This window comes from Allobosea sp., assembly GCF_035944895.1.
Classification (GTDB): domain Bacteria; phylum Pseudomonadota; class Alphaproteobacteria; order Rhizobiales; family Beijerinckiaceae; genus Allobosea.
In genome coordinates, this window is sequence record NZ_DASZAT010000008.1 from 113,028 (window position 1) to 168,820 (window position 55,793).

The window sequence follows — 55,793 nt, forward strand, 5'->3', positions numbered from 1 at the left end:
CCATCCGGCGGCAGGGCATCTACTTCTCGATGATCACGCTGGCGCTGGCCCAGATGGTCTTCTTCTTCTGTCTTCAGGCCGTCGGCTTCACCGGTGGCGAGGATGGTATCCAAGCCGTGCCGCGCGGGAGCCTCTTCGGACTGGTTCCTCTGACCAGCGACAACGCTCTCTATGTCTTTGTCGCGGCGGTCTTCATCGCTGCGCTGGTGATGATGTACCGCATCATCCACTCGCCCTTTGGCCAGGTTCTGCGCGCGATCCGCGACAACGAGCCCCGCGCGATTTCGCTCGGCTACCACGCGTCGCGCTACAAGCTTGGAGTCTTTGTGCTCTCCGCCACCTTTGCGGGTCTCGGCGGTTCGGTGAAGGCGCTCGTCTTCCAACTCGCATCGCTGACCGACGTCCACTGGTCGATGTCAGGCGAGGCGGTGCTGATGGCGCTGGTCGGCGGCATGGGAACGGTGTTCGGGCCGCTGCTGGGCGCGACGGTCATCGTCACGATGCAGAACTACCTCGCCTCCTTCGGTGCCTGGGTCACCGTCATCCAGGGCGTCGTCTTCGTCCTGTGCGTGCTGCTCTTCCGCGAGGGGATCCTCGGGCTCGTCGCCCGCAAGACCCGCAGCCAGCTCTAATCGGAGACGATCGTGAAGAACTATACGCTTACGGCTTATGGTGCGCCGGTCGAGATCGTCTGCCAGGAGGAACCGGCGCTGACCGGAGCCGAGGTCCTCGTCGAGGTCACCCGCTGCGGTATCTGCCACACCGATGTCAGCATCCAGAAGGGCTATTACGATCACGCTGGCCGACATCACCGTCGGTGTCGGCTGGCGGCTCCTTCGCTTTGCTACGCCGACCGTCGCACAGGCTGGTCTGTTTCCAGGCTTGGCTCGCCACGCGGCCCTTTGTGAGGCGACCAGCGAATTCCAAGCCTGCCAAACCGAGACGTACAACGATCTTCCGGGCCAGATCTGACGCCATGGTGATAAAAACGATGAAGATTCTCGTGCCCGTGAAGCGGGTTGTCGATTTCAATGTGAAGATCCGCGTCAAGGCGGACGGGTCTGGCGTCGAGCTCGCCAATGTGAAGATGTCGATGAACCCGTTCGACGAGATCGCGGCGGAGGAGGCGCTGCGGCTGAAGGAGGCCGGCAAGGCGAGCGAGGTGGTGGTGGTCTCGATCGGCCCGGCGCAGGCGGCCGAGACGATCCGCACCGGGCTCGCCATGGGCGCCGACCGCGGCATCCTGATCAAGGTCGAGGGCGCCGTCGAGCCGCTCGCCGTGGCCAAGCTCTTGAAGAAGCTGGTCGAGCAGGAGGCGCCCGGGCTCGTCATCCTCGGCAAGCAGGCGATCGACGACGATTCCAACCAGACCGGCCAGATGCTGGCGGCCCTGCTCGACTGGCCGCAGGCGACCTTCGCCTCGAAGCTCGTGCTCGGCGACGGCTCGGCCGAGGTCACCCGCGAGGTCGATGGCGGCCTGCAGACGCTCTCGGTTACGCTGCCGGCGATCGTCACCACCGACCTGCGCCTGAACGAGCCGCGCTACGCCTCGCTGCCCAACATCATGAAGGCCAAGAAGAAGCCGCTCGACGAGACCACCGCCGAGGCCCTCGGCGTCGATGTCGCGCCCCGTCTCAAGGTGCTGAAGACCACCGAGCCGCCGGCCCGCTCGGCCGGCATCAAGGTCGGCTCCGTCGCCGAACTCGTCTCGAAGCTGAAGAACGAAGCAGGGGTTCTCTGATCATGACGACGCTGCTTCTCGCCAAACACGACAACAAGAGCCTCAACGAGGCGACCCGCAAGGCACTGACCGCCGCAAGGCAGCTCGGCGCCCCGGTCCATGTCCTCGTCGCCGGCCACAACGCCAAGGCCGTCGCCGAGGCCGCCGCGAAGCTCGACGGCGTCGAGAAGGTGCTCCATGCCGAGGACGCCGCTTACGAGCATCGCCTCGCCGAGCCGCTCTCGGCCCTGATCGTCTCCCTCGCGCCCGCCTATGACGCGCTGGTCGCGCCGGGCACCACGACCGGCAAGAACGTGATGCCGCGCGTCGCCGCCCTGCTCGACGTGATGCAGGTCTCGGAAGTCACCAAGGTCGTCTCGCCCGACACGTTCGAGCGGCCGATCTACGCCGGCAACGCCATCCAGACGGTGCAGGCGACCGACGCCAAGAAGGTCATCACCGTGCGCGGCGCCTCCTTCCAGGCGACCGGAGACGGCGCCGCCAGCGCGCCGATCGAGACCGTCGCCGCGGCCGGCAATCCTGGCAAGTCGAGCTTCAAGGGCGAGGAGGTCGCCAGGTCCGACCGGCCGGAGCTCGCCTCGGCCAAGATCATCATCTCGGGCGGGCGCGCGCTCGCCTCGGCCGAGAACTTCGGCAAGGTGATCGAGCCGGTCGCCGACAAGCTCGGCGCCGCCATGGGCGCCTCCCGCGCCGCCGTCGATGCCGGCTACGCCCCCAACGACTGGCAGGTCGGCCAGACCGGCAAGGTCGTGGCGCCGGAGCTCTACATCGCCGTCGGCATTTCCGGCGCGATCCAGCACCTCGCCGGCATGAAGGATTCGAAGGTCATCGTCGCCATTAACAAGGACGAGGAGGCGCCGATCTTCCAGGTCGCCGATTACGGCCTCGTCGGCGATCTCTTCACGATCCTGCCCGAGCTCGACGCCGAACTCGCCAAGGCTAGGAAGTGAGCACAGCACCGTCCTACTTGCTTGCCGACCGCTTCGCTTCAGTCAGAATGCCTCCTCGTAAATTCCCAATACGTCATCATAGGTCAGCTCGCGGGGGTTGTTCACGAGCAGGCGCGTCTGCTTCATCGCATCCCGAGCCATCATGGGCAGCGCGTCACGCGGAATCTGAACCGCATGAAGTCCCGCAGGGACGTTCAGTTCCCGGTTGAGCTCGACCAGTTTGTCCACGAAGGCCTCACCACGCGCGTCAAAGGCGATAGCGGTGAGTTCCGGGAACGCGTCAGCAGCGATCTCTGCGTAGATGTGCCGGGCTTTCGGAAGATTGAACCGCAGCACCGGTGCAAGCACCAGCGCGTTGGAAAGTCCGTGGGGAACGTGAAAATGCCCGCCGATCGGATAGGCCAGCGCGTGAACGGCCGCCACGGGTGAGTTGCCGAAAGCCTGCCCGGCGAAGAGCGAGCCGAGCAGCATCGCGGCGCGGGCATCGCGATTGGCGCCGTTGAAGGTAGCCTCCCGGATATTGGCACCCAGCAGCCGCAGGGACTGGCGCGCAAGGCCTTGCGAAATCGGGTTGTTGTTCGGCGAGGTCGAGGCATAGGACTCGATGGCGTGGACCATGGCATCGATGCCAGTCGCGGCCGTTACGGCCGGTGGGAGGCCGATGGTGAGCTCGGCGTCCAGCACGGCGATGTCGGGCAGCAGCAGCGGTGAGACCACGCCGGCCTTCATCGCTTCGCCCGTGGTGATGATCGCGACCGGCGTCACCTCGGAGCCCGTGCCGGCGGTGGTCGGCACCAGGGCCAGCGGGAGGCGGGGACCGCGGGCCTTGTTGACGCCGTAGATCTCGGCGAGCTGTTCGCCGCCGCCGGTGATCAATGCGGCGACCTTGGCCACGTCCATGGGCGATCCGCCACCGATGGCGAGGACCCCGGTCGCCTTGTGCTCACGGAGGGCGCCGACAAGCGCGAGCACGTTGGCCTCCGGGGGATCGGCCACGACCTCGTCGAAAATCTCGACCGAGGCGCCCGCTTTCCCGAGCGATGCGAGAGCGGGCTCGAGCAGGCCCGCACGTCGCAGGCCGGCATCCGTAACGAGGACGATGCGTGATCCGAGAACCGGCATCACGATCTCGGCGATCTGTGCCGCGGCGCCCAGCTGCGAGACGATGGTCTTCGTCGTGTTGAAGATGAAGTCGTTCATGTCGATTTCCGCGAATGCCGCTGGATCAGGATGTGTGCCTTGGCGCCGTCTCGACAGCCAATCCGCGCTTGCCAAAAAGCGCAATGACTTCGCCGACGATGCCCCGGCGGAAGAGCAAGACGCACAGCATGAAGACGATGCCGATCACGATCGGGGCCTTGGTCGAGAAGTCGATGCTGACGAAGCCGAGGCGGATCACCCCCAAACTGGCGAGTTGGTTCTCCAGCAGTACGACGACGATCGCACCGACGATCGGACCGAGCGCGGTTCCCATGCCGCCGAGCAGGCACATCAGGATCACGTTGCCGGACTGCGTCCAGTGGACGTCCGGAAGCGTCGCCACGCCGAGGGCGAAGGCTTTGAGGGATCCGGCCAGCCCGGCGATCGCCGCAGAAATCGTGAAGGCGACAAGCTTGTAGGAGCGCACGTCGTAGCCGAGCGATATGGCGCGTGGCTCGTTGTCGCGGATGGCCTGAAGGGTCTCCCCGAACGGCTTGGCGATGATGGTCTGGATGAAGAGGTAGGCCAGGACGGTCAGAGCCAGCACGAAGTAATAGAAGACGAGATCGTCGCCGAGCGGCAGGCCGAAAGCCGTGCCGCGCGGGATGTTCTGGAGTCCGTCCTCGGCGCCGGTGAACGGCGCCTGGCTGCAGAAGAAATAGACCATCTGCGCGAGGGCCAGCGTGATCATCGCGAAATAGATGCCGCGGCGGCGGATCGCGATGGCGCCGAAGGCGGCGCCCAGAGCCGTGGCGACGGCGATACCGGCCAGAAGTGCGACGGGGGTGGGCATGCCCCAAGCCTTTGCCGCGTAGCCGGCGATGTAGGCCCCCATCCCGAAGAAGGAGGCATGACCTATGGAGAGCAGGCCGACATAGCCGGTGAACAGGTTGAAGGCCATGGCGAAGAGCGCGAAGGTCAGGCACTTCGTCAGGAACAGCGGATAGACGCCGACGAGCGGAAGGATGGCGGCAAGAGCCAGCAGCGCGAGCGGAGCGAGGCGGTTCATCGTCAAGCTTCCTTCCCAAAGAGGCCGGCGGGGCGCAGCAGCAGGACGATGACCATGATCATGAAGACGACCGTGGAGGAGGCCTGCGGGTAGAACACCTTGGCGAGCCCTTCGATCACGCCGAGTGCCAGGCCGGTGAGGATCGTGCCCATGGTCGAGCCGAGACCGCCGATGACGACCACGGCGAAGATGATGATCAGCATGCTGGATCCCATCTGCGGCTGGACCTGATAGATCGGGGCCGCCAGCACGCCGGCGAGCCCCGCGAGAGCGACGCCGAAGCCATAAGTCAGCGTGACGAGCAGCGGCACGTTGATGCCGAGAGCCTGCACCAGCCGCGCATTTTCGGTTCCGGCGCGCAGGTAGGAGCCGATCCGCGTCTTCTCGATCAAAGCCCAGGTGCCGAAGCAGACGACGAGCGCCACCACCACGACCCAGATGCGGTAGGCCGGCAGGCGCATGAAGCCGAGGTCGACTGGTCCTCGCAGCGCGGCGGGCACCGGATAGGCGAGGCCCGATGTCCCGTAGATGTCGCGCACCGTACCTTCGATCGCCAGCGCGAGTCCGAAGGTAAACAGCAGGCTGTACAGGTGATCCAGGCCCTGCAATCGGCGCAGCAGCAGGCGCTCGACGATGATCCCGAAGAGGCCAGTGGCGAGCGGGGCGAGGACAAGTGCCCACCAGTAGTTCACCCCTCCGACGGTCAGGGCGAGCCACGCCGCCAGGGCGCCGAGCATGAAGAAGGCGCCATGGGCGAAATTGATGACGTTGAGCAGGCCGAAGATGATCGCCAGGCCAAGGCTGAGGAGCGCGTAGAAGCTCCCGTTGATGAGCCCGATGGTGAGCTGTCCAAACAGAATCTGGATCGGCAGGCCGAGAATGGTCATGTCGTTCTCCCTCAGACGCCGAGCAGGCGGTCGATGGCCGCCGTGCTGGCCTCGAGATCCCTGGCCTCGACTTCGAGGGCGACCTTGCCGCGCTCGATGACGATGAAGCGGTCGGCCAGCGGCGCGGTGAAGTGGAGGTTCTGCTCGACGAGGAGGATGGTGAAGCCCAGCTCGCGCAATTTCAGGATCATGTCGAAGAGTGCGTCGACAATGACCGGCGCCAGCCCCTCCGATATCTCGTCGAGCAGAAGGGTTCGGGCACCGGTCCTCAGGATGCGAGCGATTGCAAGCATCTGCTGTTCACCGCCGGAGAGCTTCGTACCGGGGGCATCGCGCCGCCGACGAAGATTGGGGAACAGGGCGTAGATCTCGTCGTCCTGCATGGCCTCCTCGCGGATCCGCGGGGGCAGCAGCAGGTTCTCCTCACAGCTTAGACTAGCGAAAACGCCGCGCTCCTCCGGGCAATATCCGATGCCGAGACGCGAGATGTGATGAGGTTGCAATTTTGCCGTTTCTCGGCCCGCGACCAGGATCGACCCCTCCCGCCGCCCGACGAGGTTCATGATCGCGCGCAAAGTCGTCGTCCGGCCGCTGCCATTGCGGCCGAGCAGGGCCACAACTTCTCCCGGCGCCACGTCGAAGGAAATGCCGTGCAGGATGTGGGAATGCCCGTACCAGGCGTGGAGATCGCGAATGCTCAGGGCCGGCGTCGTCGTCGAGGTCAGCTGCAGAGGTTGAGCCGTCATGTCAGTGCCTCGCCCTGCGTCGGCCGGAGCCGAGATAAGCCTCGACGACCTGGGGATCGCGTGAGACCGTGGCGTAGTCGCCATCGGCGATGATCGCTCCCGAACGCAGGACGGTGATACGATCGGCGATGCGCGAGACGAGGCTCATGTTGTGCTCGACCATCAACACGGTCCGGCTCGTCCCGATCGCCTTGATCAGATCGGCGACGCGTTCGACATCCTCGAAGCCGAGGCCCTGCGTCGGCTCGTCGAGCAGCATGACTTGGGGATCGGTTGCCATAGTCGCCGCCAGTTCGAGTGCACGCTTGCGACCATAGGGCAGATCGCCGGCACGCCAGCTCGCATAGGTCGTCAGGTCGAAGCTCCCCAGTAGCTCGTCGATTCGAGCATCGGTTCTGCCGCGATCGGCTCCGTTTCCAAGAAAGCGCCAGGCATCGACATGGGGTCGCTGCAGGGCGATCCGGATGTTCTGCGAGACCGTCAGCTTCTCGAAGGTGGCCGAGATCTGGAAGGAACGAACCAGCCCGCGGCGGGCGACGAACTCCGGTGCGAGCCTGGTGATGTCCTCGCCCATCAACATGATCTGACCAGCGGTCGGCTGAATGAAGCGCGTCAGGAGATTGAAGACCGTCGTCTTGCCCGCGCCATTAGGGCCGATCAGGGCATGGACGCCGCCGCGGTCGACATCGAGGTTGAGGTCCTGCACCGCGACAAAGCCGCCAAACGACTTGGTGACGCCACGCGCCTGAAGGACCGGCGCATTGTCGTCTGGAAAGCTGACTCGCCGATCGTCCCGAGAGACGGAACTCGGCGTTGCTCCCCGATTTTCGACATGCGTCATCAAGCTCGCGACAGCAGGCATTTGATCCTCTCCCAAAGCGGCGGGCGTTGTCTCGCTCGCATCTGCGACGGCCCGTTTTCGATCCGTCTTGACTGATCTGGGAATAGTTAGTCTAGTTATGAAAGTCAATCGGGATCACCAAGCCCGCAAGACTGAAATCGCCCGAACGGGCACTGGCGGACGCAACGACGCGTTGCCGGCGAGGAACTTCGAGGGAGGGTAGAAGCATGTTGAAAAAGCATATGGCCGCACTGGCGGTAACAGCTGCGGTTTCGGGTTTGGCGGTGTCAGCTGCGTGGTCGCAATCGTCAGGGATTTCCGATGAGGCCGTCCGTATCGGCGTTCTCACGGACATGTCCGGCCAGTTCTCCGATCAGGCCGGCCCCGGCGCGGTGGCTGCGGTCCGCATGGCGGTCGAGGACTTCGGCGGCAAGGTTCTCGGCAAGCCTGTCGAGGTGGTCGTGGCCGACCACCAGAACCGTAACGAGGTCGCCGTCGCCAAGGCGCGCGAGTGGTTCGACGTCCAGAAGGTCGACATGGTCGCCAACCTGATCAACTCGTCGATCGCGCTGTCCGTGGTCTCCATCGCGAAGGAGAAGGACAGGATCGCCATTGTAAACGGCTCTGGTACGTCCCGGCTGACGATGGACGCCTGTACGCCCAACAGCATCCACTATGCCTATGACACCTACGCGCTGGCCAAGGGCACCGGGCAGACATTGATCGAGAAGGGCGGCACGAGCTGGTTCTTCCTGACCGCCGACTACGCTTTTGGCCATGCGCTGGAAGCCGATACCTCTGCGGCGGTGAAGGCTGCCAAGGGCAACATCGTTGGTTCCGTGCGCTATCCGATCGACACGATGGACCATTCTTCCTTCCTGCTGCAGGCGCAGGCTTCCAAGGCGAAGGTCGTCGCCATCGCGGGCTCCGGAACCGTTTTCGTGAACGCGGTGAAATCCGCCAAGGACTACGGCATCTCGGACGGGGGCCAGACCATCGCTGGCCTCCTCGTCTGGCTGCCGGATACCCATGCCCTGGGACTGGAAACGGCGCAGGGCATGATCCTCACCGACGCCTTCTACTGGGATCGGGACGAGGCGACGCGCGCCTGGTCGAAGCGCTTTTATGACAAGATGGGACGGATGCCGCACATGGGCGACGCCGGAGACTACTCGTCAACGATGCACTATCTGAAAGCCATAGAGGCCGCCGGGACCGACAATGCGAAGGCGGTCATGGCCAAGATGAAGTCGACGCCGGTCAACGACTTCTTCGCCAAGGACGGCATTATCCGCGAGGACGGCCGCTTCATCCACGACATGTATGTCTACCAGGTGAAGACCCCCAAGGAGTCGAAGGCGCCCTGGGACTACTACAAGCTGGTCAAGACCATTCCGCGAGACGAGGCTTTCCGGCCGCTTTCCGAAAGCACGTGCCCGCTCGTCAAGAAGTGAGAGGGCATCCGGATCAGGGATCGTATTCCCTGATCCGGATTTCTCCGTCGTCGGTCACGTCGTAGTTGCGCTCGTAGGCCATTTCCCAAGCGTGGATGGGTTGCCTGCATTTGTCGCAGATGACCTGTGGGGTGAAATCCTGACCGCAGGTCTTGTGAGTCAGAATCATCGGCGGCGCGCCGTGTGAAAGCCAACGATCGCCCCAGGCGAGGATAGCCACGAACGGCCCATAGAGCTCTAGCCCCATAGGTGTGAGGCGATACTCGAACCTGTCGGGAAGGCGTTGATACAAATGCCGCTCGAAGATGCCCTTCTCGACCAGACGGTTGAGCCGGTCGGTCAGGATGTTCGGCGCGATGTTCAGCCGCTCCTCGAACTCGTCGAAGCGACGCGCTCCCAGGAACGCTTCCCGCGAGACCTTGAAGGTCCAGCGGTCGCCGATGATCTGCAAGGTACGGGAAACCGAGGAGGGACGGCCACGGTTATAGTGCTCGCTGTCGGAGGAGCGGCGGGACCGCCGGAACTCGATCGGCGCGCTTCGCCCGGCGCCTGGACCATCGCGATAGCTGACCTCCCGCGCCTTGAGTTCCTCGCCGCAGGCCGAGCAGGCCACGATCGGCTCGCTGTGGCAGCCGCAGTTCTTGTGAATCAAGCGCAGCGGGATTCGCGGCACCCCGTCGAGCCACTTGTCGCCGAAGCGCAGCATCGCGATCATGCTGGGGTAAAGGTCGATCCCCATTTCAGTGAGGCGATACTCATAGCGAAGGGGGCGTTCGAGGTAAGCCGAACGTTTGAGGATACCCTGATCGGTCAGGCGCTTCAGGCGCTCCGTCAACGTTTGGCGAGGCACCTTAAGGCGACCCTGAAAGTCGTCGAAGCGCCGAGCTCCGAACAGGCATTCGCGGATAACTAGAAATGCCCACGCGTCCGAAAGGATGGCGATCGCTCGGCCAACCGAGCAATGGCGTTCCACACCTACGGATGCCGCTACCGGGCTCGTCTCAGTGTGGTTCTGCTGCGTTTCCAATTGGGCGCGGATTTGTTGCACTGATCTGGTCATTGGCTCCTTAGCACACGTTGGCGCCACCACGCATAGTCTCAACAGCGCCGGTTGCCTATGGCGATGCGCGTCGGGACCTGTGTCTCGATTGTTGCCGCCCCCGGGGAGTTTGACACGCGCCGCGCGCGTTGACAGGTTTTCAAGTCAGTCTAATAATGAAAGTAACAGCAAGAGGCGACGCGGTCTAGGCTGCCGGTCCGCCGTAATGCGTGGGATGAAACCCAACTTCAGAGAGGGCTGATCATGAGGAAAGCGAACAAGGTCATCATTACATGCGCGGTGACTGGGTCGATCCATACTCCGACCATGTCCCCCTACCTTCCGGTCACTCCGGATGACATAACGCGGGATGCGATCGGTGCTGCGGAGGCCGGCGCGGCAATGATCCATTTGCACGCGCGAGATCCTGAAACGGGCAAGCCGTCGCCGTCGCCGGACGTGTTCAAGCAGTTTCTGCCGCGGATAAAGCAGCAGACGGCGGCGATCCTCAACATCAGCACGGGCGGTGGCCTTGGAATGACGCTTGACGAGCGTCTTGCGGCAGCGAAGTGGGCGCAGCCGGAGGTCGCTTCCATGAATATGGGGTCAATGAACTTCAACATATCGGGGGCGGCCGCAAAGATCAGGGAGTTCAAGTTCGACTGGGAGCGTCCCTATCTGGAGTCGACGACGGATTTCATTCTCTCGAACACCTTCAAGCAGATCGAGCGGGGCATGTCGGAGCTCGGAGACCTGGGCACACGCTTCGAGTTCGAATGTTACGACGCGAGCCACCTCTATACGCTCAGCCATTTCGCCGAGAGAGGCATCGTCAAACCGCCGTTCTTCATCCAATGCATTTTCGGCATTCTCGGCGGCGTCGGGGCCGATCCCGAGAACCTCATGCATATGAAATCTACGGCCGACCGGCTGTTCGGGACCGATTACTACCTGTCGGTCCTCGCGGCCGGTCGCCATCAACTGCCATTCGTCACTCTTAGCGCGATCCTCGGCGGCAACGTCCGGGTAGGCCTCGAGGACAGCCTCTATGCAGGCAAGGGTAAGCTCGCGACGTCGAGCGCCGAGCAGGTCACCAAGATCCGGCGGATTCTGGACGAGCTGAGCATCGACATCGCCTCGCCGGAGGAGGCGCGGTCGATGCTGCAGACCAAGGGCGGGAACAACGTCGGTTTCTAACGAAGAAGCGAACGGGGAGGAACGATCATGAAGGGCTTCGGAGCCATAGTCTTGTGTGGATCATTGTTGCTGCCTGCGATGGCGCAGGCAGAGATTTCCGACGGGAAGGTAAGGATCGGTGTTCTGAACGACATGTCTGGCCCCTATGCCGAGTCGACGGGCAAAGGGTCCGTCGAGGCGGTTCGGATCGCGATTGACGAAGTCGGTGGTCGCGTTGCAGGCAAGCCGATCGAATTGATCTCGGCCGATCACCAGAACAAGCCGGACATCGCGGCCTCGATCGCCAACAAGTGGATTGATGTCGAGCAGGTCGACGTCATTGTCGACGTTCCGAATTCTGCCGCCGCGCTCGCCGTGCAGGACATTACCCGTCGCAAGAACCGCGTCCTTCTCGTTTCCGGAGGAGGGACCGCGCAGCTGACCGGAACCGCCTGTTCACCCACGACGGCACAGTGGACCTACGACACCTACGCGCTCTCGCAGGTCATGGGAGTTTCCGGCGTCAAAAGGCTTGGCGCCAGCTGGTATTTCCTGACGGTCGACTACGCTTTCGGGCATGCGCTTGAAGCGGATCTCTCTGCGGTCTTAAAGGCAAACGGCGGCAAAGTCGCGGGAGCGGTGCGCCATCCGCTCAACACGCCGGACTTCTCCTCCTACCTGCTGCAGGCGCAATCCTCGCGAGCGAATGTGGTCGCGCTCGCTAATGCCGGGGCGGATACCGCGACGGCCATCAAGCAGGCGCAAGAGTTCGGCTTGCCGCAAAGCGGGCAGACCATGGCGAGCCTGCTCATGTTTCCCACGGACATCCAAGCGTTGGGACTGAACGCTGCTCAGGGACTCGTCTATCCCGACGGTTGGTTTGCTGATCGCGATGCCGAGAGCCAAGCTTTCGCCAAGGCGTATCTCGCCCGCACTGGGAAAATGCCGAGCATGATTCAAGTCGGGGCCTATTCGGCTGTCCGCCACTACCTGCGGGCAATCGAGACGACCGGCAGCGATGAGGCTATTGGCGCTATCGCAGCGATGCGGAAGGAACCCGTCAACGACGCTTTCGCCAAAGGCGGTCAACTCCGTGTCGATGGCCGCATGGTCCACGACATGTACCTGATGCAGGTCAAATCTCAGGCCGAATCGAAAGGGCCGTGGGATCAATCAAAAGTCCTCGCGACCATTCCGGCTGAGCAGGCGTTCCGGCCGCTCGATGCAGGTGGCTGTCCCCTGGCCAAATAGGATCTGTGGGCCGCACTTAGCTCAATCATCACGAAACCACGACGAAGGCCTCGCAGCGCGAGGCCTTCCTTTTTGGAGCGCTTATGGAAACCACGCCTTCGTTCTAGGCTCGGTCTGGCCATTCATTCCAGCATGACTGCATAGTGCTTTCACGTTCGAGGATCTGCCGAAGCTTGAAGCGCTGGACCTTGCCGGACCCGGTGCGCGGGATTTCGGAAACGACGTGGATGGCGTTGGGCACTTTGTAGGACGTCAAGCGCGATCGGCAGTGCCCGATGATCTAGGTGTTTGATCCCCGATTTTGATGGTGCAGTCTTTTCGCAGAGTTGGAGGGATGCGCTATGGGCCAGGTTCACCACGGGAGCGCCACCACGACGGCGGCGGTCCGTCGAGCGATACAGCATAGTCAAGAGAGCCTGAGGCACCTCGCCAGGCACTACGGGATCAACCCGAAGACCGTCGCGAAGTGGAAGAAGCGGACTTCGGTCGCCGATCTGCCGACCGGCCCAAAGGAGCCGAAGTCGTCGGTTCTGTCGGCTGAAGAGGAGGCCATCATCGTTGCCTTCCGGCGGCACACGCTGTTGCCACTAACGGGTCACTTCTCGGCGGAAATCAACACTACACCGCCATTTGCAGGCCCACGACGACCGTCTACATCGGCCTGGGCGAGTTCGAAAAGAAGGCGGGATTAGCTTAACCGACCGTCCACAACACCGGCGGCCGGCGCCGGTCAGGCAGCAGGCCTCCAGTTCCATCAGGGCTGCGCCGCAAAGCCGATCATCTCGCGCAGAAAATCGGCGACGAGGCTCTTCTCCAGCAGCCCGCATAGGCTCATCATCTCGTCAATCATCGGGGGTCTCTCGGATCTGATGTGGATCTCGCAATCCAAACCTAACTGGCAATCGCCGATGACCACCTACGAGCTAAACCAGAGGCGCCCCCAGGTAGATCGCCGCAGACCTCGTTCATGACTACGCCCGCGCGGTGGGCTCCTATCCCCGGCGCTTCAAGAATCCCGTGATCGTGATCCGCTCCCAGATACCCGCACCGTGATAAGGATCGGCTGCGTTGAAACGCTCGACGGCCGTACGGTTGGGAGCCTCGACGACGAACAGACTTCCGATCATCTGTTCGCCATGATCGGTGATCAACGGCCCCGACATGACGATCTGAACGCTGAAGGCAGACGTATCCGCCAGAAACTTCTGATGATCTTCAAAATGAGACAACCGATCCTGCAGGGCGTTTGGCCGATCCAGGGCATGAACACAGAACAACATTATCCATCAACTCCCTTTAGGCCGCGAAACCTGCGCATGTCTCGATCGACCGCGCTATCACGATCAAGGCTGCGGTCATCATTCGCTGCATCGAAGAAAGATCTTCAATCGGCCGTGTATCCGCCATCGATATGCAGGGTCTGACCGGTGACGTAATCGGAGGCGGACGAGAGCATGAAGAGAACCGCGCCGATCATGTCGCGCGCCTCCGCCATGAACCCGATGGGAACGCGAGACAGAATGCTCTCTCTCGTCGTCTTTGCCCGATCGTCCTGCCCCCACATCCATTCCGTAATGGGGGACCGGAAGAGACCGGGGCCGATGGCGTTCACGTTAATGTTCTTGCTGGCCCATTCACAGGCGAGTGCTCGAACCATCCCATCGATCCCTGCCTTGGAAGAACAATAAGCCGCATATCCCGACGGAAGGCCGAGCTTGGAACGGGTCGAGGACGTCACGACGACCTTGTATCTGTTGTCAGACTTGCCTTGCTTGGCGAACTGCCGCCCGGCTGCTTGGCAGGCGAGCCAATGGCCATCCAGGTTTGCGGACAGGACCTTGCGAAAATCATCGATCGACTGTTCCTCGATGAAATTCACGTTATTCGTGCCAGTCGCCACAAACATCCCGTCGAGCCGGCCGAAGGTGGAAACGGCCGCCTTCACGATGGCGGCGGCGTTCGCCTCCGTGTCGGGCCACTCGTAGATCTTGCCGACCATTGCCCCGCTGGACGCGATCGTCGCGGCCGTGGCGTCCAATCCCGCATGGTCACGATCGGCCAAAGTCACCTGGCAGCCCGCCCCGGCGAGAGCGATCGCTCCGGTGGCTCCCAGCGCCCCTCCGCTGCCGATGACGATGACCGAACGCCCCGAGAGATCGAAATCCTTGTAGGTATCGAGTATCGACCTATCGCTCGCCATGATGCTGATATCCTCCCGTCAAGAAATGTGTTTCGACGTGTTCCGGGGTTCGTGGTCGCCGGTTTGCGCCGGGCGGCGAGACCTGATCGCCTATCCGCCCAGATAGGCCTTCGCTAGATCGTCCGTGGTTGCCCGGTTATGCCAGCGGTCCGGCTCGAGCTGATCCACGACCCGGCCCAATGCCAGGACGTATGCGCGATCCGAGCATTCAGCAGCGACCCCGACATGCTGTTCGATGATCAGCAGGCTCATGCCGCGGCGGCGCAGTCCCTGAATGACCTGGACGATTTCCCGAACGACCTTTGGTGCAAGCCCAGTCGAGGGTTCGTCCAGAATGAGGAGGTCCGGTTTCAGCAGGAGCGCGCGCCCAATAGCTACCATCTGCTGCTCGCCGCCGCTGAAGACGCCGACCGGGGCATCGAGCCGGGCTCGCATGAATGGAAAAAGATCGAGCACGTCATCGAAGCTGAAATCGAAACGCACGTCCTTGCGCTTGCGGCCTTGAGCTTCCGCGATCCGCAAATTCGACTCGAGACTGAGCTCGCCGAACAGATGCCGCCCCTCCAGGACGACCGCGATGCCGAGGCCCGCGCGCCCATGAGCCGCGAGCGTCTCGATCGAGCGGCCTTCCTTCTCGATGCAGCCTGCCATCGTAGGTAGCAGCCCACAGATGGTTCGCACGAGGGTGCTCTTGCCGGCGCCGTTCGCGCCGATGATCGCGACACTCTCGCTCGCGCGAATCTCGATCTCGACGTCGAAAAGCACCGGGACGGCGCCATAACCGGCGGTGAGCTGATAGGTCGAAAGCATGGGTCGTCCTCTCATGTTCCGAGATAGGCCTCGCGGACGCGAGGGCTGGCTCGCATCACCTCGAGGCTGCCGCTCGCGATGATCTCGCCGAAGCAGAGCGCATGGATCGTGTCCGTCACCTCCATCAGTTCCATGTCGTGCGAGACGAGCAGGATCGTCATGCCCTCGCGGTTCAGGCGACGCAGCGTCGCCATCAGCACGCGCACTTCGTCGGCGCTGAGCCCGGAAGACGGTTCGTCGAGGCAAAGCAGCTTCGGCTCGACGACGACCGCGCGGGCCAACTCCACCAACCGCTGGCGCCCGGCCGGAAGCTCTCCAGCCGGGACATCCCGCCATGCCTCCAGTTCGAACCGTGCGATTGCGAGATCGGCGAGCTGCTGCGCCTGCTTCATTTCCCGCCGGACGGCAGGCAGCCCGAAGAACGCTTCCAGCACACCGGTGCGCCCGCGCATATGGCACCCGGCGACAAGGTTCTCGCGAACAGTGAGATCACGGAACACCTGCGGGGTCTGGAAAGTCCGCTGCAGGCCAGCGCGGGATCGCGTCCCAATGTCGTGCCCAGTCGCGACGTCGCCGAGAAAAACGATGTCTCCCCGCGTCGGCGCCAGGAAGCCCGAGATGATGTTGAACAGCGTACTTTTTCCAGCGCCATTTGGACCGATCAGCCCGGTGACGGAGCCGGACTCGACCGAGAAACTGACGCCTTTCAGAACGTGTAGGCCACCGAAGCTCTTGGACACGGCACGGACATCGAGCACGGTTTTCATCACGACCTCGATTTGGAAGAGGCTCGTCCGCGTGTCGCGAGCCGAGACCAGAAGGATGCAATCAGGCCGCCGAAGCCTCCCGGCAAGAAGATCACGGCAACGACAAGAGCAACGGCGAACAGGATCGGATGGATGTCGCCGAGACGGCTCAGGTAGTTGGGCGCTGCCGTGACGAAGAAGGCGCCGGCGATCGTCCCGGGGATCGATCGCACTCCTCCGAGCACCGCAATCAGCAGGAAGCCGATGGCACGGTCAATCGCGAAACTATCGACGCTGATGAAGGAGACGTAGTGTGCAAACAGGCTGCCCGCGAATGCGCCGACCGCCGCACTGAGTACGAAGATCCGGACCTTGAGGGACGCGACCTGGATTCCAGCGACAGCGGCGGCGGATGGGGCATCCCGCATGGCGCGCAGGGCAATTCCGGTCCGGGAGTTCAGCAGGAGCGTGTAGAACAGGATCAGCGCGAAGGCGCACGGCCATACGAGATAATAGAAGCGGTACGGAGTCGAGAAGCTGAAACCGAACAGGGTTATGCGCGGGATACCACCGATGCCGAGCGTTCCGCCTGTCAGCCATTCGAACTCGAGGAACAGCACGTGTGCGATGATGGCGAGCGCCAGCGTAGCCAGTGCCAGAAAATGGCCGGAGAGGCGCAGGACCGGCGTCCCGACCGCGGCTGCGATCAGCGCGCTGAACAGGATCCCGGCGAGGATGCAGACGGGGATGGGCAGGCCGAGCGTGGTCGTACCATAGGCCGCCGCATAGGCGCCGATGCCGTAGAAGCCGCTTTGCGCCAGCGAAACGATCCCGCATTGGCCGAGAAGGAAGGACACACCGAGCCCCGCGATGGTGTAGAGACCGGTGAATACGAGGATGTCGATCGCACCGCGTCCGAGGAAGTTCGGCAGGACGGCCCAGGCGACAAGCGCTAGCGCCGTGGCCGACCAGAGCCAAATGCGTTCAGCTGGTATGGTTCGCATGGATCTCATCCTCCCAGCCGACCACGGCTGCCGAAGAGGCCCTGCGGCCTGACAATCATGATTGCGATCAACAGCGTCATCGACACCACGTCCTTGTAGCCTGACGAGATCGTGACGACGGCGAGAGCTTCCACGAGCCCGAGCAGGACCCCACCGAAGATCGCGCCGAATGGGCTAGTCAGGCCACCGAGAATGGCTGCCGCGAAGCCTTTGAGGGTCAGGAGGAGGCCCATCTCGTATTGAATGTTGATTAGCGGAGCGACCAGGACACCGGCCAGTCCCCCTACCAGCCCGCCAAGGCCGAAGGTCAGGGCACGCATCCAGCTGACATTGATCCCGAGTGTCGTCGCACCCTCCGGATCGATCGAGGCCGCGAGCATGGCTTGGCCGACCGTGGTCTTCGTATAGAACCAGCGCAGGCCAAAGACGACGAACGTGCTGATCGCGATCAGCCAGATCGCGTGAACGCGCATCGCAGCATCGAAGACGTCCACCATTGTGTTGCCGCCGACGCCGGGCAGAATGTAGGAATCCCGGCCGAAATACAGAAGAACGGTGGCCGAGACCGCAAAGGCGCCGCCCAGTGTCACGAGCAGGAAGGAATCCTCGGTCCCGCGACGCTTCGCCGTCGGACGGATCATGAAACGGTCGACGAGGAAACCGGTCAGTCCCCCAGCGACGATACCGAGCAGGAAGCCGGCGAACATCGGCAAGCCAAGGGAAACGCCGATGATGTAGGCGACGACGGCGCCGATCAGTGCGACATCGCCTTGCATCGCATTGATGATCCGCGAACCGCGGAACACGACGGCGATGCCGAGACCGATCAGTCCATAGACGAAACCGTTCGTCAGCCCGGCAATGATGGACTGCACAAGCAGAGTGAGCGTCATGACGCCCTCTAATTATGAAGAGGCTGGGGCGGCGGCCCTTCGGCCGCCGGGTGATGCTACTTGACGGTGAAAAGCAGCCGCTCGAAGCGGCCCTTCACGAGCTTCGAGAAGACGTAGCTCGACAGCTGAACGCCGGTCATGTCGTCCTTGCTGAAGTCGTACGCGGCCATCACGCCCGCATACGGTTCACGTATGGCGGCGGAGAGCTCCTTCGGCCCGGCCTTGGGTCCCGCCTTCGCGGCCGCCTTCGCCACGATATGCACGCCGTCCCACGCCGCCGCTTCCTGATTCTTCGGGAAGGAGCCGTACTCCTTATGGAAGAGTTCGACGAATCCCTTCTGGTTGTCCTTCGGCTGCTCGCCGACCAGGAACTCCGGAAAGATGATGTTGTCGCCGTACTCCCCGAAGCCGCGCACGTAGTCGTAGGTCGCCGAACCGATCGCCGAGACGATTGGCTGGTCAATCTTCACCTGGCGGGCATTGCGGAAGGGCACCGCCGACGTGGCGATGACGAAGACGGCATCCGGACCTGCCGCGCGGATCTTGGCGGCCTGCGCGCTGACGTCGGAGGCGCCGACTTCGAATTTCTCGACGGCGACGAACTCGACGCCGTACCTTTCGCGCCACTCGTTGAGCTGGTTCGTGACGACCTGGCCATAGCCGGTGTCGTGCAGGATGCCGACCTTCTTGGCCTTCAGCTCCTTGGTCGCGTATTCCAGCATCGCTCGTGCGTTGAGTTCCTGCGGCGGCAGAAGGTGGAAAAGCGACTTGTAAGACAGTTCGATTTTCGGCCCGAGCCCCGTGAAGGAGAGCGTGGGTAATCCCTCGCCGTTGGTGATGGCGGCTGCGGCACCGGTGCTGGCGGTCAGCGACGGACCGATGATGGCGATGACCTTCTCATCGTACATCAGCCGCTCCGCCTTCGTCTTGGCGATATCGGGCTTGGAGCCGTCGTCCTCGATGACGATGCGGATCGGACGTCCGTTCACGCCGCCCGCAGCGTTGATCGTCTTCTCCGCCAGCGACATCGCCTGGCGCTGAGGATGACCGAGACCGGCGCCCGGCCCGGTTAGCGATATGATGGCACCGATCTTCAACGGGTCACCTGCCGGCGCCTGCGCCAAGGAGGGCTGCGGCAGAACCATCGCGGCGGCAAAGGCTGCCCCCGCACCAAGAGTGCTTCTCAGCATGTGCTTCTCTCCCTTTATTGATTATCGTTTTACGTTTCATCACTCTGCGAGATAAATGCGAGGATACCTTTAGTCTATTTATCTCCCGACACGATTCCACCCACGGCGACTATCGCCGAGTCCTTCCCATCCGTCGGCCGTCACGACGACAGTGTCTTCGATTTTTACGTAACCACGCACCGGATGCTTCATCGTTGTTTCAATGGAGAGCACCATGCCCGCTTCGAGCGGCCTGTCTTCATCATATCCTTCGTAAGGGACGACGCCTTTACCGGTCAGGCGCGGCCCCTCATGGCTCACGAGGCCCATCCCGTGAGCGACGAACTCCGTGTAGGCCTTGTGGCCGGATGCCTCGATTAACGGTTCCGCCAGCGCGAAGATCTCGCCGCCTAGCGTCCCGGGTCTGATCGGCCTCCGCGCCGCCATCTGAACGTCTTCGATGAAATCAAGAAGGTCGCTCAGTTCGGCATCCGGCTCTCCGACGATGCCCATACGGCAGAGATCGCCGATATAGCCTCGGTAGTTACCGCCCGAGTCGAGCGACAGGATATCGCCGGGCTCGATCCGACGATCCGACGGAGCCCGATTGAGTTCGGTACCGCTGGTGATGAGGCAATATTCGAAGTTGAGGCCGCGGCTCACCTCTTCATTGCGAAGGTGTGCAACGAGATCGTTCTTGGTCATCCCCGGCTGACTGGCGTCGAAAACCGCACCGATGGAGGCGATGACCGCGTCCGAGGCCTGGCGCAGCAACTTCATCTCTTCGGGCGTCTTGATGAGCCGCAGGCGCTCAAGGGCGAACGTCGCATCGAGCACTCGCCGGTTGCCCATCGCGTCATGCAGAACACGCCCCGCATCGTATGGCAGAAACGCCATCTCGATCCCGATCGTGTCTCTTGGGGAGATGATGCGCCCGACATGCTCGCACGCCAGCTTCAGCGCGTCTTCGCTGCCCCAGCTTGCGGTTTGCACGGTAGGCGGCCAGAACCGGCCTAGCGCCTTCTCGAAGCCCTCCATCGCCGAGCCGATATAGGCCGCATCCTCGGGGCGCCCCTTGGGATAGACGAGAACCGGCAGGTATCTGCTCGTCCCGATCGCGTCCATGTAATCGAAGAAGAACGACCGGTGCCCGCCCAGCAGGTACTGGACGTTGTGCTTCGAGGTGACGAGCAAGACGTCGATCCCGGTTTCGTCCATGATCCGGTCGAGCCTGCCGGCATCGAAGGGCAACGTCGAGCCGTTCTTGGTGCTCATTCCATCCATCCCATCCTCCCTTTCGTTCGCACTAGCGTGTCACGCCAGAGAGGCGGTGGCCGGATCGTGCTGCTGCACAGGTCGGCCACTGACGCGAATGATGTCCTCGACCCCCAATTTCAGGTTGGGATCGGCCCACGGCCCCTCGAGCCCCTGCTCGATGAAGGCTCCGAGCCGCCGACCGGCCACGACCGAAGCACGGCCCTCCACCAGGCGCGCCGCGTCGTAATTGGCGAGCGCTTCCGCGACCGGAATGTCCGGCTCGAGGCAGCGCGCCAGCGCGTAGGCGTCCTGCCCAGCCTTCAAGACACCGACCCCGACATGGGGGCGCGCCACGAACGCGGCATCACCGATCAGCGCCACGTTCTCGAAGGCGATCCGCTCGGATTCCACATCGTAGATCGGCTGCATGAGGAAACGCTCCGCCTGGAGGAACGGCTCTAGGAACTTCTTGGGCAGAAGCTCTTGTGCATCGGCCCTCAGGCGTTCGATGTGCTCGGGTCTGATCAATTGGGGCGAGATCGAGTACTCGTGCACGATGCCGTCGGCGTCCGTGAGGATATCCGTCAGAGCCATTCCGGGCGAAATTGGATAGTACCAGAGGAAATTATAACGTCGGCGCCCAAGCCCGGCCGATCCGTCGTCCCCAGGAACCGGATAGCCGATGAATTCTCCCGCCTTCGGAAAGCAGAAGCTGAACAGATCCATCGTTTCCGCGCGAAAGACATCCGACAGCTCGTTCTCGTCGACGGCGCCTCGCCATGCGACGTAGCCGGCATAACGGGGCTGGATGCCCGGCGCGATCGCTGCGCGCACCGCCGACCGGAACCCATCGGCGCCTACAATCAGATCGGCCTCAACGGCCTGCCCATCGCTGAACCGCGCGATCGCGGTCGTCCCGTTCTGCTCGATGCCCGCGAGTTCCCAGCCGCGATGGTAACGCTCCGCCGGAAAGGCGGCCAAAAGGCTGCGGTACACGCCGTTCCATCCCGCAAGCTGTTGCGGGTAATCGTAGCTCGCGATCGTCTCGCCCAGCTTGTCCACGGCGCTTCGGCCGATCACATTGACGCCGAGAGGATCCGGCACGGTCGCGCCCGCGGCGAGTATCAGTTCCTGGAGCTCGCCATGCGAAGCGATGCCGAGACCTCTCGAGGCCAGGCTGTCGTGAGTACGCTCGTAGATGTCGACCTGCCACCCATGACGCAGCAGGAAATTCCCGGCGAAGAGGCCAGCCATCGAGCCGCCAATGATGACGGCTTTACGCGATTTCGTGGGGGTGCGGACGGTCAATGTCTGTCCCTTTTGGTTTCCTCTGCCATCGATGCGTCTCATGCGCGTCTTCAGGCGACCGCATAGCCTCTATTGCTCCCGACTTATCTATTCAAATGATGAGTTCTGATATCTGATATAGTTCCAAACTATACCCCCGAATGGTTCCTTGGCTTTCCGAGCGTTGGGGCGATCTCCGACAGCGCGTCATGCAGCAGGTCGACGAAACACTGGGCAGGCAGTGACAGAGGCGCGTTCGTGAGATGCATCTCGAAGATATCCGAGGCGAGGATCGGCGCTTCGATCGGATTGATGACCAGATCCTCCGAATCCGATTCATTCAGAAGCGCGACCGTCGGAAGCAGAACCGACCAGTCGGATCCGCGAACAACGTTCAGACTGGCCAGGACTCCATCGACTTCGAGAAATTGGTCAGCCTGAATAGTGCCGCTGGCAATATGTTCGTTGATCAATCGCCGCTGCGCCTGTCGCAAGGAGGGAACGATCAGTTTGAGGTTCGGCACCTCGTTGAGCCGATACGGCTTCCATCGAGGCAGTTCCTTCTGACTGCCGGAAATGAGAATGAGCCGATCATTCAAAACTTCGCGATAGGTCAGTTGCGTCAGTGGGACCGGTCGATTGCCGACGGCGAAGTCCAGTTCACCGGCCACGACGGCATCGGCAAGAACGCCGCTGAGGCCTTCCTGGAAACGGAGTTCAACGTCGGGGTATCGAGCGGTGTACCGGTTGACGATCGCGAAAAGCGGTCCATGACAGATCGAGGGCATGACGCCGATACGAATGAGGCCGGTGACCCGACCGCTAAGATCGCGCATCTCTTGCGCTGCGATCTCCAGGTCGTTGAGGATCTGGATGCAGCGCTTGTAATATCGCTCTCCCGCATGGGTGGGCTTGACACCCTGCGCAGAGCGCTCGAGGAGTTTGACCGATAGCTCTTCCTCGAGATGAGTGATTTGAACGGATAGGGTCGGTTGAACCACATTCTCGCGCTTGGCGGCCCTGGTGAAGCTGCCTTCCTCAAAGACCGCGACGAAGTAGCGGAGCTTCCGAACATCGATCGTCACTGACAATCTCCCAATATCCCTCATCTTCCATGTTCATACCCGCTATCCGATCCGCCTGACGATCTGGTGATGATGGCCCGCGCGCTTGACGATCTATTTGATCGGCACGCCCTCGTGCCAGAGGGCAAGGACCGATCCGCTTGCATCCTCGCGCCGCAGATATCCGTTATATTGCAGCGCCTCCAGTCAGGAGCGCGGGGGCGACGACGGTGACGCCGCGGATCTGACGCATCGACTTTGATCTGAGCCCTTAAAACTGGATCGCTTTGAGGTAGAGTTTTCCGCGTCGTTTCCCTTGAGCCGGGAGGAGCGGAAGACGATGAAGGATTCGAAGTTCTCGGACGCGCGGAAGGCGTTTATCCTGAAGCAGGGCGCGGATGGGATTCCGGTGGCGGAGATCTGCCGGCGGGCCGGAATCAGCCAGGCGACCTATTTCAATTGGAAGAAGAAGTACGAGGGGCTGCTGCCGGCCGAGATGCGCCGGTTGAAGCAGCTCGAGGACGAGAACGCGAAGCTGCGCAAGCTCGTTACCGACCTCGCTCTGGACCGCGAGATGTTGCAGGACGTCATCCGGCGAAAGCTCTGAGGCCTGGTCGCAAGCGCGAGCTCGTCGGCTTGATGTGTGGCGAGTGGCAGGTGTCGATCCGGCGGGCCTGTGCGGTCCTGGAGTTCGACACGTCGAGCTATCACCGCATACGGGCCGGTACGGAACCGAGCTGCCGCGGTTGCCCCCTCTCCATGGCCAAGCCGCCTCAGTTCTCCGACAACAGCTGTTTCAGCTTGAAGCGCTGCACCTTGCCGGACCCGGTTCTCGGGATCGCGGCCACGACGTGGACGGCCTGGGGGTTCTTGTAGCCTGACAGTCTCGTCCGGCAGTGAGCCAGGATGGCCTCCTCGTCGAGGCGATGCCCCTCCCGCGGGATCACGAAGGCGACCGGGACTTCGCCGAGAAACTCATGGGGGATGCCCACGACTGCGCAGTCGAGGACGCTCTCATGGGCGAAAATTGCCTCCTCCACCTCGACCGGAGCGATGTTCTGTCCACCGCGGATGATGATCTCCTTGAGCCTTCCGGTGATCGAGAGGAAGCCGAAGCGGTCCGCGCGCGCGAGATCGCCCGTACGGTACCAGCCGTCGCGCAGGGCCGCGGCCGTGGCCTCGGGGTTGTCGTGGTAGCCGAGCATGACGTTCGGACCGCGTACGATCAGTTCGCCTTCGCCACCGGGCGCGACGTCGCGGTCGTCGTGGTCCACGATGCGCGTCGCCAATCCGGGCAGGGGCAGGCCGCAGGAACCCATGAAGCGGCCACCGCCGGGCGTGTTGATCGTCACCATCGTCGATGTCTCGGTGATGCCGTAGCCATCGAGGAGCTTGACGCCGAACCAGCTCTCGAACTCCTGGTTGAGCGGGCCGGGAAGGACGGCTCCGGCCGAGAGGCAGATGCGCACATGCGACAAGGTCCGGCGACCGTCCTCTTTCGCGCGCTCGAGCATGTAGTGGAACACGGTCGGGACACCTGGCAGCAGCGTGATCGGCTCCTGAGCGAGCACCTCGGCCAGGCGCGAGGTGGAGAAGTTCTCCATCAGGTATTCGCTGGCGCCGGTGGCGACGATGCTGACCACGGCGAGGTTCAGCGCGTAGCTGTGATAGAGGGGCAGCGCATTCAGCACGTAGTCGTCGGCATTCAATCCGGCGACCGGCGCCCAGCAGGCGGCCGTGACCCACAGCATGCTCTGCAGAGAGAGCACCACTCCCTTGGCCCGCCCGGTCGTGCCGGAGGTGTAGACGATGAAGGCCGGTCGCTCGATGTCGAGCGGGTCGAGCGGCGCCGGGCCGGCTCCGTCTTCCGCCACGGCCGCCCCCTTTCCGTTCTCGAAGGTCATGACCGCGATGCTGCCCGAAGCCTGACGCAGGACATCGCGCCTCTGCTCGCGGGCAAAGGCCGCAACGCATTGCGCGTCGTCGATGCGATAGGCGATCTCGTCGACAGTGGCGTCGAAGCTGATCGGAACGGCTACGGCACCCGCCCGGACGATGCCGAGACAGGCCTCCACCCAGTCGACCGAATTGGGCAGGTGGATCGCGACGCGATCGCCGGGGCCGACACCATTGGCCTGGAGATGGCTTGCGATCCGGGCTGTGCGCTCCGCCAGCTCGCCATAGCTCACGGAACGATCCTTGTCCCGGAATGCCAGGGCCTGCGGGCGTTTCGACGCCTGCCGGCCCAACAGCTCGCTGATCGGGGCGATGAGGTCGGTGATGATCATGGGCGTCCTCCCCAGGACAGGTCTTTTGGTTTTGCGACGCGTCAGAGCATCGCGAAGCCGCCATTGACGCTGATGGTCTGCCCGGTGATCCAGGCGGCATCGGCTGAGGCGAGGAACGCCACCATGGGCGCGACATCCGCAGGCTGGCCGATGCGCTTCAGCGGGTAGTTCTTCACCATCTTGGGCAGGTTCTCGGCCAGCCAGGCCGGGTCCGAATGGGCGGACTGGATCATGCCCAGCGTGATCGCGTTGCAGGTGATGTCGTAGCGCCCGAACTCGCGTGCGAGGGACTTGATCAGAGCGATCGTGCCGGCGCGCGAAGCTGCGGCCATCGAGAGGTTGGCCTCGCCGACGCGGGAGGAATCGCCGCCGAGCGAGATGATGCGGCCGCCCTTGCCGGCCTGGACCATGTGGGGCAGGGCGGCCTGCGAGGTGTTGACCGTGCCGAGCAGGCCGACATCGATATGTCGCTTCCACTGCTCCGGCGTGGTTTCCAGGAAGCGGGCGCGCTGGGCGATGCCAGCGTTGTTGACGACGATGTCGATGCTGCCCAGCTCAGACACGATTCGGTCGACCATGGCCTTGGTCTCAGCGAAATCCGCGATGTCAGCCTTGCAGGCGATAGCCTTGCCGCCGGCCGCGCCGATCTCGCCGACGACCTTCTCGGCCGCCTCCGCGCTCGACTGGTAGTTGATGGCGACGGCGGCGCCCTGCGCCGCGAGTTCGAGCGCGATAGCCTTGCCGACATCGCGGCCTGCACCGGTTACGAGCGCGGCCTTGCCTGCGAGAGAGAGGTTCATGTCCTGGTCCTTTCCTTGGAGGTCTTCGCCCGTGCGGCCTCGACCAGCCGGAAGATCCGGTCGGGCGTGACGGGCAGCGTGTCGATTTCGATGCCGAATGGTGAAAGAGCGTCCGAGACGGCGTTGGCGATGGCGGCCGGCGCACCGATGGTTCCGCCTTCGCCCATTCCACGGAAACCGCCGATCGTGCCGGGCAACTCGGCCTCGACATGGACGATGCCGATCGGCGGAATGATCGATGCGACCGGCACGAGGTAATCAGCCAGGCTGGCGGTCACGCACTGCCCGTCGTCGTCATGGACGACCTCTTCGAGCAGCGCCGCGCCGATGCCCTGCGCGACGGCGCCTTGCACCTGCCCGTCGACGATCATCGGGTTGATGATCCGGCCGCAATCCTCGGCGACGACGAAGCGCTTGACCGTGACGCCGTAGGTCTCCGGGTCGACCTCGACCATGGCGAGGTGGGTCGAGGAGCAGGCGGTGCCGAAATAGGGGTCGTAGCTTTCTGTCGCGACGAGATCTTCCCGCTGGTCGTGCGGAATACGCCCCATCTGGGCATAAACCGCATGGGCAATCTCCTTGAAAGTCAGCGAGCGATTGGACGAGCGGGACCTCACGATGCCTTGGGAAGCCTCGAGGTCTTCGAGGGGCACCTCCATGAGGTGCGCGGCGGCCTTCAACACCTTCGCCTTGACGACATGAGAGGATTTCGTCGCCGCACCGCCCGCGAGGACGGCGGAGCGGCTGGCATAGGTCCCCGTGCCCATCGGAACGAGGGCGGAATCGCCGTGGCGGACCTCGATATCCTCCATGCGGCAGCCGAGCTCGTCGGCAATGACCTGCGCCAGCGTCGTTTCGAGCCCCTGGCCGTGCGAGGAGATGCCGAAATCGGCGGTGATTGCGCCTGTGGCGTCGATCGTGATCTTCGCCGTCTCGACACCGGTGTTGATCGGCATGCCGGGGGCGACGGCGATACGCGAGCCGATGCCGGTCAATTCCGCGTAGCTCGCGAGGCCGATGCCGACCCACCGTCCCTGATCGCGGGCCGCGTCGCGCTCGCGCACCAATGCCGGGTAATCGACGTGGTCGCAGGCCGCCTGCAGGCATTCCTGAAAGGCCGAGCGATCCCAGATGATCCCGGAACCCGTGCGGTAGGGAAACTCCTCGGCGTTGACGAGATTGCGCCGCCGCATCTCCGCGGGATCGAGACCCAGCTTGCGTGCGGCCATGTCGACCAGACGTTCCATGGCGAAGGTCGAGGCCGGGCGGCCGACGCCGCGATAGGGTCCGGTCGGCGGCTTCGGCGTGAGGACGCCCCGAATCCGGCCGCGATAGGCCGCCATGCGATAGGGGCCGGGCAGGAAGCTGACGACCTGGACGGGCTCGAGCGCGCCGGTCCATGGATAGATCGAGTAGGCGCCGATATCGCCGATCACATCGGCGCGCAGTCCCAGGAGGCGGCCGTCCTCGTCGACGGCGAGTTCGGCATCCATCAGTTCGTCGAAGGCCTGGCTGGTCGCCGTCAGGTCTTCCAGCCGGTCGCTGACGAACTTAACCGGCCGGTCGAGCTTGCGGGCGAGCGCGCAGACGAGGAGTTCCTCGTGATAGAGCGAGCCCTTGCCGCCGAAGCTGCCGCCGACATCGGGGGCGATGACGCGCATGCGGTTGCCCGGCAGGTCGAGGCAACTCGACAGGACGTCCCGGATGATGCCCGGAATATTGGTCGAAGAGTGCAGGGTCAGGGCCTGCTTGCGACGGTCCCATTCAGCGAGATAGGAGCGCGTCTCCATCGCCATCGCGGTCTTTCGTGTCATCCGGAAGCGTGCGCGGACCGTGACGGGCGCCTGCGCGAAGACCTCGTCGACCTCGCCTCGTTGGAATTCGCGGGAGATGATGACGTTGGTCCCGGCCTCCTCGTGAAGGAGAGGCGCGTCCGGTGCGACGGCATCGACCTGCCGGATGGCGAAAGGCATGGGATCGTAGTCGATCGTGATGCGTTCGAGCGCGTCTTCCGCCACGTAGCGACTGTCGGCCACGACGGCGACGACGGGTTCACCGACATAGCGCACCTTTCCCCGGGCCAGCGGCCAGATCGGGGTCGCGTAGTAGTTCTTCATCTTCGAGGTTGGGATCGCTGGCGCAAGGTCGGCTTCCAGATCGCTGGCGTCGAAGACCGCGACCACGCCGGGGATGTCGAACACGTCGCCCAGATCGATCGACCGGATCGTGGCGTGCGGCTGGTCGCTCCGGCGCAGCGCGACATGAAGCGTGCCCTTGGGCGTGATGTCGTCGACATAGCGCCCGTTGCCGGACAGAAGGCGGGGATCCTCCGTCCGCTTGACGCGCGCGCCGACGAGCTTGGGCCTCAGCTCGACCGAGGCATCGACCTGGCTCATGCGTAGAAGTCCGAGCCTTTGCGCAATGCAGCCCATTGCGCGTCGTCATGGCCGAAGATCACGGTTGCGCCTTCGGCCTGCAGGCGCCTGATTTCGGCGATGGAGGTGGCCGCAAAATCCTGGTTCCAGTTGTTCTTCGGCAAGATGCCTTCGAGAGACGAGCGCATCGGCGCCGCATCCGCGGCGAGGAGGAAACGCCCGTCCCGGTCCAACTGCACGAGGGCGCCGGTCATGCCCCGGGTGTGGCCGGGCAGGGGGATGAGGACGATCCGGCCGTCGCCGAAAAGGTCGTGCCGCTGGTCGAAGGTGGCGAAACCGTCCGGCTGATCCCATTCCTGCGGGAGATAGCCCTGCTTCTCCGCGCCGTCGGCCTTGGCCGTCTCGAGCTCGGCGGCATGGCACATGATCTTCGCGTGGCGGAAGGCTTCGTTGCAGCCGCAATGGTCCGGGTGGAGATGCGAGCAGACCACGATGTCGATGTCGCCCGGCTGGAGACCGAGGGCGGCGAGCTGGGGCACGACCGTGTCCTTCTCGTCGAAGATCGGCGTCATGACCCGGGCCAGACCGCCCCAGCGTCCGTCCGGGTCTGTCGCGGCTTGCGGATTGCAGCCGGTGTCGAAGAGTACGTTGCCGTGTGGATGGCGGATCAGCGCGCAGGACACCGGCAGTTCGATCGTCTCGTCCTTGGCGGCGTCCGGCTGATAGATCGACCGGCGCATGCGCAGGCGCCCGCCCGAGAGAAAGTGCAGCTTCATGGCCGGGCCTCCTTTTCGCGGACGAGCTCGCGCACGGCGTCGACGATGTGCTCGTAGCCGGTGCAGCGGCAGATATTCCCGGACAGCGCCTCGCGGATCTCGTCGTCGCCGGACAACTCGTGGTTCCGCAGGATGTCGGTGATGGTCATGATGAAGCCCGGCGTGCAGAAGCCGCATTGCAGGCCGTGATGATCGCGGAACGCCTGCTGGACCCGTCCGAGGGCTTCAGGCGTTCCTTGGCCCTCCACCGTCTCGATCTCGGCTCCGTCGGCCTGGACGGCGAGCGTCAGGCAGGAGCGGGCGCTGCGTCCGTTCAGCAGGATGGTGCAGGCGCCGCAGACTCCCTGCTCACAGCCGACATGGGTTCCCGTCAGGCCGAGTTCGTGGCGAAGCATGTCGCTGAGCAGCATGCGCGGCTCGACCGATACGCTGTGTCGAAGCCCGTTGACGGTGACGGAAATCTCGCGCTTGACGGTCGTCATGCCGGCACCGCCTCCCTGGCGCGCGACCAGGCGTCACGGATCGCGCGGCCGGCGAGCGCTCCCGCGAGATGGCGCCGGTAGTCGGCCGAAGCGTTCAGATCGCTGTTGGGCGATATCGCAGTGCGCAAGCTCTCGGTGGCCCGGAGGATTGCCGCGTCGCACAGCTCGTTGCCTTCAATGACCTCCTCGGCCGCCGGGACGCGGCTCGGCATTTCGCCGACGCCCATCACCGCGATGCGGACATCGCGGGCCTTCCCGGCCTCGCGTCTCATCAAGACTGCAACGGCCGCCAGCGCATAATCGCCATGGCGCCGGGCAAATTCGTGGAAGCCGTACCCCATCTCCCGACCCGTGGTCGCGAGGTCGACGGTGGTGACGAGCTCGTCCGGCTCCAGCGAGGTGACGAGCGAGCCGGCGAAGAACTCGCCGATCGGGATGATCCGCATTCCCCTGGTCGAGACGGCATGGATCCGCCCGTCGAGCAGCACAGTCATCATCGGCATTTCGGCGGCCGGATCGGCATGGCAGACGCTGCCGCAGAATGTGCCGCGATTGCGCACGGTCAGATGGGCGACATGCTTCATCGCTTCGGTGACGATCGGCGCGTGCTGCGCGATGATTGGATCGCACGCCGTCATGAAGTGACGCACCAACGCTCCGATGCGAAGGCGGGAGCCATTCAGCTCCACATGGTCGAGTCCTGCGATCGCGTTGATGTCTACCAGCACCGATGGCTTCACGAGGCGGAAGTTCATCATCGGCATCAGGCTCTGCCCGCCTGCGATGACCTTGCCGTCGCTGCCCGCGCCAGCGAGGATTTGGGCGGCATGCGCGACACTTTCGGCCCTGACGTAGTCGAAGGCTGCGGGTTTCATGTCAGCGTCCCTGAAAACGCGGCGGGCGCTTTTGCGTGAAGGCGGTGCGGCCTTCTGCATAGTCGGCACTGTTCAGAGCCCGCAGGATGTGCGCGTCGGCTGCTTCGGCGTCGAACGGCAGATCCGTCATCGCGAGGCCGTTGAGAATCGCTTTGGCGCCTGCGATCGAGAGGGGCGCCAGATTCGAGAAGTCATCGAGGAGCGCCTTTGCGCCCACGAGCGGATCCTCTGCGATCCCCTGCGCGAATCCGGTCCTCAGGGCGTGAACGGCGTTGAAGCCTTGCGCCGAGAAGAAGATGCGCTTCGCCTCGGCGAGGCCGACCAATGCGAGCAGTCGAGCCGTGCCCTTCACGCCATAGACGATGGAAAGCTTGGCCGCCGGGATCGCCACCCGCGCGTCGGCGGAAATGATGCGGAAATCGCATGCCATGGCGAGGTTGCAGGCCCCTCCGTAGCAATGGCCCTGAATGGCTGCGACGACCGGGCGCCCCAACGCGGCGATGGCGTCGCAAGCGGCATCGACTGCCACTTCATAAGCGATCCCCTGCTCGGTCGAGGCTCGGGTTTGCTCGAAGTCGCCGATGTCTGCGCCAGCCGAGAAGGTCGCGCCTGCGCCGGTGAGGATGACTCCCCGCAAGGCATCGTCTCGTCCGAATTCTGCGAAGATAGCGGCGAGCGCCTGCCACATGGCGAAGGTGACCGCGTTCTTCCGCGCGGGGCGATTGAGAGTGACGGTTGCAATCGCCCCATCGCGTGACACGTCAATGCCGTCGATCGTCGTCATGTGCGTTCGGTCCGCAGGGTTTCGAGGAAGCCGCGCAGGACTTCCGGCAGAGCGATAGGGCGCCGGGTCCGGCTGTCGACATAGACATGGACGAAGTGACCTTCGGCCGCCGCGAAGTCCTCGCCCGGTCCGAACAGGCCGATCTCGTAGCGGACGCTGGAGCGGCCGAGATGGGCGACGCGCAGCATCGCCGTCACCTCTTCGGGGAAGGAGAGGGAGGCGTGATAGCGGCAGCCGGTCTCGGCCACGAGGCCGATCACCTCGCTCGAAGCGGGGTCGAGCAGGCCGCGCTCGATCAGCGCCGCGTTCACCGCCGTATCGAAGAAGGAGTAGTAAACGACGTTGTTCACGTGGCCATAGACGTCGTTGTCCATCCATCGCGTCGCGATGGGACGCGCCAACGCGTAGTCCCGGCGACGACCGCGAGCGGGGCGATCGGATGCGGGCTTGGGGGCAGTGGTTTCTAGGTCCACCATCGTCTCCTCCTAGTGACTTGCATTATTAGACTGTGTTAGGACATGTCAAGGCATCCGGTGCTGCGCGGGCTGGCAAGCCAGGCCCGGTCCGGTGCGACAGGAGGACGTGCAATGAAGGCGACGCCAAGCAAAGGCTTGCGGGAATCACTCGATGATCCCGGTCTATTCCTCGAAGCCAACCTCGTTGGCGGCGAATGGATCGGAACCGCAGGCCGAGACGTGATTGCGGTGACCAACCCCGCGACAGGCCAGATCGTTGGCCATGTGCCGTCGCTGCAGCGGGACGAGGTCGCGAAAGCCATCGTTGCCGCGCACAAGGCCCAGCCGGGCTGGCGCGCCAAGACCGGCAAGGAACGGGCCGCGATCCTGCGCCGGCTGTTCGAGCTCATGATGGAAAATCAGAATGACCTGGCTCGCATCATGACGGCCGAACAGGGCAAGCCGTTCGCAGAGGCGAAGGGCGAGATCGCCTATGCGGCAGCATTCATCGAATGGTTCGGCGAAGAGGCGAAGCGCGTCTACGGCGATACGATTCCCGCGCCGGTCGCCGGTCGTCGCATCATCGTCCAGAAGGAGCCGATCGGCGTCTTCGCGGCGATTACCCCCTGGAACTTCCCGACGGCGATGATCACCCGCAAAGCCGGCCCCGGATGGGCGGCGGGCTGCGCCGGCGTCATCCGCCCGGCGAGCGAGACTCCTTTCTCGGCACTGGCTCTTGGCGTTTTGGCGGAGCGCGCCGGCCTGCCTCCCGGTGTCTGCAATATCGTGACCGGCCCGTCTTCCGAGTGTGGCAAGGAGCTCTGCCAGAACCCGCTCGTCCGCAAGCTTTCCTTTACCGGATCGACGCGGGTGGGCTCGATCCTGCTCTCGCAATGCGCGCCGACGGTGAAGAAGACGAGCATGGAGCTCGGCGGCAATGCCCCGTTCATCGTCTTCGATGACGCCGATCTCGACGAGGCGGTGAAGGGTGCGATGGCCTCGAAATATCGCAATACCGGCCAGACCTGCGTCTGCGCGAACCGTTTCCTGGTCCAGGCCGGTGTCTATGATCGCTTCGCGGAGAAGCTCGCAAAGGCCGTCGGACAGCTCAAGGTCGGCGACGGCATGAACGAGGGGGTGACCCAGGGTCCGCTCATCAACGCCGCAGCTGTCGACAAGGTCGAGGAGCATGTTCGTGATGCGCTTGAACGGGGCGCGCGGGTGCTGGCCGGCGGCAAGCGCCACGATCTCGGCGGCAACTTCTTCGAGCCGACAGTGCTCACTGACGTTCCATCGTCCGCGCTGGCCTTCCAGGAGGAGACCTTCGGACCGCTCGCGCCTCTGATCCGCTTCGAGACCGAGGCCGAGGCGACTGCCATGGCGAACGACAGTGAGTTCGGCCTGGCAGCCTATTTCTACAGCCGCGACATCGGCCGCGTGATGCGCGTGGCTGACGCGCTGGAGGCCGGCATCGTCGGCGCCAACGAGGGCCTCATCTCCACCGAGGTCGCCCCCTTCGGCGGCGTGAAGTCGTCGGGGCTTGGTCGCGAAGGGTCGAAGTACGGGATCGAGGACTACCTCGAGATCAAGTACGTCTGCCTCGGCGGCATCGGGCAACCCAACTAAGCGCTAGGAGGAAACGTCATGGATATGTCCGGTGAGCAGCGCATCGAGGCGTCGCGCGACGTGGTCTGGGCCGCGCTGAACGATCCCGAGGTCCTCAGGAAATGCATTCCGGGGTGCCAGGAACTCCAGAAGCACTCCGATACGGAGATGACGGCGGTGGCGGTCATCAAGGTCGGGCCCGTATCGGCCAAGTTCCAGGGGGCGGTGACATTGTCAGACCTCGATCCGCCCAACGGGTATCGCATCGCCGGCGAAGGGCAGGGAGGAGTCGCAGGGTTCGCGAAAGGCTCGGCCCAGGTGGGCCTGATGGCTGATGGAGAGGCTACGATCCTGCGATATTCGGTGTCGGCTCAGATTGGTGGGAAGCTGTCTCAGCTAGGCGGCAGACTTATTGACGCGACAGCCCGCAAGATGTCCGACGCCTTCTTCAAGCGCTTCGCCGAGGAAATCGCGGTGCGCGACGCGGCTCCTGGTTCCCAGGAGCAAGCGGCACCGAGACCGGCCCAGATGGCTTCGCAATCTCCAGGCACTACCGCGGCGCCCATGGATCGCGGGCCGCGTTTGGAAGCCTCGCCCAACCTGCCTATGGCCGCGCCCGGTGAGGCGACGCGTTGGGTCTCGTGGCTGAATATCGTCGTTCTGGCCGGAGCGATCATCGCGATCTCATCGACGCTCCTGATGGGCGGAACTGCGCGGCTGTCGCCTCCGATTCCGGCAGGCGGCTCGGTCATGGACCTTTCTTCGGCTGTCTTGCTCTTCCTGATCCTGGCCGTTGGATACCTAGCCGGAAGGCAGCACGAAGCCTCGCGAGCGAGCGCGTCGGACCGGCAGTTTCTGCTCGCGCTGTTGGGGCGACGCACATGGGAACCGGAGAGCTGAGCGGGATTGCTGCACGCATCCGTCGGCAGCAATGATCAGCGGCTCGCGCCTACATGATGACGAGCGCGGTCCTGGCAGAGCCTGATCTTACCCGACGCCGCGCTGCTCGCCCGCATCGCGGCGCTCGACCTGACCTGCTCGCAATTCGCGGAGGTGACCGCCTGGGTCCTGCGCACCGCAACGCTGGCGATCGTCGGCGGACAGGCGCTGCGTTCGATCCGGTCGTGCTGCTCGGGCCCTCCGGCGTTGGCAAGACCTATTGTGCCCGCCGATAGGCGCAGGCGTTCGGCGTGTCGACACTGACAATTCCGATGAACTTGGTCTCGGACAGGGCGAGCTGACTCACAAGATTTGGCCACTGCATGGCGTGCGGCGGGGCCGGACAAGATCGCCCAGCTCCTGATCGACAGCGATTGCACCTCGCCCGTTGTCGTCATCGACGAAATCGAGAAGGCGAGTCCGATCACTCCGGGCGAGACGCCGGTTCAAATGCTCCACTCGCTGCTCGAGCGTGAGAATTCCCAGCACTTCCAGGACGAGTTCCTGGAGATCCCGGTTCGAGCTGAGGGGATCATCTGAATTACAACCGCCAACGATCTCATCTCGCTGCCAAGCTCGATCGCGGACCGCCTGATCAGCTTTGACATCAGACTGAAGCCCGAGCAAATGCTGGCGATCCTTCGATCGCTCTTCCACGAAGCCAATACCGCCACCGGCGGGCTGCCCGGCGAAATTGTGATGGACCTTCGCCGGGCGGCAGCGGGCGCGCAGATCCTCGCCTATCTGACGGCAGCGAAGATTGCGGTCTGGCCGGTCTTGAAGGGATCGGACGGGGTCAAGGCGAAGCGCAGGCTCGCCAAGCTCATCGATGATCGGGTTTGCCGCTCCGAACCGCTCCACATGCAAGCCGCCATCCGCATGCTGTTCGTCGACAGGAGCTGGCTTGCCAAGCTTGTCGATGGCGATCGCATGGCCACCAGTACACCGACCTGGATCGAGATCGTCTGAACCCGATCCGAAGTGCCGCACTGGATCGAGCAATCCAGGCCGCTGGCGCTGGAATCGGATGCACTCATCAAGGCGGATTGCCCGACTCGCAAGGGCTGTCATGGCAAATCAGCATCCGCATCGTCCGCATCGTCCGCCCATGATCAACGACCCGCAAAGAAATCTGCAAGCATTTGAGCTCTGCGGGTCGTCTGGCCCATCCGGCTTTGGCAGGGCCTTGTGAGATGAGCCGAAACCCCGCCAATTTCGGCATTCTGTGACGTTTCACTGGCGCAGCCGCAATGACCCATTCTCGCGGGGGCCGTCGAGGCGCTTGCGGACGCTGACCGGCTCCAGCAACAATGTCAGCGTCCGCCTGCGACCGCCGAAGCTTAGTCGTTTGGCTCGACCGATCGCGGTCAGAAGAGCCTAGAATAGCTCAAGCGTCCGCCGCCGATCCTTTGACGCAGCCCGGTGAAACGCCACGATCATCCCCTTCTTGACCAGGATCGGCTTGATCCGCTTCACATGGCTTGAAATCTGCGCAAGCCCGGTGGGGACCGGAAGGCGCGAGCCGGAGGCCTTCAGGCGCTGGGCAATTTCGACCTGCAGATCCTGCATCGTTCCGCTCCAACACTTCTTTTCATCCCAGAGCTCCAGGATGGTCAGCAGGATCGGATCCGACTCGACGAGATCATCGGCTGCGGCTACGCGGTTCCTGTCATAGGCGGCCGTGAAGCCGCCGGGCTCGCCGAACACATCCTCGATGGCGATCCCGAGTTTGGCGAACTCCGCCATGCGCGGCAGCCTGTCTGCCTTCCAAAGACCAGCTTCCTCGGTCAGCAGCTTGAAGCGCGCCAGCGCGAGAAGGTCCAGCAGCGCCTCTGTCAGCCGTGGAGCGAGATCGCTGAAGGCCCTTTGGATCGAGTCTGAGTCGCGACGCTCCTCTGCTGCGATCGCAGTCGTGTTGATGACCAGCGCTCGATCGGCGAGATCCGGCCGCAGGATAAGGTCACCGATCCCGTTCAGGATGACCGGCGCCTTGAATTCGAGAAAAATCTCATCCGTATCGGTCCCGATGCGTCGCAATGCGACCGCACCTCCTGTCGAGATCTTGCACAGATTGTCGCTCGTGGCAGCGGAGATGTTCGAGACATTGTCGAAGGCGAGCAGATGGGCGTTGCTCGCCGAGACGAAGAGGTCTTTCTCCGCTGACGGGAGGGAGCGCAGGGGCGCGTGGCTTGGGTCGACCAGGTCATGGATCAAGCGGACCAGGGTCGATTTGGCCGAGCCCTGTTCGCCGCACACCGTCAGGACTGGATAGGGCCCGTTGGGCGTCATCGCACATACGCACCACGTCATAAGCAACTGAAAATCGGCTGCGGTGTCCAGGTTGAGGAGTGCGGCGAATGCTTTCAGCGTTTGCTGGTGTACCGCTCGGTCGCCGGCCGTCAATTCACCAGTCCGCCCGTCGACCGCTCCTGTCGTTCGGGTCTGGGGAAACGGGCGCATCGCCCGGCTTCTGGCAAAATGGATCGGCGCCCGATTTACCAGCTCCCAGACGCCTTGAATGATCTGGATAACCTCCCGCTGCTCGTTCCCGAGATCGATGTACCAAACGTCTCCATCTGTCCCGACACGCCGCCAGATGCGCTCCTCGGGCGCATCGGCCGCCTGATCGGCGATTTCGTTGATGGCTGTCCGTAGCGCATAGGGCGAGGGGTGGCGCTTGTGGTCGGTCAGAAATTCCTGGCGCAGCCACGCCCGGAAACCACGCGATGCAATGGCAAAGGCCTCGCGTCCTGACCCCATCCTCACAGAAGCGAAGCCGTCGCCCTGCCACGAGAACAGCTTCAGATCTGTCCCGCTCGTCGCCAGAATTTTCCGCAGGAGATCGAGGTCGGATGGCGGCAAATCGTTCTTCTGCTTGCTCACCATTGCCGTGCTCCGGGCTGGCTTGCCACTTCGCCCGCCATGCGGGCCTTCTTTTATGTTCAGCAGCGCCAAAGAATCCGTTTATGCGGCCCTCATGACCAGAGGCGGCAGGCTGATGGACCTGGCAAATGGGGATGTCTGTCTATCGAACAGACGCATCCGAGTGCCGGGAGGAGGAAAGCGGAAGGATGGTTTGAGGGGAGCCCGCGTTCTGGTCGCCTACGATGACTCCAAGGAGAACCTCATCTCGCTCGATCTCGATCGAGCATGAGACTGGCGATTTGGTCGACATCCGGCGTTGACAAAAATGGGCGGTAACCCGGGCGATTTAGGCAATCTTATGGTCGGTAGCTCAGCTTGACGCTGACGGATAAATCGCGAAGAAGCGAAAAGTCACACACAAAGAAATTGCACAAATGTCGGATGACGATCTCGACCACCCCAAATGGGTCGCAATTGCAGCCGAGGCGCTGCAGCGGGTGAACTATGCGCCACATGGCAAAAAGAACGCGGCCTTGCAAAGCGTGGTCAACGAGTACGGGCCAACGGCCAACCATATCCGTCGCATGATGCGTGCGCTCACGTTTACTCTGGAGCTCTCGCCAACGCACCCGGAGCTCGCACAGGCTCTTCGAGGAGTCACCTTCAAGACCGCGGAACTGGTGGATCGCTGGTATCGGCGTGATCCCGTGGCTGCGATCGATGCCGCCGAGCGCTATGTATCACGCAGGTTGAGCTTCCGTGCTCTGCTGGCAGAGTATGCGGGTGAGGCGCTGCGACCAGTGAGCGGTGCCGATGATCCAGGACTCGATCTGGATTCATTTCGCGCGGTCGCGCTGCGTCACGCTCGCCATTTGATCGGCGTCGAAGTCGACGAGGGCGAGCGTCCGAAAGAACTGAAACATCTCACCGGGATCGATCATCTTCTTCAGGAGCGGACCGGCTTGAAGCGCTGGGCGGTGATCATCGTTCTCCCTGACCAGGCACCGGCACTGTATCGGGCGCGCCGAGAACTCGATCTCGGTCGCGCGCTCGCTTTGCGTCAGGTCAAAATCGAGCCGATCATCGTCATGCCGCAGGCAGCCCATCCAGACGTTTTCAAAGAGCTCTTGACCTCCTTTCATGCAGAGTTCGTGCATGTTGCCGTGGTCAAGATCCGGCCGACCTATGTGTAAGCGGTGATTCGCGGCTGCGACCGGAATCAATCGGTCTTATCGTCCATCTTGGTGTTGGCCGCATGCAGTGAGCCGTCGATAACGGCCGTCTCCAGCGTGGTGACGGCGACCTGATCCTTCTGACGCTGCTCCTCGTCCTTACGTACGTCCTGCGTGACGGCTTCGAGCGCTTTCTCAGCAGGCTGCCTCGCCAGGTCGTTCTTGATCGCGTCGATCTCCTGGGAGTTTGCGATCGCAGCGATGCTGGCGGCGAGCCGTAGCGCTGTCCACGCCTTCAGACGCGGGGTTCCCTGATGGAAACTTGCGAGCACGAACTGGAATGCGTGCTCATGGATCAAGGCTCGCTCTGCGGCCTTCTTAGCCGCATCCTCCGAAGCCTTCTCGTCGTCAGCCATTGAGTTACTCCTGATTGGATTGAGAGGGCGGGCGGACGGCGAGGACCGCCCGCAGGTTTTCAGAGGGCGGCGCGCTACTGCGCGTCCTCGATGGCGAGCTGTGACTGGCGGTTTCCGGAGGCGTTATTGTCATCGCCAACCGTCGGCGGATGCGCGGACGACTGCGACTGCATCGCCTTCTTCGCCGCGGCTTTCTCCGCATTCGTCTTTGCGAGCGCTTTACGCCTTTCGGCATTCTCGGCCCGCTGCGCGTCGATCATCTCGCTGAGAGAGTTGTTGCTTTCGGTCTTATACGAGGAGTGGGCGAACGCCCGGACGAAGGGAGCAGCCTCGCGCTTGCTGATTCCGAGCCGCTCGCAGGCATTGGAAACCGCCGCAACGCATGCCGGCACCGCATTCGTCCTCTCCGCCAGCTTGCGCAGCTCATCGAAGGCTGCCGACCGCTTCGCCGTTTCGATGCCGTTCTCGCGAACGATAGCGTTGGCCAACTTCATCACATTGCTCATGTCAGATCCCCTCCTTTCCGGGATGCTGAGCGTTATAGTCGCCTACGGTATTGTGAGTCAATAAATGTGTGCATATATTGCTAGCAGTAACGTGAGTGGAGGGGGTCCAGGGGGAGCGCAGCTTCCCCGGCCCGCTTATTCATCCTCCGCCGCAGAGCGACATGAGGATGAGCGGGCCTGGCAGGGGCCTTAGGAAGGAAGGACGACAGTGTCGGTGCCAAAGGGCAGCATGTTCGAACGCACAATCCATTTCGCAGCGAAGTGGGTGCGCGCCTCTATGGCCGACGGCGTCCATGCCATCGGAGCCGTCTCGGCTTACGTGTGCGGAAAGTCGTCGTTCCTGGGGCGCCCCATCGACAGCCCTCACGCCGCGCACGAGATCGCATTCGCGGGACTGAGCATGCCCGAAGGCGTCGATCTCGATCGCGAGGATACCTGGGTCCAGCTTGACGCATTCGAACGCAAGCCCGATGGAAGCTATCGCCGCAACGGCGGACATCTTCCGCGCCTCGGTACGCATATCGATGCGACGCTGCCGTACGGCATGAACGATGCGCAGGCACGGCGGATCGTTGAGGGGTTCGCGCGATGGTTGACGCAGGCCCATGGCGTCGTCGTCGAGTATGGCTGCCACAACGCCGCGACGTCGCGCGACCACGCACATTTTCTCGTCAGCACTCGGTCGATGGCAGTCGACAGCTATGGGGCGAAAGTCCGCGCGCTGAACGGCATCGCCATGCAACACAAGGATCGCGAGACCGGGGCCGCCATCACGCAGCAGCGTGGCGACGGAACGGTCAAAGCGATTTCGTCTGCGATGGACGAAATGCGAGCCGAATGGTCACGCCGCCTCGGCGCAGAAATCGGTGTGACGCCGGACCATCGCAGCTTCGCCCGGCAAGGGTTGGGCATCCAACCCGTGCCGTACATCAATCGTCAATCCATCGAGTTCGAAAAGCGACAAGCTCGTCGGACGGGAACCGAACCATCCTGGCGCGTGGATCGCAGGCGACGGTTGGCTGATCGTGTGCGGTCGCTGATAAAAGATTCTGCCCCGCGAATGGTTGAATCGCGTGACGTCATCAAGCGCTCGGCCGCGATACATGAACGCAGGGATATGAGCCCTCCAGCATCGACCATGATGCGGAGGGCGATACTGCAATCCGCGGCACTTCGACGGCAGATCGAAGCACACGGATCCGCGACGAAACAACGCCTTCGTGATGCGATGGCTCGTCTGCAGTCGGCCGTCGACGGGCATGCGCGCGAAACTGGAAGCCAACTATCATCGACATGGCGCAACATAACGCTGGCGACCGGACCCCGTCTTCGTTCGCGTGTGCCGCTAGAGATACTGGATTCCGATCGCGGATCGGACGAACGTGCCCGGCAACTTGCCGCACGACAGCAGCGCGAAGCCGATATGCTATTGCATAGGCAGCTTCTCTCGCTGGCGCTGATCGAGAAGCTGATATCGCGGCACGCCTTGGTGGCCTTGCGACGCTTGTCTGTATACGCGGTTCGCCGTGTCGCGGAGGCGAAGGCCCTCGTCGAAAAGCATGATGAGCAATGGGCCGCGCTGCTGGAATCAAAGCGTCAGGCATGGCGCGACATCCGGGTGGATATGCCGGCAAGAGCGCGCACCGGTCGACATCGAGATCTGGACGTGCCCGCATCGACGGCGCGACTCGTGGCCGAGCGCCGTCTCGCTGCCATGCAATCTCGGATAGCACGTTCCAATGGTGCTCCGCGCGCTGAACTGCTGCAGCAGGCTATTGCTGCCGATCAGAGGCGGATCATTCGTGGCCGTGCCGATATCGATACGAGCACGGTCACCGCGCTGCGTCGTATCGATCCTCGCGTCGGAAGGTTGGATCCGATCGTAGTCGAGGCCGCCGAACGGCTGGGCTCGCGTTGGCAGGACGGTGTGACGCGCCTCCTCGGCGATCATGGGCAGGCACGTGTGGTGCTTCTCGACCAATATGAGAAGCACGAAAGTCGGCTGCGGCGTGGTCACCGCCACAAACTCGCTTTGATCGCGTCCATCATCAAGATCGACGCATTCCGTGCCTTGCGTGAACTGGCGGTGCTGGCCAAGCAGATCGCGCAGGAAACGATGGCTCTGCTGGACGCGCAGGGCCGAGACTGGATCGAGCTTATGCGCAAGCAGAGCGCTGAATGGCCGAGCATGCCTGCAATGGAGGCCAAGCCAAGGGCACTAGACCCGGTAATCACCCAGAGCGGCGATGTTCCGCTTGGGGAAACGGCGAGCAGGTCGTCCGGTAGACAGGTGCTGGAGCGAGCCGCTTCGCCGTCGTCTCAGGGCAGAACGGTCGTACCGGCGGCAACACGCCGGGTGCCGCCGCATCCTGCACACGTTCGGATCGTCGACGAACTCGCCGTTCTCATGATCCTTCAGGGGAAGCGCTCTGATGCCTTGAAGCAGATGTTGGCCGACTATGTGAACGAAGACGTCGCCGACTTCGATAGACGTACGAATGCGCGCTATGACCTCTTCCTCAAGACCGCACAGTCTCTCGGGCCTGGACAATCGAACCCTCTGCGGCCGCGGACCTTGCGAGATATCGCGGCCGACGCAGTCGTCCGGAGCACGCCTGAGTTGAAGGATTTGATCGAGGCAGTCGTGGAACGTGTCGCAAGAAAGCGCGGATCCACGGCGCCGCCAAGGGCCCAGCGCTCAAGCGCGGGCGAGGCCGTCGTCAAAGGCAAGCACATCGTTTGAAAGCGAGGCCCGAAACCCATAGCTTCGAATGGTTGCTAGGAAGGATAGTCGGCACAACCGGAGGCCTAGCAGGGACGCTCAACGATCACCAAGCATCCCTAAACCCACTGAATGGCATTCATGCCGTTGAACATTACCGCCGGGCTTGAGGCAGGCCTGATCAGCCACGTCCTGCCAGCTTCGAACATTCGCGGTGCGCGAAAAGGGTAGCTGGTCATCCTTGAGGAGCGCAGCATCATCGAGCGCGAAGGTGGCGGGCGCAGCTATTATGGGCTGCTGCGTTTTGATCCGATCAGGGACTGGGCAAAGCTGCCGTGCAAGTCGCTCTATCACGGCGATCGCATGGCGTTCTTCGACGATTTTACCTTGCGGAAACCCGCCGAGTTGAATGCCTTGAAGCTCTATCTGCTCTTCGCGGCGCGCCGTGGTGACGACACCAACATGGCGAATATCAGCTACGACAAGATCACCGAATATTCCGGCATCGCCCGTGAGCACATCAAAGCCGGCCTGACTGTCCTGGCGATTAACAACCTGGCGCATGTCGAGCGCGTGCCCAGCACCAAGAACGAGTTCGGCATCTCCAATGCGTACAGGCTGACTGGCATCGAGCCGCACACCCATAGGGGCACCCGAGGGCGCGGCATGGATGCAGCACTATTCGGCAGTTGACGCTGCGCGCCATCTCCGGACATTGGCTTTACGCCAAGAAGCGGACATCGGAGAATCGGCGTCTATTCAACCTCCTACAGGGGTTATTGACCGCTCCGTCTCGACGCCGGATCAGTGAAGTCCGCGGCCGGCATAGCGGACAGGTTGCCCATCCACTGCATGCAGCATCTCCAGGACCGCTGTCACGAACCGTTGACCGACCTCGATCTGATCGAGGTCGTTCGGCAGGTCGACATGCTCGATCGCATCGAGCACTTCAACGCCGGAGTCCCAGAAGACGGGATCGCCCTTGGCCTCGCGTGACGCCGGGAACGCGGCCCTGAAGCGCCGCACCAGCTCCATTGCATCACGGCCAAGCTCGAGGCTGACGACCCTGCCACGTGAGATCGCGAACAGCACAGGGCCGAAGGCGCTCGGTGCAACCGTGTAGCGAACCTCGTCTTGGCAGCGCACGAAGCCGGTGCCGCGCCGGACCAAGTCGAGCAGCGCGATGGGGGAAGGAGGCACGGCAAAAGCGTTCAACATGGCTTTGTCCTCGATGGCAGGTGGTGGCGGGCGGTTCTACGCCCACCGGGTGCAGCGGCAGGGGCGTCAGGCTGCGACGCTTTCGTCCGTGAAATCGGTGCTGACCGAGACCGTCCGCCAAGCATCGAGCTCGCGGGCGACCAGGGCGTTCTTGGCCTCGATCGCCGCGATTGTGTCGCTGCCATAGGGCATCCGCAGCGGGGCTTCGGGATTGCCACCCAGGGCGACGATCGCAGCGGCGAGCTTGGCCGGGTTGCCGGGCTGGCGATGGCTCAGTTTCGCCGCATGCTCACGGACGGCCCCCGCCGTCCCGGCATAGTCGTCGATCCGAGCGCCGCTGATGCTGAGCGAACGGGCATCAAGGAAATCCGTGCGGAAATAGCCCGGCTCGATGATCGTCGCCTTGATCCCGAGCGGGGCGAGCTCGTCGGCCAACGCTTCGGTGAGGCCCTCGACCGCGAACTTGGTCGAGCAATAGACACCGAAGCCCGCCGCGCTGCGATAGCCCCCGATCGAGGAGATGTTCAAGATGTGGCCGTTGCGCGCGCGGCGCATATGCGGCAGCACGGCGCGGCAGACGTTGAGCACGCCGAAGACGTTGGTCCGGTAGAGCGCCTCGACCTCGGTGGCGGTAGCTTCTTCCACGGCGCCGAGCAGCCCGAAGCCGGCATTGTTGAGCAGGATATCGATCCGGCCGAAGCGATGGATCGCTTCCTTGATGGCCGCATGCGCCTGCGCCTCGTCGGTGACGTCGAGCGCGACGGCGAGCAGATTGGGATGCTCGCCGAGCGAGGCGATGACGCTCTTCGGATCGCGGGCGGTGGCGACAACCGCATCGCCCTTCGCAAGGGCGAGCTTCGCAACCTGTGCGCCGAAGCCGCGGGAAGCGCCGGTGATGAACCAGACAGACATGGTTTTTCCTTTCGATCCTTCGGCTTCACGGCCGATGATTGAAGGGTAGCCAGCTGCTTCTGCTGAGTGTATCCATTCAATTATCATTGGCTTGATGAGTTTTTTTCAGCAATGAAAGGTGACCCGGCTTCCCTTTCCATGTTCCTGGCGGTGGCGCGGCATCGCAGTTTCCGCCGTGCTGCCGACGAGCTCGGCTGCACGCCCTCGGCAATCAGCCATGGCTTGCGAGCACTGGAGGAACGGCTGCAGATCCGCTTGCTCAACCGCACGACCCGCAGCGTCGCACTGACCGAGGCTGGCCAGCGCCTCCATGATCGGATCGAGCCGGCCTTCCGCGACATCAACGACGCGCTCGACGATCTCAATATCTACCGCGACCAGCCAGTCGGCAGCCTGCGTCTCAACGCTGCCCATCTCGCGACACAGATGGTGTTGCTGCCTCTGGCGCTGCGCTTCATGCAGCAGCATCCGCAGGTGACGCTGGAGATCATCGCGGATAACGCGCTGGTCGACATGGTCTCGGAGGGCTTCGACGCCGGTGTCCGCTTCGGGGAGGTGATCGCGCAGGACATGATCGCCGTGCCGATCGGCCCGCGGCAGCGTTCGGCCGTCGTCGCTGCGCCGGAATTCCTTGCCCGGCATTTCACGCCCTCGGCGCCGGAGGAACTGCGGACGCTGCCCTGCCTGCAGCTGCGCTTCGCCAGTGGGCGTCTTTACGACTGGGAGTTCGAGCGCGGGGGGATCGAGTTCCAGGTGGCGGTCCAAGGATCGCTCATCCTCGGCGACCAGGGCCATATTCTGCAGGCGGCACTCGCCGGCATGGGCGTCGCCTATCTGTTCGAGATGCAGGTGGAGCAGCATCTCGCCGCGAGCCGGCTGGTCCGGGTCCTCGAGGATTGGTGCCCGTATTATCCAGGCTTCCACCTGTACTATCCGAGCCGGCGGCAGATGCCCGCGACCCTGCGGGCCTTCGTCGACTTCGTGCGCGGAGAGCGGACGGTCTCAACCTGAGCGCCGCTCCCGGCGCATGCTTCAGCCGGCGAGGACGTCCTCGATACGGATCGGCAAGGTGCGCACCCGTTTGCCGGTGGCGTGGAAGACGGCATTGGCGATCGCCGGCGCTGTCCCGACCAGGGCGATCTCACCCAGCCCCTTGACGCCGAGCGGGTTCACATGCGGGTCGGCCTCGTCGACGAACAGGGCTTCCAGCTTGGGGATGTCGAGGTTCACCGGCATCAGATAATCGGCCATATGCGCGTTCACCGGCCGCCCGTCGCGCGGATCGAGGGCGGTGCGTTCCATCAGCGCCATGCCCATTCCGCCGATCATTCCGCCATTGCACTGGCTGCGCGCCAGCAGTGGATTGACGACGCGGCCGATGCCATAGGCACCGGTCAGGCGCCGCACCGTGACCGTGCCGACATCAGGATCTATGGCGACCTCGGCGAAGACCGCGCCGAAGGAATGCATCGAATAGCGCGACGCGACGTTCGGATCGCGCTGCGCCGATCCGGCCGCCTCGATGGGTCGGCCGGCGCTCGTGACGATCTCGGCATAGGAGCGGCCGGAGGAGGGCTCGCCGCGCCGCTGCAGCCGCTCGCCGCTCCATTCGAGGGCGTCAAGCGTTGCGCCGAAGACCGGCAGGCGCTGATCGGCAATCGCGAGCTTCTCCAGTTCCTCGCGGACAGCGAGGCACGCGGCGCGGATCGCCGAGCCGACCGAAGCCATCGTCCAGGAACCGCCATGCGAGGGCGTGGCGGGGTAGTCGGTCTGGCCGAGACGGAAGCGGATCCGCTCCGGCGGCAACCCGAGGAACTCGGCCGCGACCTGCGTCATCGAGGTATAGGTGCCCGGCCCCATATCGCTCGCTGCCGCCTCGACCTCGGCCGTACCGTCGGCGAGCAAGCGCACCCGCGCATTGGCCGGGGCATGGAAGGCCGGATAGGAGGCCGTCGCCGCGCCCATGCCGACCAGCAGGCGGCCATCACGCATCGAGCGCGGCTGCGGGGTCCGCCGCGACCAGCCGAAGCGCCCGGCGGCGAGATCGTAGCAGGCCATCAGCGAGCGGCTGGAGAAGGGCCGGTTCTCGGATTCGTCGAGCTTCGGCTCATTGCGGCGGCGTAGCTCGATCGGATCGAGGCCGAGCGCATAGGACAGCTCATCCATGGCACATTCGAGCGCGAAGGCGCCGCTCGACTCGCCGGGCCCGCGCATATGGTTGGGCGTGCCGGTGTCGAGCGGAATCAGCCGGTACTCCGTGCGCAGGTTCGGGCAGGAATACATGAAGTCGGTGATCGAGGTCAGTGCCTCGGTGAACTGCTCATAGCGGCTGGTCTCGCCCGCACCCTCATGCACCAGACCAAGGAGGCGGCCGTCCGACGAGGCGCCCAATGCGACACGCTGCAGCGTGCGTGGCCGGTGGCCGGTGGTGAAGAACATTTGCTTGCGCGTCAGCACGAGCTTGACCGGCCGCCCGATATGCCGTGCCGCCAGCGCTGCCAGCGTGACATGCGGCCAGGTCCGCAGGCTGGTACCGAAGGCGCCCCCGATGAAGGGGCAGATCACCCTGACCTTCTCGACCGGCATACCGAAGACGGCGGCGATCTCCGCTTGCTCGTTGACCAGATACTGGCTCTTGCTCCACAGCGTCAGCCGGTCACCATCCCAGGCGGCGACGGTCGCGTGCGGCTCCATCGGATTGTGGTTCTCTCGGGCGATGTCGTAGCGCTGGTCGATCCGGACCGGCGCGCTCGCCACTGCGGCGTCGGCATCGCCGCGCCCCTTGTCGGCGACCGTTCGCGCGCCGGGGCGCTTCGCCGCATCGGGAATCACCTTTTGGGCGCCTGGATCCATCGGGTCGACGATCGGCTTGCGCCCCTCGTAACTCACCTTGAGCGCCAGGGCTGCCCGCTCGGCCTGGTCGAGTGTCTCGGCGACGATGACTGCGACCGGCTGGCCATGGAAGCGCACGGCATCATCCTGCAGCACATGCAGGCGCTCGCCCTCGGCCGGGTCGATCCCGGCCTTGTGCGGTCGATAGGGCAGCTTGCCGGCATTGGTGTGGTTGAGGATGGCGAGCACGCCCGGCATGCGCTCGACGGCGGCGCTGTCCATGCCGGTGATGCGGCCGAGCCCGACCGTGGCGCTGACGATCACAGCGTAGGCTTGGCCAGGCTGGTTGAAATCCGCCGAATAGCGGGCGCGTCCGGTGACCTTGAGCGGCCCGTCGACGCGAGGATGGGCCTTGCCGATGAACTGGACCGTCATGCCACCTCTCCCGCCATTTCGAGGGCGCGGACGATGGTCCGCGGCAAGAGTTCGACCTTGTAGTGATTGTGGCTGAGCGGGCGCGCTCCTTGCGTCGCCAGGCGCGCCGCCGCTTCGAAGCTGGCGCGGTCGACGGGCTTGCCGGCCAGCGCCTCCTCGCAGGCCTTCAGGCGCCAGGGCCTGGTGCCGACCCCGCCAACGGCGAGGCGCGCCGAACGGATGCGGCCGTTCTCGACATGAAGGGCGGCCGCCGCCGAGACGAGGGCGAACTCATAGGAGGCGCGGTCGCGCACCTTGAGATAGCGCGCGCGGCGGCTGTACGGCCCGGCCGGCACGCGGATATCGAGGATCAATTCGCCTGGCAGCAGCGTATGCTCGAGATGCGGCGTATCGCCCGGCAGGCGGAAAAGCTCCTCGACCGCAAGGTTGCGCTCGCCCTTCGGACCGCGCACCCGCATCGTCGCACCGAGGGCGACGAGGGCAACGGCGACATCGGAGGGATGGGTCGCCACGCAGGAGGCACTGGTGCCGAGGATCGCATTGCCGGCGTTGAGCCCGTCGATCGCCGAGCAGCCGGATCCCGGAGCGCGCTTGTTGCAGGCGGCGTCGAGCATGCGGAAATAGGGGCAGCGACAGCGCTGCAGCAAGTTGCCGCCCATCGAGGCCATATTGCGCAATTGCGGCGAGGCGCCCTCGATCAGCGCTTCGGCGATCACCGGTTGGAGGCGCTTGACTTCGGGATGAGCCGCAACCTCCGCCATGCGGGCGAGCGCGCCGATGACGAGGTCGGAGCCGTCGGCGTGGATATCCTTCAGTGGGAGGGCATTGATGTCGATCAGGCGCTCGGGCCGCTCGACTTCCTCGCGCATCAGATCGACCAGTGTGGTGCCGCCGGCGATGTAGCGGGCGCCCGCAGCGGCGGCGGCGATGGCGTCCTCGGTGCTACGCGCCTTTTCCAGAGCGAATGGCAGCATGGTCAGCCCCTCCCTGCGATCTCGGTGACCGCCGCGACGATGCCGGGATAGGCGCCACAGCGGCAGATGTTGCCGCTCATCCAGAACTTCACTTCCTCGGGCGAGCCGGCATGGCCTTCCGCGATGCAGGCGACGCCGGAAACGATCTGTCCAGGCGTGCAGAAGCCGCATTGCAAACCGTCATGCTCGATGAAGGCGGCCTGGAGCGGATGCAGCGCATCGCCTTTCGCCAGCCCCTCGATCGTCGTCAACTCGGCGCCGTCATGCATGGCGGCGAGCGTCAGGCAGGAGACGATCCGCTTGCCGTCCAGTAAGACCGTGCAAGCGCCACAAGCGCCCTGGTTGCAGCCCTTCTTGGTGCCGGGAAGATCGAGCTTCTCGCGCAGCACGTCGAGCAGCGACTGCCGCGGATCGACCGTCAGTGCATGCGGCGCGCCGTTGACCCTGAGCTTAATTGTCGCCGTCGCCGTCGCCGGAACGGGCTGGGCTGCGGCCGGTGGAGTCGGCGGCAGGGTATCCAGCGCCACAACTGCCGCCGTTGTCTGAAGCACTCGCCGGCGTGAGATGGCAGGTCCGCGCGGTTGCAATTCCGGTGCGCTGTCAGTCATCAGCAATCCCCTCCGTCCGATCGATCGTGAGAACGATAGGCGCCGGGCGGCAACGTCGCTGTTTCAGGATTTTGGAATTGTTCTGATCTTGCGGAAATTAATAACTGAGGAGGCTCGCACCCGAGCTTAAAGACGCCTGCGATACTCGCTCGGCGACACTCCAATCACCTTCCGGAAGGTCGCGGAGAATGCGGACGGTGTCTCGTACCCGACGACCAAAGCAATATCGGTGATGCGCAACGTTCCGTCTTTGAGGAGTTGCTTAGCGTAGGACAGCCGCTGATTGGTCAACCATTGATGCGGCGTGCAGCCAGTTGCCGCGCGGAAGGCCGTGCAAAAGTGAAATCGGCTCAGGTTGAGCAGGTCGGCGAGCTCCTGGAGTCGGATATCTCGGGCGAGGTTTTCGCGCATGTAAGCGCTCACGCGCTTGACCTGCCAATCGGCCAAACCGTTGCGCGGTCCGGGCGAGATCGCCATTGACGTGGTGGAATGGGTTCTGATCAGTTGAAGGCATACGAGATCGACGAGATGTTCGACAAACAGGTGCGAGATTGCATCGCCCGCGCTGATCTCGTCGTTGATCATCCGCATGATCGCGAACAGCTTCGCGTCGCCGTAATGGATCCGATCGAACCGTAGTTCCAGCGGCCGCCCATTGCCGACCTGATCGATGCAGCCCTGAAGTCGCTCGCGCCCCAGGAAGATGTTGGACGCTTCGATGACGCCGTCAGCCCTCCAGAAGCCACCGTGGCCCCTGGGCCATATAGTAATCATTCCTGCCCGTGCGGGTGAGGACACGATTTGGCGGCCAACCTTCACCGACGCCACGCCGGTGCCGACATGGGTCGCCGAGATGATGTGATCTTCCAGCGGCGGCAGATCGTATTCGAACGGCTCGTTTCGCCAGCGGCTGACGAGGCGCGTTTCGCCACTGAACACCTCCGAGATGATGGGTGGTGCGTGGCCATGCTGCAGGCGTCGAACCTGCGCCTCGGTGTCCGCAAGTGGCTGTTCGCTCATCGAAAGAGACCTCTCCCAGCCGCGAGGCGCTTGCTTTAAGACAGACGCATAGCACCTCGCTCAGGCGCGAAATACCTGCTCGCTTTTTCGGAAGGCAGAGCGGCGCTGGCAAGGCTGACGCAAGGTCTGCGCCAAAAGCGGTCGTTGAGAGGTCGCCCGCAAGCAGACAGTAAGCGCGACGATTTCACCGCGCTTCTTGTTGTCCTATTGGCGGATGCTCAACCGAACCGCACGAGATTGAGCGCCGGCAGCGGCCCGCCGGGAAACTGAACGAGGCGGGCCCCAAGCGCCAGCGACCCGAGATCAATTCCGAAGAAGCCGAGACGATCGATCAGCCCGCCGATCTCCGACTTGGCCTGTGCGTCGTCACCCGCATAGAACAGCACGCGCCGGCCGCCTTCCGCCCCGGGGTTGCCGGCGAGAAGCGGCGGCTGGAGATGGTTGAAGGCCTTCACCACCCGCGCGCCCGGCACGAGTCCGGCGAACACCTCTGACGAGGCGCGCCCGTTGAGTTCGGCCGGCTTGAACAGCGGCCCCTCGATCGGATTGTTCGCGTCGAGGACGATGCGCCCGCCGAAGTCCGGCAATCCCGCGAGTGCTGCTGGCAGCTTCGACCAGTTGACCGCAACGAGGACAATGTCCTTCGACGCCGCGTCTTCGCGGGTGCTCGCCTCGATGGTCGGGCCGATGGCGGCAACGACCTGCTTCAGGCTTTCCGGGCCGCGGCTGTTGGACAGAGTGGCCGCGATGCCGTTGCGGGCGAGCGCGGTGGCAAAGGCCTGGCCGATCTGGCCGGCGCCGATGATGCCGATGCTGGGCATGGAATCTCTCCTTTGATGAACGGTCTGATTGGATGTCAGGCGGTGAGCCCGCCATCGGCAACGATGTCGGCGCCGGTGACGAAGGCGGCCTCGGGGCTCGCGAGGAACGCGACGACGCTCGCGATCTCATGCGGCCGGCCATAGCGGCCGATCGCTATGCCGGGGCCGACGATCGCGGCGACCGGCCCGTCCGCCGGGTTCATATCGGTGTCGGTCGGGCCGGGATGCACGGTATTCACCGTGATGCCCTTCGGTCCGAGGTCTCGCACCAGCGAGCGGTTGAAGCCGGTGATCGCGCCCTTGGTCAGGGTGTAAAGCGAAGCGGTCGGGAAGGCGGCGTAGCGCGTCATCGACGAGCCGATCTGGATGATGCGTCCGCCCGCTTTCATATGCCGCGCCGCTTCCTGCGTCGCGACGAAGACGCCGGTGACGTTGACCGCGATCATCCGCTCATAGGTCTCGAACGGGATCTCCTCGATGGGGCCTCCCAGGCCGAGACCGGCATTGTTGACGAGGATGTCGATGGCGCCGAAGGCCGCGACCGTCTGCGCCACCGCGGCGCGCACGGCCTCCGGCTTGCCGGCGTCGGCCTCGATGGCGAGCGCCTTGCCACCATCCGCCTCGATCTCAGCGACGACCTGACGCGCCCTGTCCGGCGAGGCGCTGTAGGTGATAGCGACGGCAGCGCCGTCGGCGGCCAGCCTGCGGGCGATTGCCGCGCCGATGGAGCGCGAGCCGCCGGTCACGAGGGCGGCCTTGCCTTTGAGGGGAAGAGAATACGACATGATCTGGTCCTTTCTTGATTTGGGCCTGAGTAGCCGGCGGTCGCGCCGGCCGGCTGGTTGATGGAAGAGGCGCAACTCAGCCCTGGAGCTGCGCGAGAAGCCCGGCACCATCCGCGACGGTCCAATGGTCGGTGATGCGGCCATCCCGGATGCGCATCACATCCATCACCGCGAAGCGGGTGGTGCGGTCGGTCGGCGCAAGACCGAGGAACGCGCCGCGATGCGTGCCGTGATAGGTCTTGTAGGTGGAGACGAGATCGCCTTCGGCGATCTGAAGATGGACCTCAGCCCGCCAATCCGGGAAAGCCGCGCGGAATGTCCGGTAGATCTCGCTTGTGCCGTGCCGATCCGGACGGAAACCGCCGAAGGGCGTGTGGTCGACATAATCCGCGGCGAAGAGCTGCTCGAACACCGCGAAATCACCGTCGCGCTGCACCTCGTCGAGCAGGCGGCGGATCACCGCCTTATTCGCCTCCTCGCGGTTTCCGTTCCCGGCCGCTGCGGGCAGCGGCAGCAGAGTGCTGACGAGCCCGGCAACGGCCATACGGCGCCCGAAGGAAGCGGCATTGGTCGGGGACGGCATGATCTTCACTCCGGTCGGTTTCGATGGAGCGAAGATGGCGGGTTTATTCCGCCATGATTAGGCGGTATTGATTTGATTGATTTTCAATCATCTCTTGAAGGCTGTGATGGAGACCCTCGCCAACCTTGAGAGCTTCGCGCGCAGCGCCGAGCTCGGCAGCTTCTCGGAAGCCGCGCGCCGGTTGTCCCTGACGCCTGCCGCGGTCAGCCGCAACGTCGCGATGCTGGAGCGCAATCTCGGCGTGCGCCTGTTCCATCGCTCGACGCGCAAACTGACATTGACGGAAGCGGGGGAGCGTTTTCGACAGGCGATCGGCGGCAATCTCGAAGCCTTGCAGGCCGCCATTGCCGAAGTGGCGTCCGGCACCGCCGAACCTGCCGGCACGCTTAAGGTGAGCCTCAGTCCAACCTTCGGCACGACGCATATCCTGCCGCTGTTGCCGGATCTCCTGACACGCTATCCGCGCCTGCGCCCCGAATGGCATTTCGAGAACCGCCAGGTCGACCTCGTCGCCGAGGGCTATGACGCGGCGATTGGGGGCGGCTTCGACCTCGCTCCAGGTATCATCGCGCGCGCCCTCGCTCCGGCACACATCGTCGCTGTCGCCTCCCCTGGTTACATGGCGGGGCGGACGGCGCCGGTGGATCCCGCTGGCCTCGGCCAGGTCGACGGAATCGTCATGCGTTCGCTCAATTCCGGCCGGATCCGCCACTGGGCGATGCGTGACGCCGCCGGCACCGAGATGACGGCAATCCAGCCGGAGAGTCTCGTCGTCAACGATCCCATGGCGATGCGCGGGGCGGCCCGGCTCGGCCTCGGGGTCGCGATGCTGGCGGTACCCGACGTCCTGCCTGATCTCGAAAGCGGCGTGCTGATCCGTCTGCTGCCACGCTGGTATGCCGACGCCGGCGCGATCTCGCTCTACTACGCCTCCCGCACCTTGTTGCCAGCCAAGACCCGAGTCTTCGTCGAATGCGTCGTCGAGGCATTCCGGCAGCAGAAGCTCGCCGAGCGCTTCGCGGGGAGCTTGGGTTAATCGCGGGGTATGGATAATCAGATAACCCCTGGAACAGACATCTATCAGGAGGGGGAGCGGCGTCCGTTTGGCCTGCTGCCGGTTCTGTGGAGCGCCGGAGCGGACTCTAGCTCTCTGCCAGAAAGCGGACCCTAAGGCATGGCAGCGGCATGACCGAAGTCGACTCGATGCAGAGACTAAGAGGGGCGTTGTGGGATGAGACGCAGGGGTCCTCGCTTGAGGTCTCCTATCGCAATTGCGCCAGGACGATTTCGCGCAAGACCCGCGTCGGCGGCATCCACTGGTCTTCCCGCTCGTAGTTTCCGGCCGTCACCGCGATGACCAAGTCGAGTGCGGGGATAACGAACAGCCGCTGGCCTCCCTCGCCTTGCGCCATCCACATGCGCTCCAGCCGGCCGACGGCCCAGCCCTTCGGCTTGCCGAAGGCGATGTCGAGGACAAACCACTGATAGCCGTAGCGGCGAAGCTCGTCGGCGCTGACGAAAGGGGTTACGCAGCGCGCCAGCCATTCGGCGGGGACGACCGAACGTCCGTTCACCTGGCCGCCGTTCAGCATCATCATGCCGATGCGCGCGAGATCGCGTGTCGACATCCGCACTCCCGATGCAGCAATCGGCTCGCCATCACCATCCGTCACCCATTCGGTCGCCCCCATCCCCAGCGGCCCGAACAGGCTTTCGCGAGCAAAGTCGTGTAGGGTTTTGCCCGTGCCCCTCGCGATGATGCCGGCCAAAAGCGCTGTCGTTCCGCCGCAATAAGCCCAGTGCGCACCCGGCACATCGATCACGGGTCGCTCAAGGATGTAGCGATACCGATCCGGCGCAGCGTCCATCGCAATCTCGCTGTTGCGAGGGTCGGAGTACGGGAAGCTGCTTTCGTCCCAGTCGGTGCCCATCGCCATCGTCAGCACATGCTGGATCAGAAGCCGATCACGGCCATCCCGATACGCGAGATCGGCGTGTTCGGGGAATGCGGAGAAGAGCGGTGCTTCCGGAGGTGGTACCTGTCCCTGCTGCAGCGCGATGCCGTAGAGCAGGCCAACGATGCTCTTCGAACAGGAGCGCAAATCATGCAGTGTGTCGGGCGTGAAGACGACGTGGCCGAGCGCGCCGACGCCACGGGCGCGATCCTCGCCTCCGAAATAGCGTTCGAGGACCGCCTTGCCGTTTCGCAGCACGACGAGCCCGTGCAGGTTCCAGACTTTCCCGTCGGCGATGGCCTGATCGAGCCGAGCGCCGATGCCGGGCGAGAAGCCCTCGTCCTCAGGCGCGGCCTGCTCGAACCAGCTGGGATCGCCGGCAGCTTGGGCCGCAGATGGCTGCGTCATGATCGAGCTCCAAGCTGGCGTGCTCATTCTTAAGCTGGGCGTCGAATTTCCGGAACTACCCAACCTTCGCTACCCACCCCATCCAGCCTCAGCCTCGCCCAACAGCTATTGGTCAGCCTGGCGCCATTTCCAGTCATTGAACATCGACTTAGAAGCCGACCTTAGACGGCCTGCCTATATGGGGATTCTGAGCTCATGGCAGATACCGATCGTCGAAGGGGCGAGGTCTGACCGGGAGGCTCGAGCGTAGCTGACCGATCGACGAGGACTGCACGATCCGAAGGTGATGACACTCGCGCGGTGCGGATGCCGTACAGTTCCGCGAGCAGCATTCCTGATTCGCAGGATTGGCCATGCCCGACTTCTCGGCCGAACGGCCGTGCCGCATTCTCAGCCTCGATGGCGGGGGCGCCAAGGGCTTCTACACGCTCGGAGTCCTCCGGGAGATCGAAGGTCTTGTCGGCTGCCGGCTGCATGAGACGTTCGACCTGATCTTCGGCACGAGCACCGGCGCCATCATCGCGTCCCTGCTTGCGCTCGGGCACTCCGTCGAGGAGATCCACGTGCTGTACAAGCAGTACGTCCCCACGATCATGAAACAGAAGACGCCTGCCGAGAAATCGGCGGCGCTGGCCAAGCTTGCGGTCGAGGTGTTCGGGGATGCGAAGTTCGACGCGGTGAAGACCGGCGTGGGCGTCGTGACCACAAAGTGGGAGATCGAACGGCCCATGATCTTCAAGGGCAACGTCGCTCAGGCCCATGGACGTGTCGGCACCTTCGTGCCCGGCTTCGGCGTCACGATCGCCGATGCGGTCCAGGCGTCCTGCTCGGCCTATCCATTCTTCCAGCGAAAGACCGTGACGACCGCCGCAGGCGATCACATCGAGCTCATCGATGGCGGTTATTGCGCGAACAATCCGACGCTATACGCGATCGCTGACGCGATGATCGCCCTGAAGGTGCCGCGTGAGCAAATCAGGTGCGTGAGCGTCGGCGTCGGCGTTTACCCGGAGCCGAAGCCGAGAATGTTGATGTGGCTCGCTAAGAAATATCTCGTCAGCGTGCAACTTCTACAGAAGACGCTGGAGATCAATACCCAGTCCATGGATCAACTCCGCGACATCCTTTTCAAGGACATCGGGACCATACGGATCAGCGACACGTTCGAGAAACCCGAAATGTCGACGGATCTGTTCGAGCACGATCTCAAAAAGCTCAATCTGCTTCGTCAGCGCGGCGCGGAGTCCTATGCGGCACGCGAGGCGATGTTGAAGGATTATCTGGTCTAGGGGGAACGATGGCGATTTCGGAGGCGCAGCTCGGAACCTGGTCGCATCAGGGGCCGACCGGGCAGTTCACGGCGACGTACGAGACTTTGCGGGGCGTCCTGAATGACAGCGGGTCGCCATACTACCTGAAGGACTTCGAGATCTTCCTCCAGGGCTCGTACAGAAACAC

Annotated in this window: 56 protein-coding genes and 3 pseudogenes (2 of these 59 cut by a window edge); 20 read left to right on the forward strand and 39 right to left on the reverse strand. The window is 63.7% G+C overall.

Annotated elements, in window-relative coordinates; all coding sequences use genetic code 11:
- The 4 genes from VGV58_RS12145 to VGV58_RS12160 all read left to right on the forward strand — a co-directional run.
- On the forward strand, positions 1-632 hold the 3' portion of the coding sequence (locus VGV58_RS12145) for a branched-chain amino acid ABC transporter permease (protein WP_326874276.1). The gene continues 352 nt to the left of window position 1, outside the view; only the last 632 of its 984 coding nucleotides appear in the window; its start codon lies beyond the left edge, outside the window; its stop codon occupies positions 630-632.
- A 12-nt stretch (positions 633-644) separates the two neighbouring features.
- A complete protein-coding gene (locus VGV58_RS12150) occupies positions 645-908 on the forward strand; it encodes a hypothetical protein (RefSeq protein WP_326874277.1) in 264 nt (87 codons plus the stop codon).
- Positions 909-991: 83 nt separating this feature from the next.
- A complete protein-coding gene (locus tag VGV58_RS12155; protein ID WP_326874278.1) occupies positions 992-1,741 on the forward strand; it encodes an electron transfer flavoprotein subunit beta/FixA family protein in 750 nt (249 codons plus the stop codon).
- A 2-nt stretch (positions 1,742-1,743) separates the two neighbouring features.
- Positions 1,744-2,691: an electron transfer flavoprotein subunit alpha/FixB family protein gene (locus VGV58_RS12160; protein WP_326874279.1), complete on the forward strand. Its 948-nt coding sequence runs from the start codon at positions 1,744-1,746 to the stop codon at positions 2,689-2,691.
- Between the two features lie 42 nt (positions 2,692-2,733).
- Here the strand turns inward: VGV58_RS12160 and VGV58_RS12165 are convergent, their stop codons facing one another.
- The 5 genes from VGV58_RS12165 to VGV58_RS12185 are packed head-to-tail and all read right to left on the reverse strand — an operon-like array spanning position 2,734 to position 7,374.
- On the reverse strand, positions 2,734-3,891 hold the full coding sequence (locus VGV58_RS12165) for an iron-containing alcohol dehydrogenase (protein WP_326874280.1): 1,158 nt from the start codon (positions 3,889-3,891) through the stop codon (positions 2,734-2,736).
- 25 nt (positions 3,892-3,916) lie between these two features.
- Positions 3,917-4,900, reverse strand: a complete 984-nt coding sequence (locus VGV58_RS12170) for a branched-chain amino acid ABC transporter permease (protein ID WP_326874281.1) — start codon at positions 4,898-4,900, stop codon at positions 3,917-3,919.
- A 2-nt stretch (positions 4,901-4,902) separates the two neighbouring features.
- Positions 4,903-5,787, reverse strand: coding sequence for a branched-chain amino acid ABC transporter permease (locus tag VGV58_RS12175; RefSeq protein ID WP_326874282.1), 885 nt, complete (start codon positions 5,785-5,787; stop codon positions 4,903-4,905).
- 11 nt (positions 5,788-5,798) lie between these two features.
- A complete protein-coding gene (locus VGV58_RS12180; protein ID WP_326874910.1) occupies positions 5,799-6,533 on the reverse strand; it encodes an ABC transporter ATP-binding protein in 735 nt (244 codons plus the stop codon).
- Position 6,534: 1 nt separating this feature from the next.
- The gene (locus VGV58_RS12185; protein WP_326874911.1) at positions 6,535-7,374 is read right to left on the reverse strand and encodes an ABC transporter ATP-binding protein; all 840 of its coding nucleotides are present in this window, start codon (positions 7,372-7,374) and stop codon (positions 6,535-6,537) included.
- 242 nt (positions 7,375-7,616) lie between these two features.
- Here VGV58_RS12185 and VGV58_RS12190 point away from each other — a divergent pair, with 242 nt between their 5' ends.
- The gene (locus VGV58_RS12190) at positions 7,617-8,828 is read left to right on the forward strand and encodes an ABC transporter substrate-binding protein (protein ID WP_326874912.1); all 1,212 of its coding nucleotides are present in this window, start codon (positions 7,617-7,619) and stop codon (positions 8,826-8,828) included.
- Positions 8,829-8,841: 13 nt separating this feature from the next.
- Here the strand turns inward: VGV58_RS12190 and VGV58_RS12195 are convergent, their stop codons facing one another.
- Positions 8,842-9,888, reverse strand: a complete 1,047-nt coding sequence (locus tag VGV58_RS12195; RefSeq protein WP_326874283.1) for a winged helix-turn-helix transcriptional regulator — start codon at positions 9,886-9,888, stop codon at positions 8,842-8,844.
- A 243-nt stretch (positions 9,889-10,131) separates the two neighbouring features.
- Here VGV58_RS12195 and kce point away from each other — a divergent pair, with 243 nt between their 5' ends.
- Together kce and VGV58_RS12205 are read left to right on the forward strand one after the other, a co-directional pair.
- Complete coding sequence (gene kce, locus VGV58_RS12200; RefSeq protein ID WP_326874284.1) at positions 10,132-11,064, forward strand: 3,5-dioxohexanoate:acetyl-CoA acetone transferase; 933 nt, start codon at positions 10,132-10,134, stop codon at positions 11,062-11,064.
- A 27-nt stretch (positions 11,065-11,091) separates the two neighbouring features.
- Positions 11,092-12,294, forward strand: a complete 1,203-nt coding sequence (locus tag VGV58_RS12205) for an ABC transporter substrate-binding protein (protein WP_326874285.1) — start codon at positions 11,092-11,094, stop codon at positions 12,292-12,294.
- Between the two features lie 103 nt (positions 12,295-12,397).
- Here the strand turns inward: VGV58_RS12205 and VGV58_RS28865 are convergent, their stop codons facing one another.
- Positions 12,398-12,574, reverse strand: coding sequence for an AMP-binding enzyme (locus tag VGV58_RS28865; protein ID WP_414643977.1), 177 nt, complete (start codon positions 12,572-12,574; stop codon positions 12,398-12,400).
- A gap of 61 nt (positions 12,575-12,635) precedes the next feature.
- Here VGV58_RS28865 and VGV58_RS12210 point away from each other — a divergent pair.
- Positions 12,636-12,884: pseudogene (locus VGV58_RS12210) on the forward strand (helix-turn-helix domain-containing protein); the annotation flags it as partial.
- A 132-nt stretch (positions 12,885-13,016) separates the two neighbouring features.
- Here VGV58_RS12210 and VGV58_RS12215 read toward each other — a convergent pair.
- From VGV58_RS12215 to VGV58_RS12265, 11 genes and pseudogenes are all read right to left on the reverse strand, one after another.
- A pseudogene (locus VGV58_RS12215) lies at positions 13,017-13,144 on the reverse strand (IS256 family transposase); the annotation flags it as partial.
- 142 nt (positions 13,145-13,286) lie between these two features.
- Complete coding sequence (locus VGV58_RS12220) at positions 13,287-13,574, reverse strand: YciI family protein (protein WP_326874286.1); 288 nt, start codon at positions 13,572-13,574, stop codon at positions 13,287-13,289.
- Between the two features lie 104 nt (positions 13,575-13,678).
- Positions 13,679-14,494, reverse strand: coding sequence for an SDR family NAD(P)-dependent oxidoreductase (locus tag VGV58_RS12225; RefSeq protein WP_326874287.1), 816 nt, complete (start codon positions 14,492-14,494; stop codon positions 13,679-13,681).
- A 90-nt stretch (positions 14,495-14,584) separates the two neighbouring features.
- On the reverse strand, positions 14,585-15,304 hold the full coding sequence (locus VGV58_RS12230) for an ABC transporter ATP-binding protein (protein ID WP_326874288.1): 720 nt from the start codon (positions 15,302-15,304) through the stop codon (positions 14,585-14,587).
- Positions 15,305-15,315: 11 nt separating this feature from the next.
- A complete protein-coding gene (locus VGV58_RS12235; RefSeq protein WP_326874289.1) occupies positions 15,316-16,071 on the reverse strand; it encodes an ABC transporter ATP-binding protein in 756 nt (251 codons plus the stop codon).
- Positions 16,071-17,063, reverse strand: coding sequence for a branched-chain amino acid ABC transporter permease (locus VGV58_RS12240; RefSeq protein ID WP_326874290.1), 993 nt, complete (start codon positions 17,061-17,063; stop codon positions 16,071-16,073). Before VGV58_RS12240 ends, VGV58_RS12235 begins: the two co-directional genes overlap by 1 nt.
- A complete protein-coding gene (locus VGV58_RS12245) occupies positions 17,060-17,947 on the reverse strand; it encodes a branched-chain amino acid ABC transporter permease (protein WP_326874291.1) in 888 nt (295 codons plus the stop codon). The genes VGV58_RS12240 and VGV58_RS12245 overlap by 4 nt, the downstream gene beginning before the upstream one ends.
- Before the next feature lie 56 nt (positions 17,948-18,003).
- Entirely contained in the window at positions 18,004-19,137 is a 1,134-nt protein-coding gene (locus VGV58_RS12250) for an ABC transporter substrate-binding protein (RefSeq protein WP_326874292.1), read from the reverse strand.
- 78 nt (positions 19,138-19,215) lie between these two features.
- On the reverse strand, positions 19,216-20,391 hold the full coding sequence (locus VGV58_RS12255; protein ID WP_326874293.1) for a M24 family metallopeptidase: 1,176 nt from the start codon (positions 20,389-20,391) through the stop codon (positions 19,216-19,218).
- 39 nt (positions 20,392-20,430) lie between these two features.
- On the reverse strand, positions 20,431-21,723 hold the full coding sequence (locus tag VGV58_RS12260; RefSeq protein WP_326874294.1) for an FAD binding domain-containing protein: 1,293 nt from the start codon (positions 21,721-21,723) through the stop codon (positions 20,431-20,433).
- A gap of 86 nt (positions 21,724-21,809) precedes the next feature.
- A complete protein-coding gene (locus VGV58_RS12265; RefSeq protein ID WP_326874295.1) occupies positions 21,810-22,745 on the reverse strand; it encodes a LysR family transcriptional regulator in 936 nt (311 codons plus the stop codon).
- A gap of 319 nt (positions 22,746-23,064) precedes the next feature.
- On the opposite strand from VGV58_RS12265, the pseudogene VGV58_RS12270 reads away from it, so the two are divergent.
- Positions 23,065-23,435: pseudogene (locus VGV58_RS12270) on the forward strand (transposase); the annotation flags it as partial.
- Between the two features lie 62 nt (positions 23,436-23,497).
- On the opposite strand, the gene VGV58_RS12275 reads toward VGV58_RS12270, so the two are convergent.
- Genes VGV58_RS12275 through VGV58_RS12310 form a run of 8 tightly spaced genes read right to left on the reverse strand, consistent with a single transcriptional unit; the run spans position 23,498 to position 31,580 of the window.
- Positions 23,498-25,012 (reverse strand): class I adenylate-forming enzyme family protein, encoded by a 1,515-nt coding sequence (locus tag VGV58_RS12275; protein WP_326874296.1) that lies wholly within the window; start codon positions 25,010-25,012, stop codon positions 23,498-23,500.
- Positions 25,013-25,053: 41 nt separating this feature from the next.
- A complete protein-coding gene (locus VGV58_RS12280) occupies positions 25,054-25,812 on the reverse strand; it encodes a 3-oxoacyl-ACP reductase family protein (RefSeq protein ID WP_326874297.1) in 759 nt (252 codons plus the stop codon).
- Positions 25,809-28,208, reverse strand: coding sequence for a xanthine dehydrogenase family protein molybdopterin-binding subunit (locus tag VGV58_RS12285; protein WP_326874298.1), 2,400 nt, complete (start codon positions 28,206-28,208; stop codon positions 25,809-25,811). Before VGV58_RS12285 ends, VGV58_RS12280 begins: the two co-directional genes overlap by 4 nt.
- Positions 28,205-28,963 (reverse strand): N-acyl homoserine lactonase family protein, encoded by a 759-nt coding sequence (locus VGV58_RS12290; RefSeq protein WP_326874299.1) that lies wholly within the window; start codon positions 28,961-28,963, stop codon positions 28,205-28,207. Before VGV58_RS12290 ends, VGV58_RS12285 begins: the two co-directional genes overlap by 4 nt.
- Entirely contained in the window at positions 28,960-29,445 is a 486-nt protein-coding gene (locus VGV58_RS12295) for a (2Fe-2S)-binding protein (RefSeq protein ID WP_326874300.1), read from the reverse strand. Before VGV58_RS12295 ends, VGV58_RS12290 begins: the two co-directional genes overlap by 4 nt.
- A complete protein-coding gene (locus tag VGV58_RS12300) occupies positions 29,442-30,320 on the reverse strand; it encodes an FAD binding domain-containing protein (RefSeq protein WP_326874301.1) in 879 nt (292 codons plus the stop codon). The genes VGV58_RS12295 and VGV58_RS12300 overlap by 4 nt, the downstream gene beginning before the upstream one ends.
- A gap of 1 nt (position 30,321) precedes the next feature.
- Complete coding sequence (locus tag VGV58_RS12305; protein WP_326874302.1) at positions 30,322-31,104, reverse strand: enoyl-CoA hydratase/isomerase family protein; 783 nt, start codon at positions 31,102-31,104, stop codon at positions 30,322-30,324.
- A complete protein-coding gene (locus VGV58_RS12310) occupies positions 31,101-31,580 on the reverse strand; it encodes an acyl-CoA thioesterase (RefSeq protein WP_326874303.1) in 480 nt (159 codons plus the stop codon). Before VGV58_RS12310 ends, VGV58_RS12305 begins: the two co-directional genes overlap by 4 nt.
- A gap of 111 nt (positions 31,581-31,691) precedes the next feature.
- Between VGV58_RS12310 and VGV58_RS12315 the strand changes: the two genes are divergently transcribed.
- The 4 genes from VGV58_RS12315 (at position 31,692) to VGV58_RS12330 (ending at position 35,072) form a co-directional block, all read left to right on the forward strand.
- Positions 31,692-33,185: an NAD-dependent succinate-semialdehyde dehydrogenase gene (locus VGV58_RS12315; protein WP_326874913.1), complete on the forward strand. Its 1,494-nt coding sequence runs from the start codon at positions 31,692-31,694 to the stop codon at positions 33,183-33,185.
- 18 nt (positions 33,186-33,203) lie between these two features.
- A complete protein-coding gene (locus VGV58_RS12320; RefSeq protein WP_326874304.1) occupies positions 33,204-34,064 on the forward strand; it encodes an SRPBCC family protein in 861 nt (286 codons plus the stop codon).
- A 351-nt stretch (positions 34,065-34,415) separates the two neighbouring features.
- Positions 34,416-34,643, forward strand: a complete 228-nt coding sequence (locus VGV58_RS12325; RefSeq protein WP_326874305.1) for a P-loop NTPase family protein — start codon at positions 34,416-34,418, stop codon at positions 34,641-34,643.
- Between the two features lie 87 nt (positions 34,644-34,730).
- Positions 34,731-35,072 (forward strand): hypothetical protein, encoded by a 342-nt coding sequence (locus VGV58_RS12330; RefSeq protein ID WP_326874306.1) that lies wholly within the window; start codon positions 34,731-34,733, stop codon positions 35,070-35,072.
- A gap of 408 nt (positions 35,073-35,480) precedes the next feature.
- On the opposite strand, the gene VGV58_RS12335 is transcribed toward VGV58_RS12330, so the two are convergent.
- A complete protein-coding gene (locus tag VGV58_RS12335) occupies positions 35,481-36,989 on the reverse strand; it encodes a hypothetical protein (protein WP_326874307.1) in 1,509 nt (502 codons plus the stop codon).
- 413 nt (positions 36,990-37,402) lie between these two features.
- Between VGV58_RS12335 and VGV58_RS12340 the strand changes: the two genes are divergently transcribed.
- Positions 37,403-38,161 carry a hypothetical protein gene (locus VGV58_RS12340; protein WP_326874308.1) on the forward strand — a complete coding sequence of 253 codons (759 nt, stop codon included), beginning with the start codon at positions 37,403-37,405 and terminating at the stop codon, positions 38,159-38,161.
- 26 nt (positions 38,162-38,187) lie between these two features.
- On the opposite strand, the gene VGV58_RS12345 is transcribed toward VGV58_RS12340, so the two are convergent.
- Positions 38,188-38,556: a hypothetical protein gene (locus VGV58_RS12345; RefSeq protein WP_326874309.1), complete on the reverse strand. Its 369-nt coding sequence runs from the start codon at positions 38,554-38,556 to the stop codon at positions 38,188-38,190.
- A gap of 74 nt (positions 38,557-38,630) precedes the next feature.
- On the reverse strand, positions 38,631-39,062 hold the full coding sequence (locus VGV58_RS12350; protein WP_326874310.1) for a hypothetical protein: 432 nt from the start codon (positions 39,060-39,062) through the stop codon (positions 38,631-38,633).
- Positions 39,063-39,291: 229 nt separating this feature from the next.
- On the opposite strand from VGV58_RS12350, the gene VGV58_RS12355 reads away from it, so the two are divergent.
- Both VGV58_RS12355 and VGV58_RS12360 read left to right on the forward strand, forming a co-directional pair.
- Positions 39,292-41,805 carry a MobA/MobL family protein gene (locus tag VGV58_RS12355; protein WP_326874311.1) on the forward strand — a complete coding sequence of 838 codons (2,514 nt, stop codon included), beginning with the start codon at positions 39,292-39,294 and terminating at the stop codon, positions 41,803-41,805.
- 342 nt (positions 41,806-42,147) lie between these two features.
- Positions 42,148-42,477 carry a hypothetical protein gene (locus VGV58_RS12360; protein ID WP_326874312.1) on the forward strand — a complete coding sequence of 110 codons (330 nt, stop codon included), beginning with the start codon at positions 42,148-42,150 and terminating at the stop codon, positions 42,475-42,477.
- Positions 42,478-42,588: 111 nt separating this feature from the next.
- Here the strand turns inward: VGV58_RS12360 and VGV58_RS12365 are convergent, their stop codons facing one another.
- Positions 42,589-43,002, reverse strand: a complete 414-nt coding sequence (locus VGV58_RS12365) for a hypothetical protein (RefSeq protein WP_326874313.1) — start codon at positions 43,000-43,002, stop codon at positions 42,589-42,591.
- Positions 43,003-43,068: 66 nt separating this feature from the next.
- Positions 43,069-43,914 carry an oxidoreductase gene (locus VGV58_RS12370; protein ID WP_326874314.1) on the reverse strand — a complete coding sequence of 282 codons (846 nt, stop codon included), beginning with the start codon at positions 43,912-43,914 and terminating at the stop codon, positions 43,069-43,071.
- A 138-nt stretch (positions 43,915-44,052) separates the two neighbouring features.
- Here VGV58_RS12370 and VGV58_RS12375 point away from each other — a divergent pair, with 138 nt between their 5' ends.
- The gene (locus tag VGV58_RS12375; RefSeq protein ID WP_326874315.1) at positions 44,053-44,925 is read left to right on the forward strand and encodes a LysR family transcriptional regulator; all 873 of its coding nucleotides are present in this window, start codon (positions 44,053-44,055) and stop codon (positions 44,923-44,925) included.
- 21 nt (positions 44,926-44,946) lie between these two features.
- Here VGV58_RS12375 and VGV58_RS12380 read toward each other — a convergent pair whose 3' ends face one another.
- The 7 genes from VGV58_RS12380 to VGV58_RS12410 form a co-directional block, all read right to left on the reverse strand.
- Entirely contained in the window at positions 44,947-47,181 is a 2,235-nt protein-coding gene (locus VGV58_RS12380; protein WP_326874316.1) for a xanthine dehydrogenase family protein molybdopterin-binding subunit, read from the reverse strand.
- A complete protein-coding gene (locus tag VGV58_RS12385; RefSeq protein ID WP_326874317.1) occupies positions 47,178-48,155 on the reverse strand; it encodes an FAD binding domain-containing protein in 978 nt (325 codons plus the stop codon). Before VGV58_RS12385 ends, VGV58_RS12380 begins: the two co-directional genes overlap by 4 nt.
- Before the next feature lie 2 nt (positions 48,156-48,157).
- Positions 48,158-48,763 carry a (2Fe-2S)-binding protein gene (locus VGV58_RS12390; protein ID WP_326874318.1) on the reverse strand — a complete coding sequence of 202 codons (606 nt, stop codon included), beginning with the start codon at positions 48,761-48,763 and terminating at the stop codon, positions 48,158-48,160.
- Between the two features lie 126 nt (positions 48,764-48,889).
- Entirely contained in the window at positions 48,890-49,783 is an 894-nt protein-coding gene (locus VGV58_RS12395; protein WP_326874319.1) for an AraC family transcriptional regulator, read from the reverse strand.
- Between the two features lie 218 nt (positions 49,784-50,001).
- Positions 50,002-50,643 (reverse strand): NADPH-dependent F420 reductase, encoded by a 642-nt coding sequence (locus VGV58_RS12400; protein ID WP_414643978.1) that lies wholly within the window; start codon positions 50,641-50,643, stop codon positions 50,002-50,004.
- Positions 50,640-51,389 (reverse strand): 3-oxoacyl-ACP reductase family protein, encoded by a 750-nt coding sequence (locus tag VGV58_RS12405; protein WP_414643953.1) that lies wholly within the window; start codon positions 51,387-51,389, stop codon positions 50,640-50,642. Before VGV58_RS12405 ends, VGV58_RS12400 begins: the two co-directional genes overlap by 4 nt.
- 76 nt (positions 51,390-51,465) lie before the next feature.
- A complete protein-coding gene (locus tag VGV58_RS12410; RefSeq protein WP_326874321.1) occupies positions 51,466-51,972 on the reverse strand; it encodes an ester cyclase in 507 nt (168 codons plus the stop codon).
- Positions 51,973-52,078: 106 nt separating this feature from the next.
- Here VGV58_RS12410 and VGV58_RS12415 point away from each other — a divergent pair, with 106 nt between their 5' ends.
- The gene (locus tag VGV58_RS12415) at positions 52,079-53,008 is read left to right on the forward strand and encodes a LysR family transcriptional regulator (RefSeq protein ID WP_326874322.1); all 930 of its coding nucleotides are present in this window, start codon (positions 52,079-52,081) and stop codon (positions 53,006-53,008) included.
- Between the two features lie 226 nt (positions 53,009-53,234).
- On the opposite strand, the gene VGV58_RS12420 is transcribed toward VGV58_RS12415, so the two are convergent.
- The gene (locus tag VGV58_RS12420) at positions 53,235-54,335 is read right to left on the reverse strand and encodes a serine hydrolase domain-containing protein (protein WP_326874323.1); all 1,101 of its coding nucleotides are present in this window, start codon (positions 54,333-54,335) and stop codon (positions 53,235-53,237) included.
- A 353-nt stretch (positions 54,336-54,688) separates the two neighbouring features.
- Here VGV58_RS12420 and VGV58_RS12425 point away from each other — a divergent pair, with 353 nt between their 5' ends.
- Complete coding sequence (locus VGV58_RS12425) at positions 54,689-55,624, forward strand: patatin-like phospholipase family protein (protein ID WP_326874324.1); 936 nt, start codon at positions 54,689-54,691, stop codon at positions 55,622-55,624.
- An 8-nt stretch (positions 55,625-55,632) separates the two neighbouring features.
- Positions 55,633-55,793, forward strand: the beginning of a protein-coding gene (locus tag VGV58_RS12430) for a nucleotidyltransferase domain-containing protein (protein ID WP_326874325.1). The gene runs 727 nt beyond the window's last position; the window shows 161 of its 888 coding nt (coding positions 1-161); the start codon lies at positions 55,633-55,635; its stop codon lies beyond the right edge, outside the window.

Coding starts and splice junctions, on each gene's coding strand:
- VGV58_RS12285 (WP_326874298.1), bottom strand. CDS start 28,208: ATGAGCCAGGTCGATGCCTCGGTCGAGCTGAGGCCCAAGCTCGTCGGC.
- VGV58_RS12190 (WP_326874912.1), top strand. CDS start 7,617: ATGGCCGCACTGGCGGTAACAGCTGCGGTTTCGGGTTTGGCGGTGTCA.
- VGV58_RS12260 (WP_326874294.1), bottom strand. CDS start 21,723: ATGAGACGCATCGATGGCAGAGGAAACCAAAAGGGACAGACATTGACC.
- VGV58_RS12195 (WP_326874283.1), bottom strand. CDS start 9,888: ATGACCAGATCAGTGCAACAAATCCGCGCCCAATTGGAAACGCAGCAG.
- VGV58_RS12355 (WP_326874311.1), top strand. CDS start 39,292: ATGTTCGAACGCACAATCCATTTCGCAGCGAAGTGGGTGCGCGCCTCT.
- VGV58_RS12290 (WP_326874299.1), bottom strand. CDS start 28,963: ATGAAGCTGCACTTTCTCTCGGGCGGGCGCCTGCGCATGCGCCGGTCG.
- VGV58_RS12420 (WP_326874323.1), bottom strand. CDS start 54,335: ATGACGCAGCCATCTGCGGCCCAAGCTGCCGGCGATCCCAGCTGGTTC.
- VGV58_RS12230 (WP_326874288.1), bottom strand. CDS start 15,304: ATGCTTTCGACCTATCAGCTCACCGCCGGTTATGGCGCCGTCCCGGTG.
- VGV58_RS12205 (WP_326874285.1), top strand. CDS start 11,092: ATGAAGGGCTTCGGAGCCATAGTCTTGTGTGGATCATTGTTGCTGCCT.
- VGV58_RS12335 (WP_326874307.1), bottom strand. CDS start 36,989: ATGGTGAGCAAGCAGAAGAACGATTTGCCGCCATCCGACCTCGATCTC.
- VGV58_RS12305 (WP_326874302.1), bottom strand. CDS start 31,104: ATGACGACGATCGACGGCATTGACGTGTCACGCGATGGGGCGATTGCA.
- VGV58_RS12310 (WP_326874303.1), bottom strand. CDS start 31,580: ATGGTGGACCTAGAAACCACTGCCCCCAAGCCCGCATCCGATCGCCCC.
- VGV58_RS12340 (WP_326874308.1), top strand. CDS start 37,403: ATGTCGGATGACGATCTCGACCACCCCAAATGGGTCGCAATTGCAGCC.
- VGV58_RS12250 (WP_326874292.1), bottom strand. CDS start 19,137: ATGCTGAGAAGCACTCTTGGTGCGGGGGCAGCCTTTGCCGCCGCGATG.
- VGV58_RS12345 (WP_326874309.1), bottom strand. CDS start 38,556: ATGGCTGACGACGAGAAGGCTTCGGAGGATGCGGCTAAGAAGGCCGCA.
- VGV58_RS12425 (WP_326874324.1), top strand. CDS start 54,689: ATGCCCGACTTCTCGGCCGAACGGCCGTGCCGCATTCTCAGCCTCGAT.
- VGV58_RS12220 (WP_326874286.1), bottom strand. CDS start 13,574: ATGTTGTTCTGTGTTCATGCCCTGGATCGGCCAAACGCCCTGCAGGAT.
- VGV58_RS12280 (WP_326874297.1), bottom strand. CDS start 25,812: ATGAACCTCTCTCTCGCAGGCAAGGCCGCGCTCGTAACCGGTGCAGGC.
- VGV58_RS12240 (WP_326874290.1), bottom strand. CDS start 17,063: ATGAGATCCATGCGAACCATACCAGCTGAACGCATTTGGCTCTGGTCG.
- VGV58_RS12255 (WP_326874293.1), bottom strand. CDS start 20,391: ATGAGCACCAAGAACGGCTCGACGTTGCCCTTCGATGCCGGCAGGCTC.
- VGV58_RS12155 (WP_326874278.1), top strand. CDS start 992: ATGAAGATTCTCGTGCCCGTGAAGCGGGTTGTCGATTTCAATGTGAAG.
- VGV58_RS12315 (WP_326874913.1), top strand. CDS start 31,692: ATGAAGGCGACGCCAAGCAAAGGCTTGCGGGAATCACTCGATGATCCC.
- VGV58_RS12415 (WP_326874322.1), top strand. CDS start 52,079: ATGGAGACCCTCGCCAACCTTGAGAGCTTCGCGCGCAGCGCCGAGCTC.
- VGV58_RS12295 (WP_326874300.1), bottom strand. CDS start 29,445: ATGACGACCGTCAAGCGCGAGATTTCCGTCACCGTCAACGGGCTTCGA.
- VGV58_RS12350 (WP_326874310.1), bottom strand. CDS start 39,062: ATGAGCAATGTGATGAAGTTGGCCAACGCTATCGTTCGCGAGAACGGC.
- VGV58_RS12330 (WP_326874306.1), top strand. CDS start 34,731: ATGCTGGCGATCCTTCGATCGCTCTTCCACGAAGCCAATACCGCCACC.
- VGV58_RS12375 (WP_326874315.1), top strand. CDS start 44,053: ATGTTCCTGGCGGTGGCGCGGCATCGCAGTTTCCGCCGTGCTGCCGAC.
- VGV58_RS12185 (WP_326874911.1), bottom strand. CDS start 7,374: ATGACGCATGTCGAAAATCGGGGAGCAACGCCGAGTTCCGTCTCTCGG.
- VGV58_RS12160 (WP_326874279.1), top strand. CDS start 1,744: ATGACGACGCTGCTTCTCGCCAAACACGACAACAAGAGCCTCAACGAG.
- kce (WP_326874284.1), top strand. CDS start 10,132: ATGAGGAAAGCGAACAAGGTCATCATTACATGCGCGGTGACTGGGTCG.
- VGV58_RS12410 (WP_326874321.1), bottom strand. CDS start 51,972: ATGCCGTCCCCGACCAATGCCGCTTCCTTCGGGCGCCGTATGGCCGTT.
- VGV58_RS12225 (WP_326874287.1), bottom strand. CDS start 14,494: ATGGCGAGCGATAGGTCGATACTCGATACCTACAAGGATTTCGATCTC.
- VGV58_RS12380 (WP_326874316.1), bottom strand. CDS start 47,181: ATGACGGTCCAGTTCATCGGCAAGGCCCATCCTCGCGTCGACGGGCCG.
- VGV58_RS12165 (WP_326874280.1), bottom strand. CDS start 3,891: ATGAACGACTTCATCTTCAACACGACGAAGACCATCGTCTCGCAGCTG.
- VGV58_RS12175 (WP_326874282.1), bottom strand. CDS start 5,787: ATGACCATTCTCGGCCTGCCGATCCAGATTCTGTTTGGACAGCTCACC.
- VGV58_RS12235 (WP_326874289.1), bottom strand. CDS start 16,071: ATGAAAACCGTGCTCGATGTCCGTGCCGTGTCCAAGAGCTTCGGTGGC.
- VGV58_RS12320 (WP_326874304.1), top strand. CDS start 33,204: ATGGATATGTCCGGTGAGCAGCGCATCGAGGCGTCGCGCGACGTGGTC.
- VGV58_RS12385 (WP_326874317.1), bottom strand. CDS start 48,155: ATGCTGCCATTCGCTCTGGAAAAGGCGCGTAGCACCGAGGACGCCATC.
- VGV58_RS12360 (WP_326874312.1), top strand. CDS start 42,148: ATGGCGTTCTTCGACGATTTTACCTTGCGGAAACCCGCCGAGTTGAAT.
- VGV58_RS12390 (WP_326874318.1), bottom strand. CDS start 48,763: ATGACTGACAGCGCACCGGAATTGCAACCGCGCGGACCTGCCATCTCA.
- VGV58_RS12180 (WP_326874910.1), bottom strand. CDS start 6,533: ATGACGGCTCAACCTCTGCAGCTGACCTCGACGACGACGCCGGCCCTG.
- VGV58_RS12170 (WP_326874281.1), bottom strand. CDS start 4,900: ATGAACCGCCTCGCTCCGCTCGCGCTGCTGGCTCTTGCCGCCATCCTT.
- VGV58_RS12245 (WP_326874291.1), bottom strand. CDS start 17,947: ATGACGCTCACTCTGCTTGTGCAGTCCATCATTGCCGGGCTGACGAAC.
- VGV58_RS12395 (WP_326874319.1), bottom strand. CDS start 49,783: ATGAGCGAACAGCCACTTGCGGACACCGAGGCGCAGGTTCGACGCCTG.
- VGV58_RS12300 (WP_326874301.1), bottom strand. CDS start 30,320: ATGAAACCCGCAGCCTTCGACTACGTCAGGGCCGAAAGTGTCGCGCAT.
- VGV58_RS12370 (WP_326874314.1), bottom strand. CDS start 43,914: ATGTCTGTCTGGTTCATCACCGGCGCTTCCCGCGGCTTCGGCGCACAG.
- VGV58_RS12405 (WP_414643953.1), bottom strand. CDS start 51,389: ATGTCGTATTCTCTTCCCCTCAAAGGCAAGGCCGCCCTCGTGACCGGC.
- VGV58_RS12365 (WP_326874313.1), bottom strand. CDS start 43,002: ATGTTGAACGCTTTTGCCGTGCCTCCTTCCCCCATCGCGCTGCTCGAC.
- VGV58_RS12275 (WP_326874296.1), bottom strand. CDS start 25,012: ATGATCATCACCGACCTCATCGCCCCGATCAGCGAGCTGTTGGGCCGG.